Origin of the sequence: Pseudomonas sp. zjy_15, assembly GCF_043101865.1 — a bacterium.
GTDB lineage: Bacteria > Pseudomonadota > Gammaproteobacteria > Pseudomonadales > Pseudomonadaceae > Aquipseudomonas > Aquipseudomonas putida_Y.
The window spans coordinates 1-57671 of sequence record NZ_JBICII010000052.1 but is presented as its reverse complement, the minus strand read 5'-3'; the positions used below and the strand labels follow the sequence as shown (position 1 = coordinate 57671).

Annotated in this window: 46 protein-coding genes, 5 tRNA genes and 1 pseudogene (1 of these 52 running past the window's edge); 34 read left to right on the top strand and 18 right to left on the bottom strand. The window is 61.5% G+C overall.

Annotated elements, in window-relative coordinates:
• Together rluB and ACF8EF_RS10015 are read left to right on the top strand one after the other, a co-directional pair.
• Nucleotides 1–947 carry the 3' portion of a 23S rRNA pseudouridine(2605) synthase RluB gene (gene rluB / locus ACF8EF_RS10020; RefSeq protein WP_176685218.1) on the top strand. The gene continues 121 nt to the left of window position 1, outside the view, so the window shows 947 of its 1068 coding nt (coding positions 122–1068); its start codon lies off the left edge, out of view; its stop codon occupies nt 945–947.
• A 639-nt stretch (nt 948–1586) separates the two neighbouring features.
• Nucleotides 1587–3005, top strand: a complete 1419-nt coding sequence (locus ACF8EF_RS10015) for an amino acid permease (RefSeq protein WP_176685219.1) — start codon at nt 1587–1589, stop codon at nt 3003–3005.
• Between the two features lie 271 nt (nt 3006–3276).
• On the opposite strand, the gene ACF8EF_RS10010 is transcribed toward ACF8EF_RS10015, so the two are convergent.
• Nucleotides 3277–4161 (bottom strand): LysR substrate-binding domain-containing protein, encoded by an 885-nt coding sequence (locus ACF8EF_RS10010; protein ID WP_176685220.1) that lies wholly within the window; start codon nt 4159–4161, stop codon nt 3277–3279.
• A 152-nt stretch (nt 4162–4313) separates the two neighbouring features.
• On the opposite strand from ACF8EF_RS10010, the gene ACF8EF_RS10005 reads away from it, so the two are divergent.
• Nucleotides 4314–7334: an FAD-binding and (Fe-S)-binding domain-containing protein gene (locus ACF8EF_RS10005; RefSeq protein WP_392460954.1), complete on the top strand. Its 3021-nt coding sequence runs from the start codon at nt 4314–4316 to the stop codon at nt 7332–7334.
• A gap of 140 nt (nt 7335–7474) precedes the next feature.
• On the opposite strand, the gene ACF8EF_RS10000 is transcribed toward ACF8EF_RS10005, so the two are convergent.
• From ACF8EF_RS10000 to phhA, 5 genes are all read right to left on the bottom strand, one after another.
• Nucleotides 7475–8677, bottom strand: coding sequence for an MFS transporter (locus ACF8EF_RS10000; protein ID WP_176685222.1), 1203 nt, complete (start codon nt 8675–8677; stop codon nt 7475–7477).
• 90 nt (nt 8678–8767) lie between these two features.
• Nucleotides 8768–12967, bottom strand: a complete 4200-nt coding sequence (locus ACF8EF_RS09995; RefSeq protein WP_392460953.1) for a deaminase domain-containing protein — start codon at nt 12965–12967, stop codon at nt 8768–8770.
• 157 nt (nt 12968–13124) lie between these two features.
• Nucleotides 13125–13253 (bottom strand): hypothetical protein, encoded by a 129-nt coding sequence (locus tag ACF8EF_RS09990; RefSeq protein WP_003254533.1) that lies wholly within the window; start codon nt 13251–13253, stop codon nt 13125–13127.
• A 186-nt stretch (nt 13254–13439) separates the two neighbouring features.
• On the bottom strand, nt 13440–13796 hold the full coding sequence (locus ACF8EF_RS09985) for a 4a-hydroxytetrahydrobiopterin dehydratase (protein WP_003254532.1): 357 nt from the start codon (nt 13794–13796) through the stop codon (nt 13440–13442).
• A gap of 39 nt (nt 13797–13835) precedes the next feature.
• The gene (phhA, locus tag ACF8EF_RS09980) at nt 13836–14624 is read right to left on the bottom strand and encodes a phenylalanine 4-monooxygenase (RefSeq protein WP_003254528.1); all 789 of its coding nucleotides are present in this window, start codon (nt 14622–14624) and stop codon (nt 13836–13838) included.
• A gap of 257 nt (nt 14625–14881) precedes the next feature.
• Here phhA and ACF8EF_RS09975 point away from each other — a divergent pair, with 257 nt between their 5' ends.
• Nucleotides 14882–16441, top strand: coding sequence for a sigma-54-dependent phenylalanine hydroxylase transcriptional regulator PhhR (locus tag ACF8EF_RS09975; protein ID WP_014590097.1), 1560 nt, complete (start codon nt 14882–14884; stop codon nt 16439–16441).
• A gap of 154 nt (nt 16442–16595) precedes the next feature.
• On the opposite strand, the gene ACF8EF_RS09970 is transcribed toward ACF8EF_RS09975, so the two are convergent.
• Nucleotides 16596–16850, bottom strand: coding sequence for a DUF2790 domain-containing protein (locus ACF8EF_RS09970; protein ID WP_021783457.1), 255 nt, complete (start codon nt 16848–16850; stop codon nt 16596–16598).
• 397 nt (nt 16851–17247) lie between these two features.
• Between ACF8EF_RS09970 and acs the strand changes: the two genes are divergently transcribed.
• The 21 genes from acs to mgtE all read left to right on the top strand — a co-directional run bounded on the left by acs (nt 17248) and on the right by mgtE (nt 39309).
• Nucleotides 17248–19209 carry an acetate--CoA ligase gene (gene acs, locus ACF8EF_RS09965; protein WP_176685224.1) on the top strand — a complete coding sequence of 654 codons (1962 nt, stop codon included), beginning with the start codon at nt 17248–17250 and terminating at the stop codon, nt 19207–19209.
• 536 nt (nt 19210–19745) lie between these two features.
• Nucleotides 19746–20531, top strand: coding sequence for an ABC transporter substrate-binding protein (locus ACF8EF_RS09960; protein WP_012051577.1), 786 nt, complete (start codon nt 19746–19748; stop codon nt 20529–20531).
• An 88-nt stretch (nt 20532–20619) separates the two neighbouring features.
• Entirely contained in the window at nt 20620–21309 is a 690-nt protein-coding gene (locus ACF8EF_RS09955) for an ABC transporter permease (RefSeq protein WP_392460951.1), read from the top strand.
• Nucleotides 21306–22004, top strand: a complete 699-nt coding sequence (locus ACF8EF_RS09950; protein WP_176685226.1) for an ABC transporter permease — start codon at nt 21306–21308, stop codon at nt 22002–22004. The genes ACF8EF_RS09955 and ACF8EF_RS09950 overlap by 4 nt, the downstream gene beginning before the upstream one ends.
• A gap of 22 nt (nt 22005–22026) precedes the next feature.
• Nucleotides 22027–22791 carry an ABC transporter ATP-binding protein gene (locus tag ACF8EF_RS09945; RefSeq protein ID WP_028699586.1) on the top strand — a complete coding sequence of 255 codons (765 nt, stop codon included), beginning with the start codon at nt 22027–22029 and terminating at the stop codon, nt 22789–22791.
• A gap of 98 nt (nt 22792–22889) precedes the next feature.
• Entirely contained in the window at nt 22890–23870 is a 981-nt protein-coding gene (argR, locus tag ACF8EF_RS09940) for a transcriptional regulator ArgR (protein WP_021783461.1), read from the top strand.
• A gap of 602 nt (nt 23871–24472) precedes the next feature.
• On the top strand, nt 24473–25693 hold the full coding sequence (locus ACF8EF_RS09935; RefSeq protein ID WP_176685228.1) for an aspartate aminotransferase family protein: 1221 nt from the start codon (nt 24473–24475) through the stop codon (nt 25691–25693).
• 147 nt (nt 25694–25840) lie between these two features.
• Nucleotides 25841–26860, top strand: coding sequence for an arginine/ornithine succinyltransferase subunit alpha (gene aruF, locus ACF8EF_RS09930; protein WP_010955177.1), 1020 nt, complete (start codon nt 25841–25843; stop codon nt 26858–26860).
• A gap of 78 nt (nt 26861–26938) precedes the next feature.
• Complete coding sequence (gene astA, locus ACF8EF_RS09925) at nt 26939–27967, top strand: arginine N-succinyltransferase (RefSeq protein WP_176685229.1); 1029 nt, start codon at nt 26939–26941, stop codon at nt 27965–27967.
• Nucleotides 27968–29431, top strand: coding sequence for a succinylglutamate-semialdehyde dehydrogenase (astD, locus tag ACF8EF_RS09920; RefSeq protein ID WP_176685230.1), 1464 nt, complete (start codon nt 27968–27970; stop codon nt 29429–29431).
• Between the two features lie 23 nt (nt 29432–29454).
• Nucleotides 29455–30804 carry an N-succinylarginine dihydrolase gene (gene astB / locus ACF8EF_RS09915; protein ID WP_209967397.1) on the top strand — a complete coding sequence of 450 codons (1350 nt, stop codon included), beginning with the start codon at nt 29455–29457 and terminating at the stop codon, nt 30802–30804.
• A gap of 14 nt (nt 30805–30818) precedes the next feature.
• A complete protein-coding gene (locus tag ACF8EF_RS09910) occupies nt 30819–31109 on the top strand; it encodes a topoisomerase II (RefSeq protein WP_003254508.1) in 291 nt (96 codons plus the stop codon).
• Nucleotides 31110–31119: 10 nt separating this feature from the next.
• Nucleotides 31120–32127, top strand: coding sequence for a succinylglutamate desuccinylase (astE, locus tag ACF8EF_RS09905; protein ID WP_176685246.1), 1008 nt, complete (start codon nt 31120–31122; stop codon nt 32125–32127).
• Between the two features lie 384 nt (nt 32128–32511).
• Nucleotides 32512–35136, top strand: coding sequence for an alanine--tRNA ligase (alaS, locus tag ACF8EF_RS09900; protein ID WP_176685232.1), 2625 nt, complete (start codon nt 32512–32514; stop codon nt 35134–35136).
• 102 nt (nt 35137–35238) lie between these two features.
• Nucleotides 35239–36474 carry an aspartate kinase gene (locus ACF8EF_RS09895; RefSeq protein ID WP_176685233.1) on the top strand — a complete coding sequence of 412 codons (1236 nt, stop codon included), beginning with the start codon at nt 35239–35241 and terminating at the stop codon, nt 36472–36474.
• A 166-nt stretch (nt 36475–36640) separates the two neighbouring features.
• The gene (gene csrA, locus ACF8EF_RS09890) at nt 36641–36829 is read left to right on the top strand and encodes a carbon storage regulator CsrA (protein WP_003254503.1); all 189 of its coding nucleotides are present in this window, start codon (nt 36641–36643) and stop codon (nt 36827–36829) included.
• A 72-nt stretch (nt 36830–36901) separates the two neighbouring features.
• Nucleotides 36902–36992 (top strand) — tRNA-Ser (locus ACF8EF_RS09885).
• A 106-nt stretch (nt 36993–37098) separates the two neighbouring features.
• Nucleotides 37099–37175: transfer RNA gene (locus ACF8EF_RS09880), tRNA-Arg, on the top strand.
• Nucleotides 37176–37245: 70 nt separating this feature from the next.
• Nucleotides 37246–37322, top strand: a tRNA-Arg gene (locus ACF8EF_RS09875).
• 72 nt (nt 37323–37394) lie between these two features.
• Nucleotides 37395–37471, top strand: a tRNA-Arg gene (locus ACF8EF_RS09870).
• Between the two features lie 395 nt (nt 37472–37866).
• The gene (gene mgtE, locus ACF8EF_RS09865; protein ID WP_176685234.1) at nt 37867–39309 is read left to right on the top strand and encodes a magnesium transporter; all 1443 of its coding nucleotides are present in this window, start codon (nt 37867–37869) and stop codon (nt 39307–39309) included.
• A gap of 107 nt (nt 39310–39416) precedes the next feature.
• On the opposite strand, the gene ACF8EF_RS09860 is transcribed toward mgtE, so the two are convergent.
• Complete coding sequence (locus tag ACF8EF_RS09860) at nt 39417–39743, bottom strand: Arc family DNA-binding protein (RefSeq protein WP_003254499.1); 327 nt, start codon at nt 39741–39743, stop codon at nt 39417–39419.
• Nucleotides 39744–39812: 69 nt separating this feature from the next.
• Here ACF8EF_RS09860 and ACF8EF_RS09855 point away from each other — a divergent pair, with 69 nt between their 5' ends.
• The 3 genes from ACF8EF_RS09855 (at nt 39813) to ACF8EF_RS09845 (ending at nt 40869) form a co-directional block, all read left to right on the top strand.
• Nucleotides 39813–40082, top strand: coding sequence for a hypothetical protein (locus ACF8EF_RS09855; protein WP_176685190.1), 270 nt, complete (start codon nt 39813–39815; stop codon nt 40080–40082).
• Between the two features lie 5 nt (nt 40083–40087).
• The gene (phnN, locus tag ACF8EF_RS09850) at nt 40088–40681 is read left to right on the top strand and encodes a phosphonate metabolism protein/1,5-bisphosphokinase (PRPP-forming) PhnN (RefSeq protein ID WP_176685235.1); all 594 of its coding nucleotides are present in this window, start codon (nt 40088–40090) and stop codon (nt 40679–40681) included.
• Nucleotides 40682–40792: 111 nt separating this feature from the next.
• A tRNA-Arg gene (locus tag ACF8EF_RS09845) sits at nt 40793–40869 on the top strand.
• Between the two features lie 82 nt (nt 40870–40951).
• Here the strand turns inward: ACF8EF_RS09845 and ACF8EF_RS09840 are convergent.
• Nucleotides 40952–42334: an amino acid permease gene (locus ACF8EF_RS09840; protein ID WP_392460949.1), complete on the bottom strand. Its 1383-nt coding sequence runs from the start codon at nt 42332–42334 to the stop codon at nt 40952–40954.
• Between the two features lie 312 nt (nt 42335–42646).
• Nucleotides 42647–43174, bottom strand: coding sequence for a hypothetical protein (locus ACF8EF_RS09835; RefSeq protein ID WP_209969881.1), 528 nt, complete (start codon nt 43172–43174; stop codon nt 42647–42649).
• A gap of 215 nt (nt 43175–43389) precedes the next feature.
• Between ACF8EF_RS09835 and ACF8EF_RS09830 the strand changes: the two genes are divergently transcribed.
• Nucleotides 43390–44388, top strand: a complete 999-nt coding sequence (locus ACF8EF_RS09830; protein ID WP_392529087.1) for a diguanylate cyclase — start codon at nt 43390–43392, stop codon at nt 44386–44388.
• 111 nt (nt 44389–44499) lie between these two features.
• On the opposite strand, the gene lpdA is transcribed toward ACF8EF_RS09830, so the two are convergent.
• From lpdA to ACF8EF_RS09810, 4 genes are read right to left on the bottom strand one after another with little or no spacing between them, the layout of a single operon-like run.
• Nucleotides 44500–45879, bottom strand: a complete 1380-nt coding sequence (gene lpdA, locus ACF8EF_RS09825; protein WP_209967385.1) for a dihydrolipoyl dehydrogenase — start codon at nt 45877–45879, stop codon at nt 44500–44502.
• A gap of 2 nt (nt 45880–45881) precedes the next feature.
• Nucleotides 45882–47153 carry a dihydrolipoamide acetyltransferase family protein gene (locus tag ACF8EF_RS09820; RefSeq protein WP_392460947.1) on the bottom strand — a complete coding sequence of 424 codons (1272 nt, stop codon included), beginning with the start codon at nt 47151–47153 and terminating at the stop codon, nt 45882–45884.
• On the bottom strand, nt 47154–48212 hold the full coding sequence (locus tag ACF8EF_RS09815) for an alpha-ketoacid dehydrogenase subunit beta (RefSeq protein ID WP_012051588.1): 1059 nt from the start codon (nt 48210–48212) through the stop codon (nt 47154–47156).
• A gap of 1 nt (nt 48213) precedes the next feature.
• Nucleotides 48214–49446 (bottom strand): 3-methyl-2-oxobutanoate dehydrogenase (2-methylpropanoyl-transferring) subunit alpha, encoded by a 1233-nt coding sequence (locus ACF8EF_RS09810; protein WP_176685240.1) that lies wholly within the window; start codon nt 49444–49446, stop codon nt 48214–48216.
• A gap of 198 nt (nt 49447–49644) precedes the next feature.
• On the opposite strand from ACF8EF_RS09810, the gene bkdR reads away from it, so the two are divergent.
• The 3 genes and pseudogenes from bkdR to ACF8EF_RS09795 all read left to right on the top strand — a co-directional run bounded on the left by bkdR (nt 49645) and on the right by ACF8EF_RS09795 (nt 53075).
• Complete coding sequence (gene bkdR / locus ACF8EF_RS09805) at nt 49645–50130, top strand: Bkd operon transcriptional regulator BkdR (RefSeq protein WP_003254485.1); 486 nt, start codon at nt 49645–49647, stop codon at nt 50128–50130.
• A gap of 230 nt (nt 50131–50360) precedes the next feature.
• Nucleotides 50361–51602, top strand: a pseudogene (locus tag ACF8EF_RS09800) (glutamine synthetase family protein).
• A 132-nt stretch (nt 51603–51734) separates the two neighbouring features.
• Nucleotides 51735–53075 carry an MFS transporter gene (locus tag ACF8EF_RS09795; RefSeq protein ID WP_176685241.1) on the top strand — a complete coding sequence of 447 codons (1341 nt, stop codon included), beginning with the start codon at nt 51735–51737 and terminating at the stop codon, nt 53073–53075.
• Between the two features lie 93 nt (nt 53076–53168).
• Here ACF8EF_RS09795 and ACF8EF_RS09790 read toward each other — a convergent pair whose 3' ends face one another.
• The 4 genes from ACF8EF_RS09790 to flgA all read right to left on the bottom strand — a co-directional run bounded on the left by ACF8EF_RS09790 (nt 53169) and on the right by flgA (nt 55740).
• Nucleotides 53169–53912 carry a flagellar brake protein gene (locus ACF8EF_RS09790; RefSeq protein WP_103462183.1) on the bottom strand — a complete coding sequence of 248 codons (744 nt, stop codon included), beginning with the start codon at nt 53910–53912 and terminating at the stop codon, nt 53169–53171.
• A gap of 79 nt (nt 53913–53991) precedes the next feature.
• Nucleotides 53992–54459, bottom strand: coding sequence for a flagella synthesis protein FlgN (locus ACF8EF_RS09785; protein WP_176685242.1), 468 nt, complete (start codon nt 54457–54459; stop codon nt 53992–53994).
• A 49-nt stretch (nt 54460–54508) separates the two neighbouring features.
• On the bottom strand, nt 54509–54823 hold the full coding sequence (flgM, locus tag ACF8EF_RS09780; protein WP_279934548.1) for a flagellar biosynthesis anti-sigma factor FlgM: 315 nt from the start codon (nt 54821–54823) through the stop codon (nt 54509–54511).
• Nucleotides 54824–54987: 164 nt separating this feature from the next.
• Nucleotides 54988–55740, bottom strand: a complete 753-nt coding sequence (gene flgA, locus ACF8EF_RS09775; protein WP_176685244.1) for a flagellar basal body P-ring formation chaperone FlgA — start codon at nt 55738–55740, stop codon at nt 54988–54990.
• Between the two features lie 77 nt (nt 55741–55817).
• Between flgA and ACF8EF_RS09770 the strand changes: the two genes are divergently transcribed.
• Entirely contained in the window at nt 55818–56747 is a 930-nt protein-coding gene (locus ACF8EF_RS09770) for a chemotaxis protein CheV (RefSeq protein WP_339535012.1), read from the top strand.
• A 52-nt stretch (nt 56748–56799) separates the two neighbouring features.
• Nucleotides 56800–57627, top strand: a complete 828-nt coding sequence (cheR, locus tag ACF8EF_RS09765) for a protein-glutamate O-methyltransferase CheR (protein WP_004575768.1) — start codon at nt 56800–56802, stop codon at nt 57625–57627.
• Nucleotides 57628–57671: the final 44 nt, after the last annotated feature.

Below are 57671 nucleotides of genomic sequence, written 5' to 3'. Positions count from 1 at the left end.
GTCGCATCAAGGTCAACGGCGTCGAGGCCACCCTTGGCCAGCGCGTCGACCTGCACGACGCCATTGCCGTGGACGGCAAGCTGATCAAGCGCGAGGAGGCCGCCGAGGCCACCCGCCGGGTGATCATGTACAACAAGCCCGACGGCGAAATCTGCACTCGGGACGACCCGGAAGGCCGCCCGACCGTGTTCGACCGTTTGCCACGGCCGAAAGAAGGCCGCTGGATCAACATCGGCCGCCTCGACATCAACACCACTGGCTTGCTGCTGTTCACCACCGACGGTGAGCTGGCCAACCGCCTGATGCACCCGTCCTACGAGATGGACCGTGAGTACGCGGTACGTGTGCGTGGTGAAGTCGACGACGAGATGATCGAGCGCCTGAAAGCCGGCGTAATGCTGGAAGATGGCCCGGCCAAATTCACCGACATCCAGAAGGCCCCGGGTGGCGAAGGCTTCAACCACTGGTACCACTGCGTGGTGATGGAAGGACGTAACCGTGAGGTGCGCCGCCTGTGGGAATCCCAGGGCATGGTAGTCAGCCGCCTGAAGCGTGTGCGTTTTGGCCCGGTGTTCCTCAATTCCGACCTGCCGATGGGCCGCTGGCGCGAAATGACCCAGGGCGAAATCGACATCCTCGCCGCCGAAGTCGGCCTGCAGCCGGTCGCGCTGCCAGCCATGAAGCTCAAGGCCAAGGACAAGATGGAGCGCCTGCAGCGCAAGTCGACCCGCCCGCTGGGCCGTGGCGAGCGCGTGCGCAACCTGCGCCCGGCACACGAAGGTGCCGCCACTGGCGAACGTCCGGCGCGTCAGCCGCGTGAAGAAGCTCCACGTAAAACCAACCGTGGCAGCACGGTGGCTGAGCGCCCGAGCGAGATGCGCAAGCGTCCAGGCAAGGCTGATGGTGACAAGCCAGCAGGCCGTGGCCGCGGCAAGCCGCGTGGCTGATAAGCCAGTGTGACAATCAAGGAACCAGCCTTCGGGCTGGTTTTTTATGCCTGCGAGAATCCGGCCAAGCGGCCCAAGATATTGAACAAAAAGAATTTTCCGGACGACTGGCAAGTTCTTGAACCGTCATGTAAAGAAATTTGTACAAATATGGCCGTTTTCAGTCCGCATTTCAGATCAAGCCCGATCGTGTAAACAAACCTTGCCGGCGTTCATGCACCAAAGCCGTCGCCATGGCGCCAGCCACCCTTGCCCAAACCCCCGTCCTCACGGTGTTATAGCCGCCATTGCCTTGTGCAGGAGCCCGCCCACCGAGCCGGGCTGACAAAACAACAAATGGAGGCGCCATGTACGCCGATCACTCCGCCTTTGAAGGCCTGTACCACAGGAACGCTGCGTTTTTTCCCGAGGAAACGATGCAACGCGTTGACGCCTGCGCGTTTGCAGGGGTATACAGTGCGCCGCGTTTTACCTGTGACTCTCTTGCGTACCGCGCACTCTTGATCACGCCTGGTTGACCCGCTCCGGCGGCACCTGAGGTCAAGAAACCCAAGGTAACCACCTTGCCCATTCCGCTGCGCCACGAGCGCGGTGGGTCCGATTCCGTCACAGATAAAAACAATGCAGGTGACTTCGTTCATGAGTGGACAAAACATGCATTCAGGCGAGCTAAAGCGGGGCCTGAAGAACCGCCATATCCAGTTGATCGCCCTCGGCGGTGCGATTGGTACCGGCCTGTTCCTCGGCTCGGCAGGCGTGATGAAATCCGCCGGCCCGTCGATGATCCTTGGCTACGCCATCTGCGGCTTCATCGCCTTCATGATCATGCGCCAGCTGGGTGAAATGATCGTCGAAGAGCCGGTGGCCGGCTCGTTCAGCCATTTCGCCCACAGCTACTGGGGTGGTTTCGCCGGCTTCCTGTCGGGTTGGAACTGCTGGGTGCTGTATATCCTGGTGGGTATGTCGGAGCTTTCGGCGGTCGGCAAGTATGTCCACTACTGGTGGCCGGAGATCCCCACCTGGGTCACGGCGGCAGCCTTCTTCGTGCTGATCAACGCCATCAACCTGATGAACGTGAAGTTCTTCGGTGAAGCCGAATTCTGGTTCGCCATCATCAAAGTGGTCGCCATCGTCAGCATGATCGGCCTGGGTGCCTACCTGCTGACCAGCGGCAGCGGCGGCCCTGAAGCCACCGTGGCCAACCTGTGGTCACACGGCGGCTTCTTCCCCAATGGCGTCAGCGGGCTGGTAATGGCCTTGGCTTTCATCATGTTTTCCTTTGGTGGCCTGGAAATGCTTGGCTTCACCGCCGCCGAGGCGGACAAGCCAAAGACTGTGATCCCCAAAGCGATCAACCAGGTCATCTACCGCATCCTGATCTTCTACGTCGGTGCCCTGGTGGTGCTGCTGTCGCTGACCCCGTGGGACACCCTGGTCGCCAGCATCGACGCCTCGGGCGGCAGCTATGGCAGCAGCCCGTTCGTGCAAGTGTTCTCGCTGCTGGGCAGTGACGTGGCTGCCAACCTGCTGAACTTCGTGGTGCTGACTGCGGCGCTATCGGTGTACAACAGCGGCACCTACTGCAACGCCCGCATGCTGCTGGGTATGGCCGAGCAGGGCGATGCCCCGGCGTCGCTGGCCAAGGTCGACAAGCGTGGCGTGCCAGTGCGTTCGATCCTGGTGTCGGCAGCCGTGACCTTCGTCGCCGTGCTGCTGAACTACCTGATGCCGCAAAACGCGCTGGAACTGCTGATGTCGCTGGTTGTGGCCACCCTGGTGATCAACTGGGCGATGATCAGCTACTCGCACCTGAAGTTCCGTCAGCACCTCGACCGTACCGGCCAGAAGCCGCTGTTCAAGGCGCTCTGGTACCCGTACGGCAACTATGTGGTGCTGGCCTTCGTGGTGCTGATTCTGGGCATCATGCTGATGATCCCGGGCATCCAGGTGTCGGTGTATGCGATCCCGGTGTGGCTGCTTGCGATGTTCGTGGTGTACATCTTCAAGTCTCGTCGCCGGGTCAATGCGGGCGGTGCTGTTGAGACTGTCGCCAAGTAAGGCGCCATAAGTGGTAGGCGAAAACCCGGAGTCAGGTGACTGGCTTCGGGTTTTTTGTTGCCTGTGCGGGCCTGTTCGCGGGTGAACCCGCTCCTACGACGACCTGGTATGCCTGAGGCTTGCGTAACCCTTGTAGGAGCGGGTTTACCCGCGAATACGGTAGCGGCGGCAACGGTGAGCGGCGGGTGGAGATTGGCCAGCAGGCCCGGCCCTTTCGCGGGTGAACCCGCTCCAACAGCGTTGTCCTCAGGTCAGGTGACCCCGCCAAAAATCAGATCTGCTCCAGCAACCACCCTCTGAATGCCCGCAACGATGGCAGCGCCTCATTCCTCGGCGGGTAGATCAGGTAATAACTGCGCTGGCTGGCAAACGCTACGCCCGGGCTGTACAGCTCTCCCTTGGCCAATTCCTCCTCCACCAATATGCGCGGTACCAGCCCGATTCCGATCCCGGCACGTACCGCCTGGATCAGGTGCGAGGTCAGCTCGAAGCTAGGCCCCAACCGCATCGCCCGATGCGGCAGGCCATGATGGGTAAACCACTCGCCCCACGCATGCGGGTTGTTGGCCACATTCAGCAGCACCTCTTCGCTGATCCTGGCCGGGCTCCAGCCCTGGCTGTCGGCACCGGCTTCCGGCGGCAAGATCACCACCAGTTCCTCGGCATGCAGGCGATGGCAGACAAGCCCCGGCAAGTCGTGGCTGGCCACGCCGATGGCGGCATCGATTTCGCTGGTGTCGAAGTTGATGGTTTCAATGCGTGAATGAATATGCACCAGCATGCCCGGGTGAGCGCTGTAGAACGCATGCAGCCTCGGCAACAGCCATTTCGAGCCGAATGTTGGCAGGGTAGCCAGGCGCAAGGTGCCCACCCCCGATTGATAGGCCAGTGCCTGCAAAGTGGCGCTGCGGATGCGCCCCAGTGCCTCGCTGAGTTCGCGCTGGTACAGGCGGCCGACATCGGTCAGCTGCACCTGGCGCCCCTCGCGACGGAACAGGGTCAGGCCCAACTGCTGCTCCAGGGCCTGTACCTGGCGGCTGACCGCGCTTTGGGTCAGCGACAGTTCGGCGGCGGCGCGGGTGTAGCTTTCATGCCGGGCGGCGGCCTCGAAAGCCAGCAGCAGTGACATGGATGGGGTCAGGTGGCGGTAATTCATTCATAAAAGTCATTGATAGCGGCAGGATTATCCGTTTGCCCCTGACGCGAAACTACAGGAACATTGGCCTATACGTCATCCCGGCATGGCTGAATCCATGCCGGGGCGACAGGTATCCCGTGATCTAGCCAATATCAAGAGGCCATCCTTCGATGATCGCCCAGCTGTCCACCGTTGCACCGAGCGCCAATTACCCCGAATTCCTCGAAGCCCTGCGCAACAGCGGCTTCCGTGGCCAGATCAGTGCCGACTACGCAACCCGCACGGTACTGGCCACCGACAACTCGATCTACCAGCGTTTGCCGCAGGCGGCGGTGTTCCCGCTGGATGCCGACGATGTGGCGCGGGTCGCCACGCTGATGGGCGAGCCGCGCTTCCAGCAGGTCAAGCTGACCCCGCGCGGTGGTGGCACCGGCACCAACGGCCAGTCGCTGACCGACGGTATCGTCGTCGACCTGTCGCGACACATGAACAACATTCTCGAAATCAACGTGGAAGAGCGCTGGGTGCGGGTACAGGCCGGTACGGTCAAGGACCAGCTCAATGCTGCGCTCAAGCCGCACGGGCTGTTCTTCGCCCCTGAGCTGTCCACCTCCAACCGCGCCACGGTCGGCGGCATGATCAACACGGATGCCAGTGGCCAGGGCAGCTGCACCTACGGTAAAACCCGCGACCACGTGCTGGAGCTGCACAGCGTGCTGCTCGGTGGCGAGCGCCTGCATAGCCTGCCGATCGACGATGCTACGCTGGAACAGGCCTGCGCCGCGCCGGGCCGGGTCGGCGAGGTGTACCGCATGGCCCGGGAAATTCAGGAAACCCAGGCCGAACTGATTGAAACCACCTTCCCCAAGCTCAACCGTTGCCTGACCGGCTACGACCTGGCGCACCTGCGCGACGAGCAGGGCCGCTTCAACCTCAACAGCGTGTTGTGCGGCGCCGAGGGCTCGCTGGGGTATGTGGTCGAAGCCAAGCTCAACGTGCTGCCGATTCCCAAGTATGCGGTGCTGGTCAATGTGCGCTACACCAGCTTCATGGATGCGCTGCGTGATGCCAACGCGCTGATGGCGCACAAGCCGCTGTCGATCGAGACGGTCGACTCCAAGGTGCTGATGCTGGCGATGAAAGACATCGTCTGGCACAGCGTTGCCGAGTACTTCCCGGCGGACCCCGAGCGCCCCACGCTGGGCATCAACCTGGTGGAGTTCTGCGGCGACGAACCGGCCGAGGTCAACGCCAAGGTGCAGGCGTTCATCCAGCACCTGCAAAGCGACACCAGCGTCGAACGCCTGGGCCACACCTTGGCCGAAGGCGCCGAGGCAGTCACCCGCGTCTATACCATGCGCAAGCGTTCGGTGGGCCTGCTGGGCAACGTCGAAGGCGAAGTGCGCCCGCAGCCGTTCGTGGAAGACACCGCAGTGCCGCCAGAGCAGTTGGCCGACTACATCGCCGATTTCCGCGCACTGCTCGATGGCTACGGCCTGGCCTACGGCATGTTTGGCCACGTCGATGCCGGCGTGCTGCACGTGCGCCCGGCACTGGACATGAAAGACCCGGCGCAGGCTGCGCTGGTCAAGCCGATCTCCGACGCCGTTGCCGCGCTGACCAAGCGTTATGGCGGCCTGTTGTGGGGTGAGCACGGTAAGGGCCTGCGCTCGGAATACGTGCCCGAGTACTTCGGCGAGCTGTACCCGGCATTGCAGCGCCTGAAGGGCGCCTTTGACCCGCACAACCAGCTCAACCCGGGCAAGATCTGCACACCGCCGGGCAGCGCCGAGGGCCTGACCCCGGTCGATGGCGTGACCCTGCGCGGCGACCTTGACCGTACCATTGACGAGCGCGTATGGCAGGACTTCCCCAGCGCCGTGCACTGCAACGGCAATGGCGCCTGTTACAACTATGACCCCAACGACGCCATGTGCCCGTCGTGGAAGGTTACCCGCGAACGCCAGCATTCGCCCAAGGGCCGCGCCTCGCTGATGCGCGAGTGGCTGCGCCTGCAGGGCGAGGCGAACATCGATGTGCTGGCTGCGGCGCGCAACAAGGTGTCCTGGCTCAAGGGCCTGCCGGCGCGTCTGCGCAACAACCGCGCGCGCAAACAGGGCCAGGAAGACTTCTCCCATGAAGTGTATGACGCCATGGCCGGCTGCCTGGCGTGCAAGTCGTGCGCCGGGCAGTGCCCGATCAAGGTCAATGTGCCGGACTTCCGCTCGCGCTTCCTCGAGCTGTACCACGGTCGCTACCAGCGCCCGCTGCGTGACTACCTGATCGGCTCGCTCGAGTTCACCATCCCCTACCTGGCGCACGCGCCGGGGCTGTACAACGCAGTGATGGGCTCGAAGTGGGTGAGCCAGCTGCTGGCCGACAAGGTGGGCATGGTCGACAGCCCGCTGATCAGCCGCTTCAACTTCCAGGCTACCCTGACCCGTTGCCGCGTCGGCGTGGCCTCGGTGCCGGCCCTGCGCGAGCTGACCCCGGCCCAGCGCGAGCGCAGCATCGTGCTGGTGCAGGACGCCTTCACCCGCTACTTCGAAACGCCGCTGCTGTCGGCCTTCATCGACCTGGCCCACCGCCTGGGCCACCGGGTATTCCTGGCACCGTACAGCGCCAACGGCAAGCCGTTGCACGTACAGGGTTTCCTTGGTGCGTTCGCCAAGGCGGCGATCCGCAACGCCACGCAGCTCAAGGCCCTGGCCGATTGCGGTGTGCCGCTGGTGGGGCTGGACCCGGCGATGACGCTGGTGTATCGCCAGGAGTATCAGAAAGTGCCAGGCCTGGAGGGTTGCCCGAAGGTGCTGCTGCCGCAGGAATGGCTGATGGATGTGCTGCCCGAGCAGGCGCCGACCGCACCGGGCAGTTTCCGCCTGATGGCGCACTGCACCGAGAAGACCAACGTGCCGGCCAGCACCCGGCAGTGGGAGCAGGTGTTCGCCCGTCTGGGGCTGAAGCTGGTGACCGAGGCCACGGGTTGCTGCGGTATGTCCGGTACCTATGGGCACGAAGCCCGCAACCAGGAAACGTCTCGGGTCATATTCGAGCAGAGCTGGGCGACCAAGCTGGACAAGGAAGGGGAGCCGCTGGCGACCGGTTATTCGTGCCGTAGCCAGGTCAAGCGCATGACCGAGCGAAAGATGCGTCACCCGCTTGAGGTGGTGTTGCAGTACGCTCAGCGCTAAGGTTCTGGGCCTTTGGGGGCTGCTTTGCAGCCCTTCGCGGGTGAACCCGCTCCTACGGGGGATCGTGCACGCCAGGCTGGCGCGTCAACCCTGCAGGGGCGGGGTTACCCGCGAAGAGGCCGGCGCCGGCAATAGCGCTTTCAGGCTTCTGTTGTACGGTCCCTGCCACGGCGCGCCTGGCGGTACAAATAGAAGCTCAACACCAATCCGCACGCTGCCGCCGCCGCCGCGAACAGAAACATCGAAGCAAAGCCGAACCCCGCCGCCACCGCACCGACCAATGGCCCGGTCACCCCCAGTGACAAGTCGATGAACAGCGAATAAGCCCCCACCGCCGCCCCGCGGTTAGCTGCCGACACTTGGTTCACTGCCTCCACGCCCAATGCCGGAAACACCAGGGAGAAACCAAACCCGCTCAGTGCAGCCCCCGCCAAGGCCAGTTCGGCGTTGGGTGCCAGCCACAGCATCAACAGCCCGAGCGTTTCCACCGACAGGCAGGCGATCGCCACCCTGAAACCACCGATGCGGTTGATCAGGTTACCAAAGAGCAGCCGTGCGCTGATGAAACTGGCGCCGAACAGGCTCAGGGTCAGCGCCGCATTGGCCCAGCCACGGCTTGCGTAGTACAGGGTGATGAAGGTGGCGATGGTGCCAAAGCCGATCGAGCCCAGGGCAAGCCCCGAGCCATGCGGGAATACCTTGCCCAGCACCCGCAGGAACGGCAGGCGTACACCGCTGACGATGGGGGCGGCTTGCTTGGGCCAGGCCAGCAGCATACCGAGTACGCACAGCAGGATGATGCTCACACCCATGCTCCACAGCCCGAGGCCCTTGACCATCAGCACGCCCAGCGGGGCGCCGATGGCCAGCGCACCATAGCTGGCGATGCCGTTCCAGGAGATGACCTTGGCCGTGTTCGCGGCACCCACCCGGCCAATGCCCCAGCCGATCGCGCCAGAGCCAACCAGGCTTTCGGCGCTACCCAGCACCAGGCGGCCGACCAGCAGGCAGGTCAGGCTCAGCCAAGGCAGGTGGGTGAGGAAGGCGCAGGCCAGCATGAATACCCCGCTGAGCCCGCAGCCGGCCAGGCCATACATGACCGCCTTCTTGCTGCCGTGGTTATCGATGATGCGGCTGGCGCCAGGGCGGCTGAGCAGTGTCGCGAGGTACTGCACGCTGATCACCAGGCCGGCGACCACGGCACTGAACCCCAGGTCGTTGTGCACATAGCCGGGCAACACGGCCAGTGGGATGCCGATGTTCAGGTAGCCGATGAAGGTGAACAGGACGATGGAGACGACTTGCCCAGTGACGGCAAGGGACGTGGGGCTGCGAACTGGCATTGGGGATCCGTTGCTGCGGTAAGGATGGCGGTGTGTGCCGCCATCTTAACCACAGCAAGGGTGTTTGCGGGCGAAGCTGTCAGCCTGTAGTCAGTTGGTGTATTCGAGCATCCAGGTCACACTGAACTCGGCTTGCGGGTAATCCAGCCGCAAGCGCGGCAGGACGAAGCCACCACAGGAGCGACAAGAGTCGAGCAGTGTGAAGACTTCGATACGCTCGACCTCCGTGTGGCGGTGAAGCAGCCTGCGGTTCAGCGCGCTGGCGATGTGCCGTTCGGCATCGAGATGTCGCTTATGGACGCGTGTCCACAGGAAATCTGCGCGCCGCAGGGTGGGCAGCTCGGTAAACCGCGGGTCTGGCGGGAAAAACTGGTTAACCTGACGTGCATCGACATAGTCCACAGCCGGTGTGAGGCGGGGCGTCGGGATGATATGCAATGCGCGTCGGCCAGGGCTGCCTGACAGGGCGAAGAACACCACGCGGCTATGGTCCTTCAGCGTGACGCTGGCAAAGGCCAGGTTGACTGGGTAGAGGTGCTGACGCAGGGCGGCCATCGCGTTGTCGTCGAGCGACTGCGCACCTGCTGCCGGTGTGTAAGGGGTAGTGGCGCCGCGCGCAGGTAGCAGATCGTCCAGTACGCCAAGGATGTGTTGGCGGTCTGCGGCGCTGGTGCTGTGGAACTGCCTCCAGATCGGGATTATCTCCCGGTTCAACGCTACGATGCCGCGACTGGCGGGGCCCGCCAAAGCGTCCTGGGCCGTGCTCTGCGTGAGGATGTTGCGCGCGTAATCCGGGAGCAGGCGCGACTCCATGGCTTCGATGAACTGCAGGAATCGCGAGGGGTGGCGGAGCTGCCATGTTCGCCCTTGTTCTATCCAGTCGCGCAGCAATCTGGTCACGTTATCGACATCGCGCTGCAGGTTGGGGCGCTCGGCGACGATGCGGTAGGTTTCGCTGATTTCCAGGTACCGCTCGATGGCCTCGTGGTCGGTGATTCTCTCGAACTTGCGACGCAGCCCTCTGGGTGGATGTGGCAGCGAAGCTGGCAGTGCCGGGGCATCCAGCAGCTTTGTCTGCCACGCCCAGGGCTGATGGGGGGCGCCATAAAATACCCCCAGATCGGCCTCGACGATCAACCACTGCTCACCGCGCCAGTCGATCAATGCGCCGCGCAGGGTACGGCGGTCGGGAATGGTCCGCGCCAGCCCGCCCAGGCGCACGGGAGGGCAGTGCTCGGTAATCTGCCTGACTTGCTCGATCGGCATGTCCGCAGGCAAGCCAAAGCGTAGTTCAGGCGATGGGTCGACCACGATGCGCCTGTGGTACACGGGCGGCGAGATGATGCCAAGGCGTAACTGGGTTTCTCCGACGGGCAAGGCTTTCAATTGCCTGGGGTGATTAGGGGCGTGCACGACGACCTTGCCCTCGCGCACCATGACCTGCGCCCAGATGTCGAAGCGTGTGTGCTGCGGGCGGTAACGAATCGGTACCGGCTCGATCCGCACGGTTTGGAAGGCGTGACTGACGTGTTGTCCGAACACGGGTGTGCCCGCGTCATTGGGCAAGGGCGAGAAGCTCAGGGCCATTTGCGCTTCGCCGCCGGGGTAGGGCGGCGGCACCACGGTGGGCGGCTGGCCGAGTAGCGGCTCATGGGCAACCCGACGGACCAGCCCCGAGGTGTTCGGCGTTTGCAGGCGATAGGCGGCGCCGTGAATGATTGCATCGACCGTGGCATTGTCGCGGGGTATGAGCGTGGCGGTCCCAGGCAGCTCCCGTGGCAACGGACCATGGCTGTCGGGTACCTGGTCAAGTAGCAGGGCATCGGGCGTTTGGCCCGGCAGTACCCTTCGCTGCACCATGAGCTCCCGGGATTCGGGAACGACCGTTGTCAGTTCGGGCGCGCTGCGCCAGCGCTTGGGCGGGGTAATGCGCTCGCTGAAGTCTGGCGTGACGGGGATGCTGCTCCAGCGTCGGGCGGCACGTGCGGCGTTCAGGCGTGCGATGCTGGCACTTTGGCCCAGTACGCCGGGAAGCTTGGCCAATGGTTTGAAGGCCCGTCCACCGAGCGTGACTGCCGCGCCTTTCAGCGCGGCGATGTCCAGGACGCAAGCCAGTGCATCGCTGCCATCCTCTGGGTTCAGGCAACTCAAGCCTGGTATCAGGTTGGAAAACAACCGTTGCAAGTAGCGCCCAGTGCTCACGGACTGGCGCCTGGCCAGGAATTGTTCGTGCGGGGTAGCGCCTTTGCCCAGTGCATGCAAGGCATCCCGATTGCCCAAGGCGATATCGCTGGCGTAATGCCTGGCCAGTGAGTCGAGGCGATCTTGCGAAGGGGCGCTGAGCACTTGTCGCAAGGCGGGGAAGTCGGCAGCAAGCCACGGCAGTTGCGATTGGTTGTATTCGCTGTAGACCAGCGTCAATTGCTCGGCCAGGCGTGTCGGCGCTGTGCGGGCAATGAAGTGCGCTTGCCAGTGCAGCCGTTCGGGGAACAGCTCGTAAAGCCAATCGCCCTCGGTGCCAGGGGCATGTACGACGAAACCCTGGGTGGCCGTCTGCATGTGCCAGTCCGCTCTGGGGCTGGAGCCGTACTCAGGTCGGTTATGGGGGCCCACGTAGACCGGCCAGGTAACGGCGTAGGCGGTCCAGGGGCCGTCACGCAGGCGGTCCTTGATGTCTTCCGGCAGGTGGTTAAAACAGCGGTGCAGGATACCTTGATAGAGGATGATGGCACGCTGTTCCCAAGCGCCGAAGGCCACTTCATACCAGGCGGTCACGTTCGGTAAGCGGGGGTTGTTTCGGTAGCCTGCGCCATGGTCGAGGTACATCAGCAGGTGCTCTTGGCCGTCAGCATTACGCGACTCTGGCGCTATCCGGCTCTGGAGCAACTGACGACGCGCCTCCTCGAAGCGGTCGGGGAGATCGTTGAGGCTTTCAACGTCCCTGACCGCCAGGTAGCGGTGCAACGCCAATTGCCATTGCTGGTGCGACCAGGGCGGGGGGAGTTCGAATGATCCGCGCAAGGGTGCCCACACGGCCAGCGTCTGGCGCAGTGCTTCGTCGGGAACAGGGTCATCCTCTTGCAGGGCCTGGCGCGTGACCTGTTCTGCATTGTCGAAGGTCATCGGTTGCTGGCGGGCGCTGAGTATCAGGGCCCCCTGGCGGATGCTGGCCCAGCGCAGGTCGGGCTCAAGGCTGAAATCGGCCGGGTAGCCACTGAGCAGTAGTTCGGGGGCGAAGCGGCGCATCAACAGTTCACCGGCCAGTTGCGCAATCGCCGGGGTGCAGGCGAGGCGGATTTGCACGCTGTTGATCAGGTCGAGGCGGATCTCCTCCACGGGGAGCGTGGCATTGCCGGGGCTGAACAGATCGAAAGCCATGATCAGCCCCGGCTGGCGGTCATCGGGTGGGTACAACACATCGATCAAGGTTTGTTCGGCCAAGGCCAAGTGATCGGAGCTGGCGTCCCATTCTGCCGAGGCGGCCAGTTCGCCGGCCCATCGGGTGAACATGGATGAATGCAACAGGGCGTCGAGCGCTTGAGCTGCTGGCGCATTCAATGCCGGGCCTGGGAAAAACACCTTTCCATTTTGATCAGGGGTTACGCCAGCCTCCCGTTCGCGGGCAGTGGGCGGGCGGTAACGCCTGCCTTGTGCATAGACGGTGGCACCGAGAGCGTTGAACAGGTGTACGGCAAGGTGAACGCCGGCTGGAGGCTTCAGCAGGTGTCTGGCCAGCGTGGGGAGGTCCAGGTAGTTGTCCAGCATCAGTGGACGGGAAGGCGATCGTGGGGGCAGGGGGGTAGTTGGCAAACTGGGGTAGAGCAGCAAGGCGGCCGCTACGAAGCAGTCACGTTGGGTCAGGCACACCCGGCGGGCCCAGAGTGCCTGGGCAAGGCTGCAACTGGCGTAGGGCCATGGATAGGGCAGGCCTTCGCTCAACTCGGCGATCAGTGAGGCATCGGTTGCCGTGATCACGATATGGGCCAGTTTTGCCTGCAAGGTCGCCACCAGGTTCGCCTGCACTTTGCTGCCGGCGGGCCGTCGCAGCATGCGGTTGAAGTGCTCATGCGCTGGTTCACGGGCGAAAGCTTCGGCCAGCTGCTGGCGCAGGTCATGATCGCTCAGGTCGACGGGGAACAGGTCTGTGAAGCCCAGTGCCTGGTTGAAATGTTCGCGCAGTGATGTGGCCAGGTCCATTGGGCCGGACAGGTCGCTGTGCAGGCGCACGTTTTCGGCGTCCAGGGTGTTTATCCGGGTGAGTAGGTCGGCGGCGTCAGTAATGGATGACATGGCTCTGCCTCTTTGCGGTTGGAGGCACGAGTCTGTGTAGGGTAGGGGCGGGGTAGGGGGTAGTGGGTTGTTACAACGTTGATTTTAGACGGTGTGAAAACGTGATGACGGGGGTAGCCCGCAGGTCAGCCGTTTTCACACAGCCGGGGATGCGCAGTTATTCCTGGTCAGCGCTGGATTGATCGTCACCATCCTGCTCGGCGGCAGCTGCCGGTTCGGCGTGAACGGTCACGGATGGCTCTTCTGGGTTCAGGCTTGGGAAGGGAAGATTCGGGATTTCATGCATCTCGTCGTTCCTCGCAAGTGTGAGTGAAAAGTCTGCGCCAGGCGCGTTTGGAGCTTCAAAAAGCTGGGGCAGGATACACAAGTCTGGATGACAGTTTGGTTTTTTTCCTGGTCGTTTGTCGGTTTTGCGGGCGAACAACGCACATATGCCCCATGAAAAAAGGGGCCGCTGGCCCCTTTCTGGTGATTACTTTCGGCCTTCAGCCGTTTCCGCCACCTTGTCAGTGCGTGCGCACATGATGAAGTCGTTGCGGTGCAGGCCTTTGATCGAGTGGCTCCACCAGGTCACGGTGACCTTGCCCCATTCAGTAAGCAGCCCCGGGTGGTGGCCTTCGGCCTCGGCGATCTCGCCCACGGCATTGGTGAACGCCAGGGCGTGCTTGAAGTTCTTGAACAGGAACACGCGCTCCAGCTCCATGTGGCCGTCACGTACTTCGATGTTCCAGTCCGGGATTTCGCGGATCAGCTCGGCCAGCTCTTCGTCGGTGACTTTCGGTGCATCGGCGCGGCAGGCTTCGCAATGGGCTTGGTTCAAGGCATTCATGAGGTGTTTTCCGGTTCGAGTTGTTATCGGCAAGGTCGCTCAGGCAGCGACCTTGGGTGGAAACTTCGGTGCATGCAGACCCAGCTGCATGGCTTTATGGACCATGCCCATGATGTCTTCGTGGGCCAGGTCGAACAGGCGCTTCATGTTCGGCAGCACGAAATACACCGGTTGCAGAATGTCGATGCGGTAGGGCGTACGCATGGCCTCGATCGGGTCGAAGGCCTGGTGCTCGGGCTCGTCAGACAGACTGTAGACGGTCTCTTTCGGCGACGAGAGGATGCCACCACCATAGATTTTGCGGCCTTGCGCGGTTTCCATCAGGCCAAACTCGATGGTCATCCAGTACAAGCGCGCCAGGTACACACGTTGTTCCTTGGTCGCGGCCAGGCCGAGCTTGCCGTAGGTGTGGGTGAACTCGGCGAACCAGGGATTGGTCAGCAGCGGGCAGTGGCCGAAGATCTCGTGGAAGATATCCGGCTCTTGCAGGTAGTCCAGCTCTTCCGGGGTGCGGATAAAGGTGGCCACCGGAAAGCGCTTGCTCGCCAGCAGTTCGAAGAAGGTCTGGAAGGGGATCAGCGCCGGTACCCGGGCAACCTGCCAGCCGGTGGTGGCACCCAGCACCTTGTTGATCTCGCCCAGTTGCGGGATGCGGTCATGCGGCAACTTCAGCTGGTCGATGCCGTCCAGGTATTCCTGGCACGCACGGCCTTCGATCACTTTCAGCTGGCGGGTGATCAGGGTGTTCCACACCGCATGCTCTTGCTGCGGGTAATCGATAAAACCATGCGCATCGGGCTCGCGTGCCACGTATTGCGTCTGTTTCATGAGGCTCTCCTGGTGAGGGCTTTTCTTGTTATGTGCAGGGCATGCCTAAAGGAATATCCCTTCACCAGCGGTTTTGCACGGGGGCGGGCCTTGGCCGGGATGGGTGCTGATGTGGGTTTTCGTAACGATAATTTTACAAAACTCAGCAAGTGTCGGAAAATTCGAGGTATATGGCTGGTAGAAACCCTGTTTTTGTCAGCTTATCTTTACGACTTTTCTGCGCGGTGTTGAAAAACATCGGCGCTTCGAGAGCCCTCATGCGTATCAAAGTCCATTGCCAGAACCGCATTGGCATCCTGCGCGACATCCTCAACCTGCTGGTGGAGTATGGCATCAACGTGCTGCGCGGCGAGGTGGGCGGTGACCATGGCAACGCCATCTACCTGCACTGCCCGAACCTGATCAACCTGCAATTTCAGGCCCTGCGGCCGAAGTTCGAAGCGATTGCCGGGGTGTTCGGCGTCAAGCGTGTGGGCCTGATGCCCAGCGAACGCCGGCACATGGAGCTGAATGCGTTGCTGGGGGCGCTGGACTTCCCGGTGCTTTCGATCGACATGGGCGGCAGCATCGTTGCCGCCAACCGTGCAGCGGCGCAGTTGCTTGGCGTGCGGGTTGATGAGGTGCCGGGCATGCCGCTGGCGCGCTATGTCGAAGACTTCGACCTACCGGAGCTGGTGCGGGCCAACAAGTCGCGTATCAATGGCTTGCGCATCAAAGTCAAAGGTGATGTGTTCCTGGCCGATATCGCACCGCTGCAGTCCGAGCACGATGACAGCGAGGCGCTGGCCGGCGCGGTGCTTACCTTGCACCGCGCCGACCGGATCGGCGAGCGCATCTACAATGTGCGCAAGCAAGAGCTGCGCGGCTTCGACAGCATCTTCCAGAGCTCGCGGGTGATGGCTGCGGTGGTGCGTGAGGCGCGGCGCATGGCGCCGCTGGACGCACCGTTGCTGATCGAGGGCGAAACCGGTACCGGCAAGGAGTTGCTGGCGCGTGCCTGTCACCTGGCCAGCCCGCGTGGCCAGTCGCCGCTGATGGCCCTCAACTGCGCCGGGTTGCCCGAATCGATGGCCGAGACCGAACTGTTCGGTTACGGCCCTGGGGCATTTGAAGGGGCACGCGCCGAAGGCAAGCTGGGGCTGCTGGAGTTGACTGCGGGCGGCACGTTGTTTCTTGACGGGGTAGGGGAGATGAGCCCACGCCTGCAGGTAAAGCTGCTGCGCTTTTTGCAGGACGGCTGCTTCCGTCGGGTAGGTAGCGATGAAGAGGTCTACCTGGATGTGCGGGTGATTTGTGCAACCCAGGTGGACTTGTCCGAGTTGTGTGCCCGTGGCGAGTTTCGCCAGGACCTGTATCACCGCCTCAACGTACTGTCGCTGCACATTCCGCCTTTGCGCGAGTGCATGGATGGCCTGGAGGGGTTGGTGCAGCATTTTCTTGATCAGGCCAGCCGGCAGATTGGCTGCGCCATGCCGCGCCTGGCGCCGGCGGCAATGGACAAACTTGGGCAGTATCACTGGCCAGGTAATGTAAGGCAGTTGGAAAACGTTTTGTTCCAGGCGGTTTCGTTATGTGACGGCGGCGTGGTTAAAAGCGAGCATATTCGTTTGCCGGATTATGGCGTGCGGCAACCGTTGGGCGAGTTTTCGCTGGAAGGGGATCTTTCGCAGATAGTAGGGCGCTTTGAAAAGGCGGTGCTGGAAAGTTTGATGGGGGAGTTTCCCAGTAGTCGGGCTTTGGGCAAAAGACTGGGCGTTTCGCATACCACGATTGCCAACAAGTTGAGGGATTATTCGTTGGGCAAGTCGACTGATTAAATGACTGTAAGTTAATAGCCTGTTAATCGGGTGGTGAATGCTTCGCGGGTGAACCCGCTCCTGCAGGTGCCGCGCCGCATTCATGGTGTGCGTGGTGCTCGTAGGATCGGGTTCACCCGCGAAGGGGCCCGCAGGGCCCCCAATTCACAAGGTGTCAGCCGTTAGAGCAGCCGTTCCCCATCACACGGTATTCGAGAATGTGTCTCTGGCCCTTGGAGTCTTCATAGGTCATGCGGGCTGGCACGACTTCGCATACATTGGGCACTTCGCTCATGGAAATGACGCGGGCAATGTCCAGATGCTGCGAGTAACTGTACTGTTCAACCGGAATCTGCTCGGCATCTTTTGCTTCACCGGCCATCGCCGCGCCGCAAAGACTGCCAAGTACCAATACCAGTAAAGCTTTCATTTTCTATTTACCTGTCTAAGGTCGTGAGGGGGCACGCGGCGCTTATGGCGCCGCGAGTACAGCGAGTTTTAACTATCGGGATTAGAGGGAGATTAACGCTTGCCTTCGTGGGGGCTGTTACCAGTTGTTAATCGCCTTGCCGTTGCTGGCGAGGTGAATTTTATGGCGGTGGCCGATGCTGAAACAGTGGGTGTTTTGATAAAGTGTTTTGACAGAATCTGTAACAATCCTGTGCCAACCCCCTTGTTTTTTCTCCGACTGGGCTGTAATGCCTGCGCCAGAGCGCTTTGCTGGAACGGGTGTGCCAAATTACTACCAACGTCGAATGGCTTTTGTCGCTCTGGTACAGTTACAAACGGTTCCATACAAAAACAACTATTACACCGAGGTAACACAGATGAGTGCGGCTCCACTGTATCCCGTTCGTCCCGAGGTTGCGGCCACTACCCTGACCGACGAGGCCACCTACAAGGCCATGTACCAGCAATCGGTGATCAACCCGGACGGCTTCTGGCGCGAGCAGGCCCAGCGTATCGACTGGATCAAGCCGTTCACCAAGGTCAAGCAGACCTCCTTCGACGACCACCATGTCGATATCAAATGGTTCGCTGACGGCACTCTGAACGTTTCCTCCAACTGCCTGGACCGCCACCTTGAAGAGCGCGGTGACCAGTTGGCCATCATCTGGGAAGGTGACGACCCTTCCGAGCACCGCAACATCACCTACCGCGAGTTGCACGAGCAGGTCTGCAAGTTCGCCAACGCCCTGCGTGGCCAGGATGTGCATCGTGGTGACGTGGTCACCATCTACATGCCGATGATCCCTGAAGCTGTGGTCGCCATGCTGGCCTGTGCCCGCATTGGTGCGATTCACTCGGTGGTGTTCGGTGGCTTCTCGCCCGAGGCGCTGGCTGGTCGCATCATCGACTGCGAGTCCAAGGTGGTGATCACTGCCGATGAGGGCGTGCGTGGTGGTCGTCGTACTCCGCTCAAGGCCAACGTCGACCTGGCGCTGACCAACCCTGAAACCAGCAGCGTGCAGAAAATCATCGTGTGCAAGCGCACCGGTGGCGACATTGCCTGGCACCAGCACCGCGACATCTGGTACGAAGACCTGATGAAAGTGGCCTCCAGCCACTGCGCACCCAAAGAAATGGGTGCTGAAGAGGCGCTGTTCATCCTTTATACCTCCGGCTCCACCGGCAAACCGAAGGGCGTGCTGCACACCACAGGCGGTTACCTGGTTTACGCCGCGCTGACCCATGAACGCGTATTCGATTACCGCCCGGGCGAGGTGTACTGGTGCACGGCCGACGTCGGTTGGGTCACCGGCCACAGCTATATCGTCTACGGTCCGCTGGCCAATGGCGCCACCACCTTGCTGTTCGAGGGGGTGCCGAACTACCCGGACATTACCCGCGTATCGAAGATCGTCGACAAGCACAAGGTCAACATCCTCTACACAGCGCCAACTGCCATTCGCGCCATGATGGCGGAAGGGCAGGCAGCTGTTGAGGGCGCCGACAGTTCCAGCCTGCGCCTGCTGGGGTCGGTGGGTGAGCCGATCAACCCTGAGGCCTGGAACTGGTACTACAAGACCGTCGGCAAGGAGCGTTGCCCGATCGTCGATACCTGGTGGCAGACCGAGACCGGCGGCATCCTGATCAGTCCGCTGCCTGGCGCCACTGCCCTCAAGCCGGGTTCGGCGACCCGTCCGTTCTTCGGGGTGGTGCCGGCACTGGTCGATAACCTGGGCAACCTGATCGACGGTGCTGCCGAAGGAAACCTGGTAATCCTCGACTCCTGGCCGGGTCAGTCGCGTTCGCTGTACGGCGACCACGACCGTTTCGTCGACACCTACTTCAAGACCTTCCGTGGCATGTACTTCACCGGCGACGGTGCGCGCCGTGACGAGGATGGTTACTACTGGATTACCGGCCGTGTGGATGACGTGCTCAACGTGTCCGGCCACCGCATGGGGACTGCCGAGATCGAAAGCGCCATGGTCGCGCACTCGAAGGTTGCCGAGGCTGCAGTGGTTGGCGTGCCGCATGACATCAAAGGGCAGGGCATCTATGTGTATGTCACCCTCAATGCCGGCATCGAGGCCAGCGAGCAATTGCGCCTGGAACTGAAGAACTGGGTGCGCAAGGAGATCGGTCCGATTGCTTCGCCGGATGTGATCCAGTGGGCGCCGGGGCTGCCGAAGACCCGTTCGGGCAAGATCATGCGCCGCATCCTGCGCAAGATTGCCACCGGTGAATACGACGCGCTGGGCGATATCTCGACCTTGGCCGACCCGAGTGTGGTGCAGCACCTGATCGATACCCACAAGGCGATGAGCCTGGCTTCGGCCTAATTCCCTCGCCGGCAATACCCCCTGTAGGAGCGGGCTTGCCCGCGAATGCGTCAGTTCAGGCTAAGCTGTCTCCTGACCTCATGCATTCGCGGGCAAGCCCGCTTTTGCATTGTTACCCGACAATCATCGGTAACTGTTCTGTCACCGGCCCTGCACAGGTTCGGGGCGCGAGGAAACAATTCCGGCCCGTTTCAGTGCGTCGGGGTCGCCATTTTGTGCATCACGGCACGCTACACTTGCCGTCGTACAAGGCTTTGCCAATAATAGGCCCAGGAATTGCTAGGTCTATAGGTTCTATTTCTTGCGCCGTTGCATATTCTGCACTGGCTGTCAACATCGCTCGCGGCGGTTTCAGGCGCTTCTATAAGTAGTTGTCGCTTTGAAGAAATATCGACTACCGGGCTGTCGTTAAAATGCCACTCACTCGCTCGTGGTATGCGGCCTTGGTCGAACCCTGCGCGGCTCGCGTTGTACTCATTCGCATATCGGGCAGCCGTTACCTGCCTTGTATTGCCCCGTACCGATGGAGTTACCTGATGAAGAAGCTCGCACTGCTTGGCGCCCTGGCGCTGTCTGTGTTTTCCCTGGTGTCGCAGGCTGATGAAAAACCGCTGAAAATCGGTATCGAAGCTGCTTACCCACCCTTCGCCTTCAAGCAACCTGACGGCAGCATTGCCGGCTTTGACTACGATATCGGCAACGCCCTGTGCGAAGAGATGAAAACCAAGTGCACCTGGGTCGAGCAGGAATTCGACGGCCTGATCCCGGCGCTGAAGGTGCGCAAGATCGACGCTATCCTGTCGTCCATGTCGATCACCGATGACCGCAAGAAGTCGGTCGACTTCACCAAGCGCTACTACCTGACTCCGGCGCGCCTGGTCATGAAGGACGGCACTACCGTCAGCGACAGCCTCGATGAACTGAAAGGCAAGAAGATCGGCGTGCAGCGCGGCTCCATTCACGACCGCTTCGCCAAGGAAGTACTGGGTGCCAAAGGTGCCACCGTGGTGCCTTACGGTACCCAGAACGAAATCTACCTGGACGTCGCTGCGGGTCGTCTCGACGGCACCGTGGCTGACGCCACCCTGCTGGAAGACGGCTTCCTCAAGACTGATGCCGGCAAGGGCTTCGCGTTCGTAGGTCCGGCCTTCACCGATGCCAAGTACTTCGGTGACGGTATCGGTATCGCCGTACGCAAGGGTGACAAGGCGAATGTCGACCGCATCAACGCGGCTATCGACGCCATCCGTGCCAACGGCAAGTACAAAGAAATCGAGAGCAAGTACTTCAATTTCGACATCTACGGTCCAGACTCGAAGTAAGACGTCGGGTTTCACCTGTGCAATGGTGCAAACAGCAGAGGCTCTGAGGTTTGCACCATTTTTCATTCTCTAGGTCGAGGACCTCATCATGTTGAAAGGCTACGGGGCAGTCATCCTCGACGGGGCGTGGCTGACGCTGCAGCTCGCCCTGTCGTCGATGGCCCTGGCCATCGTGCTCGGCCTGATCGGTGTGGCGCTGCGTTTGTCGCCAGTGCGCTGGCTGGCCTGGCTGGGCGATCTGTATTCCACGGTGATTCGTGGTATTCCGGACCTGGTCCTGATCCTGCTGATCTTCTACGGCGGGCAGGACATCATCAACCGGGTGGCGCCGCTGCTCGGCTACGACGACTACATCGACCTGAACCCGCTGGTTGCGGGTATCGGTACGCTTGGCTTCATTTTTGGCGCCTACCTCTCGGAGACCTTCCGCGGGGCCTTCCTGGGTATTCCCAAGGGCCAGGCCGAGGCGGGCGTGGCGTATGGCATGAGCCCCCGCCAAGTGTTCTTCCGCATCCAGGTGCCGCAAATGATCCGCCTGGCCATACCGGGCTTCACCAACAACTGGCTGGTGCTGACCAAGGCTACTGCACTGATTTCGGTCGTCGGCCTGCAGGACATGATGTTCAAGGCCAAGCAGGCGGCTGACGCCACCCGCGAACCCTTCACCTTCTTCCTGGCAGTGGCGGCGCTGTACCTGGTGCTGACCAGTATCTCGCTGCTGGCCCTGAAGTATCTGGAACGCCGCTACTCGGTGGGCGTCAAGGTGGCTGAACTATGATTTTCGACTACAACGTCGTCTGGGAAGCGCTGCCGATGTACTTCGGCGGCCTGCTGACCACCCTGAAGCTGCTGGCGATTTCGCTTTTCTTCGGCCTGTTGGCGGCTGTGCCACTGGGCCTGATGCGAGTATCCAGGCAGCCGGTGGTCAACCTTGCTGCATGGCTGTACACCTACGTCATCCGTGGCACGCCGATGCTGGTGCAGCTGTTCCTGATCTACTACGGCCTGGCCCAGTTCGAAGCGGTGCGTGAGAGTATCTTCTGGCCGCTGCTGTCCAGTGCCACCTTCTGCGCCTGCCTGGCGTTCGGCATCAATACCAGTGCCTATACCGCCGAAATCATTGCCGGCAGCCTCAAGGCCACGCCGCATGGCGAGATCGAGGCCGCCAAGGCCATGGGCATGTCGCGCATGAAAATGTACCGCCGCATCCTGCTGCCATCGGCACTGCGTCGGGCACTGCCGCAGTACAGCAATGAAGTGATCATGATGCTGCAGACCACCAGCCTGGCGTCGATCGTTACCCTGATCGACATCACCGGTGCTGCGCGCACGGTCAATGCCCAGTACTACCTGCCTTTCGAGGCCTATATCACGGCGGGCGTGTTCTACCTGTGCCTGACCTTCATCCTGGTGCGCCTGTTCAAGATGGCCGAACGCCGCTGGCTCGGCTACCTGGCGCCGCGCAAGCACTGACCGCTTTGTGAGAATCGACAGCATGTACAAACTCGAAGTCCAAGACCTGCACAAGCGTTACGGCAGCCACGAAGTGCTCAAGGGCGTGTCGCTGGCGGCCAAGGCCGGCGACGTCATCAGCATCATCGGCTCCAGCGGTTCGGGCAAGTCGACCTTCCTGCGCTGCATCAACCTGCTGGAGCAGCCGCACGCCGGCAAGATCCTGCTCAACAACGAAGAGCTGAAGCTGGTCGCCGGCAAGGATGGCGCACTGAAGGCCGCCGACCCACGTCAATTGCAGCGCATGCGCTCACGCCTGTCGATGGTGTTCCAGCACTTCAACCTGTGGTCGCACATGACTGCGCTTGAGAACATCATCGAAGCGCCGGTGCACGTGCTGGGAGTGAACCGCAAGGAAGCCCTGGAGAAGGCCGAGCACTACCTGGCCAAGGTCGGCGTTGCCCACCGCAAGGATGCCTTCCCCGGGCATATGTCGGGTGGTGAGCAACAACGTGTGGCAATTGCCCGGGCATTGGCCATGGAGCCGGAGGTCATGCTGTTCGACGAGCCGACCTCGGCGCTTGACCCTGAGCTGGTGGGTGATGTGCTCAAGGTGATGCAGGCGCTGGCCCAGGAAGGTCGGACCATGGTGGTGGTGACCCACGAAATGGGCTTTGCTCGCGAGGTGTCCAACCAGTTGGTATTCCTGCACAAAGGCCTGGTGGAGGAAACCGGCTGCCCGCGTGAAGTGCTGGCCAACCCGCAGTCGGAGCGCCTGAAGCAGTTCCTCTCCGGCAGCCTGAAGTAAAAGCTGCATTTTTGCACCAGAATAGGGCATGCTGCGCGGCGAGCGCAGCCTGACCCGGCGCACAGACTCGAACGACCTCAGGTTTCGGACCGTACCCTATGACCACCCAGCGAATCGGTTTTCTCATCTGGCCCAGCACCAGGCCCTTGACCCTGGCGTTGGCCGAGGAAGTGTTGCTGGTGGCGCAGCGGGTGCATCCGGATGTGGTCTACGAGTTGGTCTTCCTGCAGGCTGAGCCTGCGCAGGAAGGCGCCTGGCGCCTGCCGGGCGAGCCGTGGCTCGGCCGCCTGGAGGGTTGCCACAAGCTGTTTCTGCTGGCCGACGAGCCGCCTGCGGCGATGGGGGCTGCCTTTTCAACGGCGCTCAAGCAACTGGCGCGCAGTGGCTGCCTGATCGGTGGCCTGTCGGCCGGGGTATATCCGCTGGCAATGCTGGGCCTGCTCGATGGTTACCGGGCAGCCGTGCACTGGCGCTGGCAGGATGACTTTGCCGAACGCTTCCCCAAGGTCATCGCCACCAGCCACCTGTTCGACTGGGATCGCGACCGTCTGACCGCCTGCGGTGGTATGGCCGTGACCGACCTGTTGCTGGCGGTGCTGGCGCGCGATCACGGGGCTGAGCTGGCTGGGGCTGTGTCGGAAGAGCTGGTGGTCGAGCGCATCCGCGAGGGTGGCGAGCGCCAGCGTATCCCGCTGCAGAACCGCCTGGGTTCGAGTCATCCCAAGCTGACTCAGGCGGTGTTGCTGATGGAAGCCAACATCGAAGAGCCGCTGACCACCGACGAGATTGCCCAGCATGTGTGTGTGTCGCGTCGGCAGTTGGAGCGTATCTTCAAACAGTACCTGAACCGCGTGCCCAGCCAGTACTACCTGGAGTTGCGGTTGAACAAGGCGCGGCAGATGCTGATGCAGACCAGCAAGTCGATCATCCAGATCGGGCTGTCCTGTGGTTTCTCCTCGGGGCCGCATTTTTCCAGTGCCTACCGCAACTTCTTTGGTGCCACGCCGCGGGAAGACCGTAATCAGCGACGCAGCAGCAGCCCGTTTGAGTTGAGCTCGGCGCCGGCTGAAAAGGGCTGAGATTTCGGGTGGGTTCGGGGTGTATGCCTTGGGGGTGGTATTGGGGCGCAAATCGAGCGCCGCCCACGCGGCGCTTCGCGGGTAAACCCGCTCCTACGTTCGTTTCGGGCGAGTTATGCCTGTGGCATTTGCGCGCGAACGCCTTGGCGCACACCTCGATATCCCGTCGAACAAACAAGGCGGTCGCGCGCGCCAGGCACAGGAGGGACTGGCCCGAAACGAACGTAGGAGCGGGTTTACCCGCGAAGCGCCGCGCGGGCGGCGCTCGATCTCCCCGTCAACACATCAACATCGCCGTACATCCTGCCCCCTCACAATCCTATGTGAACACCCGTACATCCTGTCCCCCTCACAATCCTGTGTGAACACCCGTACATCCCGCCCCCTCACAAACCTGTGTGAACACCCGTTCACCCAGCCCCCTCTCTCCCGTACACTGCGCGATTGCGACAGTGTTTGTCGCATTGCCGAAAGCCTTGTCAAAACTGGGTTTTGCGCTGTAACAAGTTGTCGCTTGGCCGCAAGGACAGGCGCGGATCAGTCCTTACAATCCCCCCATCGCTCGCCACTTCCAGGCCAGCGTTCCTCTTCAGGAGACTCAGATGTCCGTTGAGCAAGCCCCGGTGCAACGTGCCGATTTCGACCAGGTGATGGTCCCCAACTATTCTCCGGCGGCCTTCATTCCTGTGCGAGGCGAGGGTTCCCGTGTCTGGGACCAGTCGGGTCGCGAGCTGATCGATTTTGCCGGCGGCATCGCGGTCAATGCCCTGGGCCACTGCCATCCGGCACTGGTCAAGGCCCTGACTGAACAGGCCAACACCCTCTGGCACGTATCCAACGTGTTCACCAACGAGCCGGCCCTGCGCCTGGCCCACAAGCTGGTGGACGCCACTTTTGCCGATCGCGCGTTCTTCTGCAACTCCGGCGCCGAGGCCAACGAGGCCGCTTTCAAGCTGGCCCGTCGTGTGGCGCATGACCGCTTCGGTCCGCAAAAGCACGAAATCATCGCCACCGTGAACAGCTTCCACGGCCGCACCCTGTTTACCGTCAGCGTGGGTGGCCAGCCGAAGTACTCCGATGGCTTTGGCCCGAAGATCACCGGTATCAGCCATGTGCCGTACAACGACCTGGAAGCGTTGAAGGCACAGATTTCCGACAAGACCTGCGCCGTGGTGATCGAGCCGATCCAGGGCGAGAGCGGCGTGGTGCCGGCCGACAAGGCCTACCTGGAAGGCGCGCGCAAGTTGTGTGACGAGCACAACGCTCTGCTGATCTTCGACGAAGTGCAGACGGGCGTGGGCCGTACCGGCTCGCTGTATGCCTACCAGCACTACGGCGTGACCCCGGACATTCTGACCAGTGCCAAGAGCCTGGGCGGCGGCTTCCCGATTGGCGCCATGCTGACCACCACCGAGCTGGCCAAGCACCTGGCCGTTGGTACCCACGGCACCACTTATGGCGGCAACCCGCTGGGCTGCGCCGTTGCCTGCGCTGTGCTGGATGTGGTCAACACCCCGGAAACCCTGGCCGGTATCAAGGCAAAGCACGAGCGCTTCAAAACCCGCCTGGAGCAGATCGGACAGCAGTACGGCCTGTTCAGCCAGGTGCGTGGCGTTGGCTTGCTGCTGGGCTGCGTCTTGGCCGAGGCCTGGCAAGGCAAGGCCAAGGACGTGCTCAACGCTGCCGAGAAAGAAGGCGTGATGGTGCTGCAGGCCGGCCCGGACGTGGTCCGATTCGCGCCAAGTCTGGTGGTTGAAGACGCCGACATCGACGCAGGCCTGGATCGCTTCGAACGCGCTGTGGCCACACTGACCAAAGGCTGATCCGCCAGCGGTCCTTTCGCCGGCCCCGGCCCAGCCTCGGCACGAGGCTGAACCGGGCCGGCGATACCCGATTCCAGTGCAGGTGCCTGTGTGCCTGCCGTTTTTCCGTGCCGCCGTGAACGGCCCGTATTCCAAAGGAGTGACACCATGCTGGTGATGCGCCCCGCGCAAATGGCTGATCTGAACGACGTGCAGCGCATGGCTGCAGACAGCCCCATTGGTGTCACCTCGCTGCCGGACGACACTGCTCGTCTGGGCGACAAGATTGCCGCCTCTGAGACATCCTTCGCCGCCGAGGTCAGCTTTAACGGTGAAGAGAGTTACTTTTTCGTGCTTGAAGACAGTGAAACAGGCAAGTTGGCCGGCTGCTCGGCCATCGTCGCTTCGGCCGGGTACTCTGAGCCGTTCTACAGTTTTCGTAACGAAACATTCGTGCACGCCTCGCGTGAGCTGAAGATACACAACAAGATCCATGTGCTGTCGCTGTGTCACGATCTGACCGGCAACAGCCTGCTGACCAGCTTCTATGTGGCGCCGGAACTGGTGAACAGTGGCTGGGCTGAGCTCAATTCGCGCGGCCGACTGCTGTTCATGGCTGCGCACCCGGAGCGTTTCGCCGATTCAGTGGTGACCGAGATTGTCGGCTTCAGCGACGAGCAGGGTGAATCACCGTTCTGGGACGCCATCGGCCGCAACTTCTTCGACCTCAACTATGCCGACGCCGAGCGCCTGTGCGGCCTGAAGAGCCGTACCTTTCTCGCCGAGCTGATGCCGCATTACCCGATCTACGTGCCGTTGCTGCCAGACCTGGCGCAGGAAGCCATGGGCCAGGTACATCCGCGGGCACAGATCACCTTCGACATACTCATGCGCGAAGGCTTCGAGACCGAGCACTACATCGACATTTTCGACGGCGGCCCGACCCTGCATGCGCGCACCTCTGGCATTCGCTCGATCGCCCAGAGCCGGGTTGTACCGGTGAAGATCGAAGAGGCCCCGGTCAAAGGCGGGCGCCCGTACCTGGTGTGCAACGGCCTGTTGCAGGACTACCGCGCGGTGTTGCTGGACCTGGACTGGGTGCCTGGCAAACCGGTCAGCCTGAGCGTGGCTGCAGCCGACGCGCTGGGCGTGGGCGAGGGCGCCAGCGTGCGCCTGGTTGCGGTTTGAGGTCTGGCAACAGACGTTTCGGGATTGATGCGTTAGCAGAGTTTCGCGGCGGCCGATGCCGCCGCACAAGGAGATAGCATGATCGTTCGTCCTGTACGCAGCAGCGATTTGCCTGCGTTGATCGAATTGGCACGCAGCACCGGCACCACCGGGCTGACCACGCTGCCGGCCAACGAAGAGCGCCTGGGGCATCGCGTTGGTTGGGCGGAAAAAAGCTTTCGTGGCGAGGCTGAGCGTGGCGACACCGATTACCTGTTCGTGCTGGAAAACGACGAAGGTCTGGTGGTGGGCATCAGCGCCATCGCCGGCGCCGTCGGCCTGCGTGAGCCCTGGTACAACTATCGGGTCGGCCTGACGGTCAGCGCCTCGCAGGAGCTGAAGATCTACCGCGAAATCCCGACGCTGTTCCTGGCCAACGACCTGACTGGCAACTCCGAGCTGTGCTCGCTGTTCCTGCGCAGCGACCACCGCTCCGGCCTCAATGGCCGCCTGCTGTCGCGCGCGCGTATGCTGTTCATTGCCGAGTTCCCGGAGCTTTTCGGCAAGAAAATCATTGCCGAGATGCGCGGCATGTCTGACGAGCAGGGCCGTTCACCGTTCTGGGAAAGCCTGGGTCGTCATTTCTTCAAGATGGAGTTCAGCCAGGCCGACTACCTCACCGGCGTGGGCAACAAGTCGTTCATCGCCGAGCTGATGCCCAAGTTCCCGCTGTACACTTGCTTCCTGTCCGAGGCCGCGCGCAACGTGATCGGCCGCGTGCACAAAGACACCGAGCCGGCGTTGGCCATGCTCAAGCAGGAAGGCTTCAACTACCAGGGCTACGTCGACATCTTCGACGCCGGCCCGGCCATCGAATGTGACACTGCCAAGATCCGCGCCGTGCGCGAGAGCCAGACCCTGGTGCTGGCGATCGGTACGCCAGGCGATGACGCGACCCCTTTCATCATCCACAACCGCAAGCGCGACGACTGCCGTATCACTGCTGCACCTGCACGGTTGGCTGCCGGTACTCTGGTGGTCGACCCGTTGACCGCCAAGCGCTTGCGCATGGGCGTCGGCGACAATGTGCGTGCGGTGCCGCTGTCGGCCAGCCGGGAGGCCCAGTAAATGACCACGCATTACATCGCAGGCAGTTGGCAGGCCGGCCAGGGTGAAACCCTGCAGTCGCTCAATCCGGTGACACAGGCCGTGATCTGGCAAGGGCAGGGCGCTGACGCCAGCCAGGTCGACGCTGCCGTGCAGGCTGCGCGGCAGGCTTTCCCGGCCTGGGCGCAGTTGAGCCTGGAGGCACGTATCGATGTGCTGGAGAAGTTTGCCGCGCAGTTGAAAGTGCATGCCGAAGCCATGGCCCAGTGCATTGGCGAGGAAACCGGAAAGCCGCTGTGGGAATCTGCGACTGAAGTCACCAGCATGATCAACAAGGTGGCGATTTCGGTACAGAGCTACCGCGAGCGCACCGGCGAAAAGAGTGGCCCGCTGGCCGATGCCACGGCTGTGCTGCGGCACAAGCCTCACGGCGTCGTGGCGGTGTTCGGCCCCTACAACTTCCCCGGGCACCTGCCCAATGGCCATATCGTGCCGGCGCTGCTGGCAGGCAACTGCGTGGTGTTCAAACCCAGCGAGCTGACCCCCAAGGTCGCTGAGCTTACCGTTAACTGCTGGATTGCTGCCGGCCTGCCGGCGGGTGTGCTGAACCTGGTGCAGGGCGCACGCGAAACCGGTGTGGCTCTGGCCGCCAACCCAGGTATCGATGGCCTGTTCTTCACCGGCTCCAGCCGTACCGGCAACCTGCTGCATCAACAGTTCGCAGGCCGCCCAGACAAGATTCTGGCCCTGGAAATGGGGGGTAACAACCCGCTCGTGGTGGACGAGGTCAAGGACCTCGACGCAGCGGTGTATACCATTATCCAGTCGGCGTTCATTTCCGCTGGTCAACGCTGCACCTGCGCGCGGCGCTTGCTGGTACCGCAAGGCGCCTGGGGCGATGCGCTGATCGCGCGCCTGGTCGAGGTCTGCAAAACCATCACGGTGGGGGCGTTCGATGAGCAGCCGGCGCCTTTCATGGGCTCGGTGATTTCGCTGCAGGCGGCTCGGGCGCTGCTAGCCGCCCAGGCCGAACTGGCCGCCAAAGGTGGCGTGAAACTGCTGGAAATGGCCCAGCCACAGGCCGATGCCGCATTGCTGACTCCGGGCATTGTCGATGTCACCGCCGTGGCTGACCGCCCGGACGAAGAGTTTTTCGGCCCGCTGCTGCAGGTGATCCGCTACGCCGACTTCGATGCTGCCATCGATGAAGCCAACAACACCCAGTATGGCCTGGCCGCTGGCTTATTGTCTGATTCGCGAGCCCGCTACCAGTACTTCTGGCTGCGCAGCCGCGCCGGCATCGTCAACTGGAACAAACAGCTGACGGGGGCTGCCAGCAGCGCGCCGTTCGGTGGTGTGGGAGCCAGTGGCAACCATCGCGCCAGTGCCTATTACGCAGCCGACTACTGCGCTTACCCCGTGGCTTCGCTGGAGACCGCCAGCCTTGCCTTGCCGGCGACCCTGACGCCGGGCGTCACCCTATAACAACAGGTCACGGAGCCTAGCCGATGAAATCCTATGAAGTGAATTTTGATGGCCTGGTGGGGCCTACCCACAACTATGGCGGCCTGTCTTACGGTAACGTGGCTTCGCAGAGCAACAGCCAGCAGGGGTCCAACCCGCGTGAGGCAGCGCGCCAGGGCCTGGCGAAGATGAAAGCGCTGGCCGACATGGGCTTCAAGCAGGGTGTTCTGGCGCCACAAGAGCGCCCGGACGTGGCGGCGCTGCGCCGCCTGGGGTTCAGTGGTAGCGATGCCGAAGTTATCCAGCGCGCCGCCCGCGAGGCCATGCCGTTGCTGGTGGCCAGTTGCTCGGCCTCGAGCATGTGGGTGGCCAACGCCGCGACAGTCAGCCCGAGTGCCGACACTGCTGACGGTCGCGTGCACTTCACCGCCGCCAACCTCAACTGCAAATATCACCGCAGCATCGAGCACCCGACCACCAGCCGCGTGCTGGGCGCCATGTTCAACAACGACAGGCACTTTGCCCACCACGGCGCGCTACCTGCCGTGGCACAGTTCGGTGATGAGGGTGCGGCCAACCACACGCGCTTCTGCCGCGCCTATGGCGAGCCTGGTGTGGAGTTCTTTGTCTACGGCCGCAGCGCTTTCGACAGCCGTTACCCGGCGCCACAGAAGTACCCGGCCCGGCAAACCCTGGAGGCCTCGCAGGCTGTGGCCCGGCTGCACGGCCTGAGCGATGACGGAGTGGTCTACGCTCAACAGAACCCGTCGGTGATCGACCAGGGCGTGTTCCACAATGATGTGATTTCGGTGGGTAACGGCGAAGTGCTGTTCTACCACGAGGACGCGTTCCTCGAGACCGACGCGGTACTTGGGCAGTTGCGAGCTAAACTGGCCAGCAAGGGTGGCAACTTCCAGGCCATCTGCGTGCCCAGGGCCGCGGTGGCGGTGGAGGATGCGGTGCGTTCCTACCTGTTCAACAGCCAGCTGCTGAGCCGCGACGATGGTTCCATGCTGTTGGTCGTGCCGGAAGAGTGCCGCAACAACGAGCGGGTCTGGGCTTATCTCGGCCAGTTGACCAGCCAGGGAGGCCCGGTGAAGGAGGTCAAGGTGTTCGACCTCAAGCAGAGCATGCAAAACGGCGGCGGCCCAGCCTGCCTGCGTTTGCGCGTGGCTTTGAAGGAATCGGAACTGGCGGCGGTCAACCAAGGCGTTATCATGACGGCCTCGCTGTATGACACGCTGCTGCAGTGGGTGGACAGGCACTACCGCGATCGCCTTGGCGAAGCTGACCTGGCTGACCCGCAACTGCTGGTGGAGTGCCGTACGGCACTGGACGAATTGACCCAGATCCTGAAGTTGGGCTCGGTGTATCCGTTCCAACGCCAACCTTGAAGAGAGACTCTGTAATGACCGACGCCTTGCGCCTGATCCTCGAAGATGAAGACGGCACCCAGCTGGAAACTTCCTGCACCCGCTTTGCTGTGGTCTGGCAAGGCAAGGAAGTGTGGATTCAGCAGGATGGCCGTGGCCAGCTGCTGATCGGTGTGGATGTCGAGGAAGACGACACTGAGTATGCCAACTTGCTGCTACGCCCGATGGCCACCAACCTGGTCAGCCTGCAGCTGGAAATGGAACCGGCAGAGCTTGGCGAAGACGACGATCACGTTCATGGCCCTGACTGCGGTCACCACCACTAAGGAAGCACCTATGCTCGCCCTTGGCAAATTGCTTGAGCTGACCCTCACCGATCACGAACCGGCCGAGAAGACCCAAGTGACACCCAAGGGCGCGCGTTTGCGGTGGCTGGGGGAGGGCGCGCTCGAAGTGCGTCCGGCCGAAAGCGAAGACTGCGGGCTGGACTTGCTGTTGTCCGCCGGCATTCATGGCAACGAAACAGCGCCGATCGAATTGCTCGAGCGGCTGCTGCACGGCGTGGCCAACGGCAAGATCAAACCCAGGGCTAGAGTGCTGTTCCTGTTCGGCAACCCGCCAGCGATCCGCAAGGGTGAGCGCTTTATCGAACAGGACATCAACCGCTTGTTCAATGGCCGCCATGAGCTGTCCAGCGGCTTCGAAGCATTGCGTGCTGCCGAGCTGGAGCAGTTTGCCCGGGTGTTTTTCAGCAAACCGGGGCGCAATCGCCTGCATTACGACCTGCATACTGCCATCCGCGGTTCTAAGATCGAGCAATTCGCCTTGTACCCTTATAAAGAGGGGCGCAAGCACTCCCGTCGCGAACTGGCGCGCCTGGCGGCGGCAGGTATGGAAGCGGTGTTGCTGCAAAGCAAGTCGTCCATCACCTTCAGCGCATTCACCTACGAACAGCTTGAGGCTGAAGCCTTCACCCTGGAGCTGGGCAAGGCCCGTCCGTTCGGCCAGAACGAGCAGGTCAACCTCGACAAGCTCGAAGAGCGGTTGGTCCGCATCATCGAGGCTACCGAGCCAGAGGACGAAAGTTCGCTGGATGGCCTGCAACTGTTCAGGGTTTCCCGAGAAGTCATCAAGCACAGCGACAGTTTCCATCTGCACCTGCCGGCGGACATCGAAAACTTCTCCGAGCTGAGCAAGGGTTACCTGCTGGCTGAAGACCTGGCCGAGATGCGCTGGGTGGTCGAGGAGGAGGGCGCACGCATCATCTTCCCCAACCCCAAGGTCAAGAATGGCTTGCGCGCCGGCATTCTGATCGTGCCGGATTCGGGGCAGCACCTGGGGTGAGACCGGTGTCGCCTGTTTCGCGGGTGAACCCGCTCCTACGAGATATGTGCAAGGTCTCAATGTGGCGCCGTGCCCGTAGGAGCGGGTTTACCCGCGAAGCAGGCGACACGATTTCGGATCCTGTCCATGATGAAAACCTTTTAATTCACCGCCTGTTCCATTTTCCCTTCCCTTGAGCGGTAATTGGCTTGCCAGTGGCGAAACACAGGATTTAGCATCCGGTCATGTCGTTTTCGTTTGCGTAGCCCGAAAAACCGTCCAAACGATGGCTTCTATCGTATAAACACACTGCATCGAGACTGCAGGACCGATATAATGCGGCCCTTTGCCGTCGTTTCGTCGACGCGTTTGCCCAACAGGGCCGCCGTTTCCGTGGAAGAACCTATGAAAAGCGCAGAAATCCGTGAAGCCTTCCTTCGCTTCTTCGAAGAGCAGGGACATACCCGAGTCGCCTCCAGTTCGCTGATCCCGAACAACGACCCGACCCTGCTGTTCACCAACGCAGGCATGAACCAGTTCAAGGACTGCTTCCTCGGTGCGGAGAAGCGCGCCTACACGCGTGCTGTCAGCAGCCAGAAGTGCGTGCGTGCCGGTGGCAAGCACAACGACCTGGAAAACGTCGGTTACACCGCGCGTCACCACACCTTCTTCGAAATGCTGGGTAACTTCAGCTTCGGCGACTATTTCAAGCGCGACGCCATTACCTTCGCCTGGACCTTCCTGACCTCTGAGCAGTGGCTGAACCTGCCCAAAGAAAAGCTCTGGGTCACCGTCTACGCCACCGACGACGAAGCCTACGACATCTGGACCAAGGAAGTCGGCGTGCCGGCCGAGCGCATGGTGCGCATCGGCGATAACAAGGGCGCCCCGTACGCCTCCGACAACTTCTGGACCATGGGCGATACCGGCCCGTGCGGCCCGTGCACCGAGATTTTCTACGATCACGGCGCGGATATCTGGGGCGGCCCACCCGGTTCGCCAGAAGAAGACGGTGACCGCTACATCGAGATCTGGAACAACGTCTTCATGCAGTTCAACCGCACCGCCGACGGTGTATTGCACCCGCTGCCAGCGCCGTCGGTGGACACCGGCATGGGCCTGGAGCGCATCAGCGCCGTGCTGCAGCACGTGCATTCGAACTACGAGATCGACCTGTTCCAGAACCTGCTGGCTGCCGCAGCCAAGGCCATCGGTTGCAGCAATGACGGCCAGGCCTCGCTGAAAGTGGTCGCAGACCACATCCGTTCGTGCGGTTTCCTGATTGCGGATGGCGTGCTGCCGTCCAACGAAGGCCGTGGCTACGTGCTGCGCCGCATCATTCGCCGCGCTTGCCGTCATGGCAACAAGCTGGGCGCCAAGGGCAGCTTCTTCTACCAGATCGTTGCCGCACTGGCCGCTGAAATGGGCGAAGCCTTCCCAGAGCTGAAGAGCCAGCAAGCGCACATCGAGCGGGTGCTCAAGGCCGAAGAAGAGCAGTTCGCCAAAACCCTGGAGCAGGGCCTGCGCATCCTCGAGCAGGACCTGGCCCAGCTGAAAGGCGACGTGGTACCGGGCGACGTGGTGTTCAAGCTGTACGACACCTATGGCTTCCCGATGGACCTGACTGCCGACATCGCGCGTGAGCGTGAGCTGACTATCGACGAAGCCGGCTTCGAGCGTGAAATGGACGCCCAGCGTGAGCGTGCCCGTTCCGCCAGCGCCTTCGGCATGGATTACAACAGCCTTGTGAAGGTCGACAGCGCCACCGAGTTCCTCGGCTACGATGCCACTGAAGGCCAGGGCAAGATCATCGCCTTGTACAAGGACGGCCAGTCCGTCGACCAGCTGGGTGAAGGCGAGCAGGGCGTGGTCGTGCTCGACCGCACACCGTTCTACGCCGAATCCGGCGGCCAGATTGGCGACACCGGCTTCCTGCAGGCTGGCGCTGCACGCTTTGACGTACGCGACACTACCAAGACCGGCGGTGCCTTCCTGCACCACGGCGTGGTTGCCAGCGGCGCGCTGGTGATCGGTTCGCCAGTCGAGGCCAAGGTCGATGCAGAGGTGCAACACGCTACCTCGTTGAACCACTCCGCCACTCACCTGCTGCACGAAGCGCTGCGCCAGGTGCTGGGCGAGCATGTACAGCAGAAGGGCTCGCTGGTCGACAGCCAGCGCCTGCGTTTCGACTTCAGTCACTTCGAGGCGGTGAAGCCAGAGCAGATCAAGGCGCTGGAAGACATCGTCAACCGCGAAGTGCGCAAGAACACTGCCGTTGAAACCGAACTGACCGACATCGAAACTGCCAAGGCCAAAGGTGCAATGGCGCTGTTCGGCGAGAAATATGGCGACACCGTGCGTGTGCTGAGCATGGGCGGCGATTTTTCGGTGGAATTGTGCGGCGGTATCCACGCCAAGCGCACCGGTGACATCAGCCTGTTCAAGATCATCAGCGAAAGCGGCGTGGCCTCTGGCGTGCGCCGTATCGAAGCCGTAACCGGTGCCGCTGCGCTGGCTTACCTGAACGCTGCCGAAGAGCAGGTCAAGGAAGCCGCACAACTGGTGAAAGGTAACCGCGACAACCTGATCGACAAGCTGTCGGCTGTGCTTGAGCGCAACCGCCAGCTGGAGAAGCAGCTGGAACAGCTGCAGGCCAAGGCCGCCAGCGCCGCCGGGGACGATCTCTCCAACGCGGCTGTTGAGGTCAAGGGTGCCAAGGTCCTCGCCGCCCGCCTGGATGGGCAGGATGGCAAGGCCCTTCTGGCCCTGGTCGATCAGCTGAAGAACAAGCTCGGCCACGCAGTGATCCTGCTGGGCAGTGAGCATGAGGGCAAGGTTGTGCTGGTGGCCGGCGTGACCAAGGACCTCTCCAGCCAACTCAAGGCTGGCGATCTGATGAAACAAGCCGCTGCGGCGGTGGGTGGCAAGGGCGGTGGCCGTCCGGACATGGCCCAAGGTGGTGGCGTCGACGTCGCTGCCCTGGACCAGGCCCTGGCGCTGGCCGTGCCATTCGCAGAGCAGGGACTTTGAGATGAAGGGGTGGATGGTCTAGTGGCCACACAGGCCAATCCCGTCCACCCCTTCATGTTGGATTGTTTTTTGGGGCCCTGTATGGGCTGAGGCACCATTGAAATGGCGTTGATCGTACAGAAATTTGGCGGCACCTCTGTCGGTTCCATCGAGCGGATCGAGCAGGTAGCCGAAAAGGTCAAGAAGCACCGTGAAGCGGGCGACGACCTGGTGGTTGTGCTGTCGGCCATGAGCGGTGAAACCAATCGTCTGATCGACCTGGCCAAGCAGATTACCGATCAGCCGGTTCCTCGTGAACTGGACGTGATCGTGTCGACCGGTGAGCAGGTCACCATTGCCTTGCTGACCATGGCCTTGATCAAGCGTGGTGTGCCAGCGGTGTCCTACACCGGCAACCAGGTGCGTATTCTCACCGACAGCTCGCACAACAAGGCGCGCATTCTGCAAATCGACGACCAGAAGATTCGTGCCGACCTCAAGGAAGGTCGCGTGGTCGTGGTTGCAGGCTTCCAGGGCGTCGACGAGCACGGCAGCATCACTACCCTGGGTCGTGGTGGCTCTGATACCACCGGCGTGGCCCTGGCGGCGGCGCTGAAGGCTGATGAGTGCCAGATCTACACTGATGTCGATGGCGTCTATACCACCGACCCGCGCGTCGTGCCACAGGCTCGTCGCCTGGAGAAGATCACCTTCGAAGAGATGCTGGAAATGGCCAGCCTCGGTTCCAAGGTGCTGCAGATCCGCTCGGTGGAGTTCGCCGGCAAGTACAACGTTCCGCTGCGCGTGCTGCACAGCTTCAAGGAGGGTCCGGGTACCCTCATTACCATTGATGAAGAGGAATCCATGGAACAGCCGATCATTTCCGGTATCGCCTTCAACCGTGATGAAGCGAAGCTGACCATTCGCGGCGTGCCGGATACCCCGGGCGTGGCCTTCAAGATCCTCGGCCCGATCAGCGCTTCGAACATCGAGGTCGACATGATCGTGCAGAACGTTGCTCACGATAACACCACCGACTTCACCTTCACCGTGCACCGCAACGAGTACGAGAAGGCTCAGAGCGTGCTGGAAAACACTGCGCGCGAGATCGGTGCCCGTGAAGTGATCGGCGACACCAAGATCGCCAAGGTCTCGATCGTTGGCGTTGGCATGCGTTCGCACGCCGGTGTTGCCAGCCGCATGTTCGAAGCCCTGGCCAAGGAGAGCATCAACATCCAGATGATCTCCACTTCCGAGATCAAGGTTTCGGTGGTGCTCGAAGAGAAGTACCTGGAGCTGGCCGTACGCGCGCTGCATACCGCGTTCGAGCTGGATGCTCCTGCCCGACAGGGCGAGTAAGGCGCTGCCTGGAAGGGCGCGGCTTGCCGCGCCCTTCGCGTTTCTGCTCGCCACGCAGGCCCTGTCCTGCCCTGTGCGGTGAGTAACCGGGGCCATGGTTGTCGTCCGCGACCTGGCCCGATATCCAAGACTGTTACCCCTGAATGTTTTGCGTAAGGAGAAAGCTATGTTGATTCTGACTCGTCGGTGCGCCGAGAGCCTGATCATTGGAGACGGCGAGATCACCGTGACGGTGCTTGGCGTCAAAGGCAACCAGGTGCGTATTGGCGTGAGCGCCCCGAAAGAAGTGGCAGTTCACCGCGAGGAAATCTACCTGCGGATCAAGAAGGAGAAGGATGAAGAGCCAAGCCTTTAATTTTTTTGAAGTTTTTTTCAAAAAAAGGGTTGCAAAGGTGAAAGAGGTTCTTTAATATTCGCCTCGTGTTGCGGTGAGGTGGCCGAGTGGCCGAAGGCGCTCCCCTGCTAAGGGAGTATACCTCATAAGGGTATCGGGGGTTCGAATCCCCCCTTCACCGCCATTATTCGCTTAGGGCGCTGTAAACGGTAAGAACGCTAAGTAGTTGATTTTAAACGAAAAAGTTCTTGCAAAAATGTTTCAGCGACCTATAATGCGCGGCAAGACACGGACTCATAGCTCAGCTGGATAGAGTACTCGGCTACGAACCGAGCGGTCGGAGGTTCGAATCCTCCTGAGTCCGCCACTTTTGAAGTGGCTTTGCTTAGAAGCTGCTTCAAACAACCAGTGGTAATCTGGTCTAAAAATACCAATGCGGACTCATAGCTCAGCTGGATAGAGTACTCGGCTACGAACCGAGCGGTCGCAGGTTCGAATCCTGCTGAGTCCGCCACTTTTTGAAGTGGTTATGCTTGCAAAGCTACTTCAGTCAACCAGTGGTAACCTGGTCTAAAACTACCACCACGGACTCATAGCTCAGCTGGATAGAGTACTCGGCTACGAACCGAGCGGTCGGAGGTTCGAATCCTCCTGAGTCCGCCACACCCCCTCAAAAAGCCCGCTCAATAGAGCGGGCTTTTTGTTGTGCGCCAATGAATTCTTGATCATGTCGATCTACGCTCTTCTGTAATGATTGCGGTGTAGTTTGGAGCCGCTGCGCGGCCTCAAAAATCGAATGTGCTTTCCCATCCATAACAACCGTCGCACTGATAGCTTCGAGCGTTGTCCCAGCTTTATCACGCAAACGATTGTTCTGGCCAAAAATTTAAGCGATCTGACAGCTTTAGCAGTGTATGATTGCGCCCGTCAGCCCCGCCGGGGCTTGTGGAAAACCACCATGGACTTACCCAGTAGTTACTCGCTAACAAGATTCATACAGAAAGATCTGACCGATTGATTCCCTCGGCGTGCTCCGCTGCTGGGAGTGGAGTTCGCCTATGACCGAAGTAGAAGTTAAAAAAGCGCAAGAAAGCCTGCAGGATCGCCTGGCCCAGGTGGTCGAACTGCTGCAGCGCCAGCGCATGGTCGAAGACCTGACCCATCGCCAGGAAGGCGCGCACAACGACCTGGTGGAAAACCTGGTCCACCGCCAGAACCTCGTCGAGCTGCAGCGCAAGCTCGATGACCTGCACCCCGCCGACATCGCCTACATCCTCGAAGCCTTGCCCCTGGAAGATCGCCTGACGGTCTGGCAGCTGGTGCGCTCGGAGCGCGATGGCGACATCCTGCTGGAAGTTTCCGATTCGGTTCGCCAATCGCTGATCGCCGACATGGACGATCACGAGCTGCTGGCTGCCGCCAAGGAGATGGACGCCGACGAGCTGGCCGACCTCGCCCCAGAGCTGCCGCGTGACGTTGTTCATGAGCTGATGGAAACGCTCGATGCCCAGCAACGCGAACGGGTACGTTCGGCGCTGAGCTACGACGAGGAGCAGGTCGGTGCGTTGATGGACTTCGAGATGGTCACCATCCGCGAAGACGTCAGCCTGGAAGTGGTTCTGCGCTACCTGCGCCGCCTGAAAGAACTGCCCAACCACACCGACAAATTGTTCGTGGTCGATTACGACGGCATCCTCAAAGGGGTATTGCCGATCAAGCGCCTGCTGGTCAACGACCCGGAAAAGAAGGTGGCGGAGGTCATGGCGACCGACCCTGTCTCCTTCCAGCCCGAGGAAGATGCCTACGATGCAGCGCAGGCTTTCGAGCGTTATGACCTGGTATCCGCCCCGGTGGTGGACAAGAGCGAACGCCTGATCGGCCGTCTGACCATCGACGAAATGGTCGACCTGATCCGTGAGGAGAGCGAGAGCGAAGTCCTCAACATGGCGGGTCTGCGTGAAGAGGAGGATATTTTCGCCTCGGTCTGGCGTTCGTTACGCAACCGTTGGGCGTGGCTGGCCATCAACCTGATTACCGCCTTTGTTGCTTCGCGAGTGATCGGGTTGTTCGAAGGCTCGATTGAAAAGCTGGTGGCGTTGGCTGCGTTGATGCCGATCGTGGCGGGTATTGGTGGCAACTCTGGTAACCAGACTATCACCATGATCGTCCGCGCCATGGCCCTGGACCAAGTGTCGCCAGGCAATACCAGTCGCTTGATGCGCAAGGAGTTGGCGGTGTCGCTGATCAACGGCCTGGTTTGGGGTGGAGTGATCGGTGCGGTGGCTTTCTGGCTGTATGGCAGTTGGTCGCTGGGGGTGGTGATGACCGCAGCGATGACCTTGAACCTGTTACTGGCGGCGCTGATGGGCGTGCTGATCCCGATGACATTGGCCCGTTTGGGGCGAGACCCTGCGATGGGGGCGAGCGTGATGATCACTGCTGTGACCGACAGCGGTGGTTTCTTCATCTTCCTTGGGCTGGCCACGGTGTTCCTGTTGTAAGCCGATCCTCCCTGTGGGAACAATCCCGCAGGGACATGTGTTTGCTGCCAGTCAGTCGCCCACAAAAAAGCCAGCTTACGCTGGCTTTTTTGTGTTTGGTGCAGGCCTCAGGAGGCGTCTGCGGCCATTTCCACATCGTGAGCGATGAGGGCGACCAGAGCGTTCTGCTGGCGGTGGGACAGTTGGCGGAAACGCTGCAGCAACTCGCGCTCATGCAGGGACAGTTCGGGGCTGTCCAGGCGCATGCTCAGCTCGTCACCCAGCGCACCTTCCTGGATAAGGCTCTGTTCCAGGCGTGCGATAATCTCGGAGTTCATGCTGCGGTGGTGGTTGCGCGCTACCTCGGCAATGCGCTCACGCATTCCGTCTGGCAGGCGGACGACGAACTTGTCAGCGGTGCGGCTCGAATAAATAGCCTGTTTCATTGGGCGCATATAAATTGACCGGAGTTTAGTTCAGGGGAAGCGGTTCTCAAATTGGCCGCACGGGATGGAAGTACGACCGTGGCGACGACAAAATGTTCAACCGCCAGTGAAAAATGGATGCTCATCTTGCCTCAAGGTCGCCGTTTGCTTGGCGTCAATTATGTGACAAATAGTGAGCCGGATAAAGGCTTTATGCCAGTACCAATTATCAGAAATGAGCACTGGTTTGAAAAGTTTCACATGCTCTGGCTAGCCTGGCCGTCAGTCTTTTGCCGTCAACAATTGGTAAAACGCAGAAAAATGCCCGGAAAAACCCTAGAATGCGCCGGTTCCCTCCATAGAGCATAGTGGCTATGCAACATGACGCAAGCGACCGCCGATCAGGGAAAGGCCGGTTGATATTTCTGGTTGGGCCGTCGGGTTCCGGGAAAGATTCCCTGATCGACGCTTTGCGTGAGCAACTGGCCGTCTCGGGGGTAGAAATTGCCCGCCGGGTCATCACCCGTTCGGCCGAAGCCAAAGGCGAAGCCGCCCAAGGGGTCACGCCCGAGCAGTTTGATACCCTGCGTGCGCAAGGTGCTTTTGCCATGCACTGGCGGGCCAATGGCCTGGACTATGGCATACCCCGGCAGGTGGATCAGTGGTTGGCGGCGGGAAGGGCGGTGCTGGTGAATGGCTCACGGGCTTATCTGGCAGAGGCCCGTGAGCGCTATCCGGACTTGTTGGTCGTGTTGGTCCAGGTCAAGCCTGAGGTGCTGCGCCAGCGCTTGCTGGCCCGGGGCCGTGAAACCACAGAAGAAGTAGAGCAGCGCCTGGCGCGCAGCGCACGCTTGCAGGCTGCAGCCGACCCGTCGGTACATGTGCTGGATAATTCTTCCACACTGGAGGCGGCGGTCGCTGCATTCCTTTCGCTGCTGCGCAATCAGGGCGTGCTACCGCGAGGATAGCAGCCGCAGAAAAGGATTACGCGAAAAAGCCCAGTTCAGGCATGACAAACGCCAGCATGCTGGTTAACATGCTGGCCATCCCGCTGTGCAGCGCTCGCTGCCGGTCGTAGCGTCTCAGTAGCTCAATTGGATAGAGCATCCCCCTCCTAAGGGGAAGGTTGCAGGTTCAATTCCTGCCTGGGACGCCATTCTCGTCATTCCCATCATTGTCTCCGTCGCCTTTGTTGCCGCCGTGCTGCTGTTGACAGCACCTGCGCTCGGCCAGCGCTGTCATGCATCACGTCCGTGGGCTAACGCCGCGCTTGATGCCAGCCGCTGGCGCATCAGGAAGTACCCCGCCACCACCAGCAGTACCGTCAGCACCGTGAACCAGAACTGGAAACGCGATGCTGGGTCGAACGCCTGGGTGTCGATGACTGCCAGCAAGGCGAACAGCGCAATGATATTGGTGTAGGGGAACAGCCAGGCACGGAAGGCGTTTGGGGCGACCGCTTCGTGGCGGGTTTTCCTGCGCATGGCCACGTGAGCGATGATGATGAAGATCCATACGACCATGACCAGGCTGCCGGTACTCTTGGCCAAGGTCATGAAAAGGTCGCCGCCACTGACAAAGTGCACGGTCAGGATCATCGTGCAGATCGACAGGCTCAGCAGCAGTGCATTGATCGGTACGCCCTTGGCACTGGTGCGCGAGAAGAGTTTGGGCGCGTGACCGCGCTGGCTCAGCGAGAACAGCATGCGCGAGTTGGAGAACATGAACGAGTTCATGACCGACATGAACGAGACGAACAGCACCAGTTTCATGGCCACTGCAGCACCACCGAACCCGGCCAGGCTGAACAGCGAAACATAGGGCGAGGCCAGGTTGGCCTTGTCGGTCCAGGGCAGGCAAAGGATCAGGATCGACACGGAACCCACATAGAACAGCATCACACGCAGGATCACGCTCTTGATTGCGCGGATCACGTTCTGTCGGGGGTTCTCTGATTCACCCGCGGCCACAGCGGCAATTTCGCTGCCGCCCAGTGAGAAGATCACCACGATAACGCCGGCCATCACCGGTGACAGGCCGTTGGGCATGAAACCGTCATGGGCGGTGAGGTTGACCAGGCCGGGGGCGGGAATCTCACTGTGCAGGCCGAGCAGGATCGTGACGCCCAGCAGCATGAAGATGAGGATGGTGGCGACCTTCATCGCGGCCAGCCAGTACTCTACTTCGGCAAACGAGCGTACCGAGTAGGCGTTGCTGGCCATGAGTGTCACCAGCATCAGGAAGGCGCCTGCCCAGATCGGCAGCCAGGGCAGGAAGTCATGCAGGATGGCACCCAGCAGTACCGCTTCCAGGGTGATGGTCATCATCGACTTGAACCAGTACAGCCAGCCGACCGCAAACCCTGCCCAGTCGCCGAGGTAGGTGTTGGCGTAGGTCGAGAACGACCCTGCATCCGGGTTGCGGCAGGCCATTTCGCCCAGCATGAACATGACCAGGGTGACCACCAGGCCACCAATGAAATACGACAGTATGGCCGCGGGCCCTGCCGATGCGATCAGTGAGCCCGAGCCCATGAACAGGCCTGCACCGATCACCCCACCCAGCGCGATCATGGTGATATGCCGCTGCTTGAGGCTTTGCTTCAAACTGTTGGATTGCATTTCCTTGTCCTCTCTTATTTTTGGAGGGATCCGACATCGTCCCCCAACGCAGGCATCGTCATGCGCCTGCGTCCACGCGTGGCAAATAGCTACCAGCCTGCCACCCTGGACAATAAGGCCAAGGACCTCAAACGAATTCTCTGCACAACATCCTGCCGATTTTTCCTGAGGCCGGTGATGGCGCCGATAGCGGTGCAGTTGACGAAGCCATGCACCACCTGAATATCGACGCCACCTGACGCCTTCAAACCGGTCAGGTCGGGGAGCCTTGGACGAACCGCGGCGCTATACCAGTCGAGCGCTGCCACTCCCTCATGCCGGGCTTGCCGCTTGTTGCTCTTCATCCTGGCCGCCATCCACCTTGGCGACCTGCTCTTGCGCTTTCTCCTCCATCTTGCGCTCGATGTCTTCTTTCATGCGCTGGGCAATCAATTCGTCGACTTTTGCTTTCATTTCTGGCGGCAGGGCGTCGTACTCTTCTTCGGTCAGGCCTATTTCACGCAGCAGCTTTTCCTTGATCATCTCGCCAGGCGACTTGGACATGAAGTCATGAAATTCCTGCCGGGCAGTCTTGGGCGGCAGTGGTTCTCCGATGACCGGATCGGTGGTCGCTGAACCCAGGTTTTGCAGCATCACCTTGAATTTGGCAAAGGCTTCTGCACGAGCATCCTCAGCGTTTTGCTGAGCGGTACTGCCTCCGTTCTGCTGTTGGCTTGCCGTGTTGGCGGTGGATATTGGCGTGCGGACAGGCGCAATCTGGGCCACTGCCTGCTCATCGCTGGCGTGCCGAGGCTGATGGAGCGTGGGCTGCCAGCTCACGCCGTTATGGGCGATTATCATGTTTCCTCCTTGGAAATCTCGTTGGCAGGTACCCAGCGCAAAAGCCATGCCAGCGCTGTGCCGGTCGAAATCAGGGCTTTTGCGCTATTTCCGTTACACGCGAGCGGGCATATGCTTGCCCGTGTCAGGCATGATCTTGCCGCCTGCGGCAATTACCACCACTGTCGGCAGCCCCTTGATCGGAGCGCAGTTGCTGGGCATCAGGGAGAGTGTCCATGAGTCAAGAAACCAGGCCGGTACCTGCCGGCTTCAGTGAACAGCAGTTGCACACCTTGTTCGATCTGATCAGCGATGGCATCTGGGACTGGAATGCCAATACCGGCTACGTTTATCGCAATCCGGGCTGGTACAGCATGCTGGGGTATGCCAGCCATTCCATGGCCAACTCGGTATTTACCTGGGAAAGCGTGATCCATCCTGAAGACTACCCACGGGTAATGGCGCATTTCGAGGCCTATATCAATCAGCGCAACGAGCGCTACCGCATTGAATACCGTTGCCGTTGTCAGGATGGCAGCTACATCTGGATCGAAGACAGCGGCTACATCATCGCGCATAACGAGGACGGTTCCGTGGCGCGCATGCTGGGTGCGTATCGCAATATCGACGCTGGCAAGCGCTTGGTGGCTCAACTGGAACAGAAGAACCAGTCGCTGGAGTTTCAGGTGGCCGAACGCACTCGCGAGTTGTCCTGGGTGAACCAGCAGTTGCAGCGGCAACTGGACGAAAACCGTGAACTGGCCGAACGCGATGCGTTGACCCGCGTCGCCAACCGTTACCGGCTGGAGAGCGCATTGCAGCTGGAGTGCCAGCGCGCCCAGCGCTTCCGCCAGCCGTTGTCGCTGATTGCCATGGACATGGATGATTTCAAACCGATCAATGACCGCTACGGTCACGCCCGTGGCGATGCGGCGCTGGTGCGGGTGGCCGAAAACCTGCGCACCTGCTTGCGCGAACTGGACCTGCTGGCGCGCTGGGGCGGCGACGAGTTCGTCATCGTGCTGCCGCAGACCGCGTTGGGGGAGGCGCTGGAGGTGGCAGCGCGCTTGCGCCAGGTGCTGGAGCAGGTGGAGCCGGTGGGTGATTGTCGGCTGACCATGAGCTATGGCGTGGTGCAATGGCTGGAAGGGGAGGATCAGCACGCGCTGCTGGCGCGTGCCGACAAGGCGCTATACAGGGCCAAGGGGGCAGGCAAGAACGCAATTGCCGAGTAGCGCGCCCCTCGGAGAGGGCGCTGTTTTCTGGAACGTTACATGGCCTGAATGAAAAAAGACCCGCAGCGCCTCTCGGCGCAGCGGGCCAAATCGGCCTCGGCCGCTTCAGTGTCAGATATGCAAGGCGTGGCCCAAGGCGCGCAGCGCGGCTTCCTGTACCGCTTCACCCAACGTGGGGTGGGCATGAATGGTGCCGGCCACATCTTCCAGGCGCGCGCCCATCTCCAGCGATTGGGCAAACGCTGTGGACAGTTCGGAAACCGCCACGCCAACCGCCTGCCAGCCCAGGATCAAGTGGTTGTCACGCCGCGCCACCACCCGCACAAAACCGCTTTTCGATTCGAGACTCATGGCCCTGCCGTTGGCGGCAAACGGGAATTGCGCGACGATGCAGTCCAGGCCCTGCTGGCTGGCTTGTTCCGGGGTCTTGCCGACCACCACCACTTCCGGGTCGGTGAAGCACACGGCGGCAATCGCAGTCGGCTCGAAGCGGCGTGCCTTGCCGGCGATGATCTCGGCGACCATTTCGCCCTGGGCCATGGCCCGATGCGCCAGCATCGGTTCGCCAGCCACGTCGCCAATGGCCCAGACGTTGCGCATGCTGGTTTGGCAGTGCTGGTCGATGGCAATGGCGGCGCCGTTCATCTTCAGGTCCAGGCATTCCAGATTGAAGCCTTGGGTGCGTGGCCGGCGGCCCACGGCCACCAGTACCTGGTCGGCCTCCAGGCGCAGTTGCCCGCCCTTGCCGTCGCTGGCCAGCAGGCAGCCATTTTCGTAGCCCTCGACGCTGTGGCCCAGGTGCAGAGCTATGCCCAGTTTTTTCAGCGACTCGGCCACCGGGGCGGTCAATTCGCTGTCGTAGGTCGGCAGGATGCGCTCACGCGCTTCCACCACACTCACCTGTGCACCCAGCTTGCGATAGGCAATGCCCAGCTCCAGGCCGATATAGCCACCGCCGACCACCACCAGGTGTTGCGGCAGTGCTTTCGGTGCCAGGGCCTCGGTCGAGGAAATCACCGGGCCACCCAGCGGCAGCATCGGCAGTTCGACACTGCTGGAGCCGGTGGCCAGCAACAGGTGCTCACACTGGATGCGCTGGCCATCGACCTCGACCTGCTTGCCGTCGAGCACCTTGGCCCAGCCATGTACTACCTTGACCCCGTGCTTTTTCAGTAAGGCGGCAACACCAGTGGTCAGGCGGTCGACGATACCGTCCTTCCAGGCCACGCTTTGGCCGATGTCCAGGCGCGGCGAGGCTACGCTGATGCCCAGCTCGGACGCCCCGGCAAAGCGCGAAGTCTGGTGGAACTGCTCGGCCACATGGATCAGGGCCTTGGACGGAATGCAGCCGATGTTCAGGCAGGTGCCGCCCAGTGCCTGGCCTTCGACCAGTACGGTAGGAATGCCCAGTTGCCCGGCGCGGATGGCAGCCACATAACCGCCAGGGCCGCCGCCGATGATCAGCAGGGTCGTTTGGATAGTCTGGTGCATGCTCACTCCACGAACAGGCAGGCGGGCTGTTCGAGCAGGCCGCGTACGGCCTGGATGAACAGTGCGGCGTCCATGCCATCGACCACGCGGTGGTCGAACGAACTGGACAGGTTCATCATCTTGCGCACGACGATCTGGCCGTCGATCACCACTGGCCGTTCGACCATGCGGTTGACCCCGACGATTGCCACTTCCGGGGTGTTGACCACCGGCGTGCTGACAATGCCGCCCAAGGCGCCAAGGCTGGTCAGGGTGATGGTCGAGCCGGACAGCTCCTCGCGACTGGCCTTGTTGTTACGTGCGGCGTTGGCCAGGCGTGAAATCTCGCCGGCATTGGCCCACAGGCTGCCCGCTTCGGCGTGGCGCAGTACGGGTACCATAAGGCCATTGTCACCTTGGGTGGCAATGCCCACGTGCACCGCGCCATGGCGGGTGATGATCTGCGCTTCGTCGTCGTAGGTCGCGTTGATCTGCGGGAAGTCACGCAGCGCCACGACCAGAGCGCGAACCAGGAACGGCAGCAAGGTCAACTTGCCACGGCTGTCGCCATGCTTGCTGTTGAGTTGCTGGCGCAGGGCTTCCAGGGCGGTGACGTCGATTTCCTCGACATAACTGAAGTGTGCGACACGGCGTTTGGCGTCCTGCATGCGCTGGGCGATCTTGCGGCGCAGGCCGATCACTGGCACCTGCTCGCTGTCCGTGCGCTTGGCATAGCCATCAGGTGTTTGCCCGGCAGTGCTTTGCGGCTTGCTCATGAAGGCGTCGAGGTCTTCGTGCAGAATACGCCCGGCCGGGCCGCTGCCATGCACATAACGCAGTTCGATGCCGGCATCCAGGGCGCGTTTGCGCACGGCCGGCGAAGCCAGCGGCTTGTCGCCCGCCTGGCGCGGCACGACGGGCGCAGCTTCATGGTTGGCGGGCGCCTGGTACGCGGCGGGTTTTACATCGTTCTGCGGTTGCGGCTGTGCTGCAATCGGGGCAGCCGGGGCCTCTACCGGCTTTGGCTGAGGCACATCCACATGGTTGCCGCTGCCTTCCACTTCGATGCGGATCAGTTCGCTACCGACCGCCATCACTTCACCGGGCTGGCCACCGAGGGCCAGCACTGTGCCGCTGACCGGCGAAGGGATTTCCACGGTGGCCTTGTCGGTCATGACGTCGGCCACCACCTGGTCCTCGGCGATGATGTCGCCGACCTTGACGAACCATTCCACCAACTCGACCTGCGCGATGCCTTCGCCAATGTCCGGCATCTTGATGACGTGCGTGCCCATTCAGACCTCCATGACCTTTTTCAGTGCCGCACCTACCCGCGAAGGGCCGGGGAAGTAAGCCCATTCCTGTGCGTGAGGGTAGGGGGTGTCCCAGCCGGTGACGCGCTCGATCGGCGCCTCCAGGTGGTGGAAGCAGTGCTCCTGCACCAGCGACACCAGTTCGGCACCGAAGCCGCAGGTACGGGTGGCCTCGTGCACCACCACGCAACGGCCGGTCTTCTTCACCGACTCGACGATGGTGTCCAGGTCCAGCGGCCATAGGCTGCGCAGGTCAATCACTTCGGCATCGACGCCGCTTTCTTCGGCGGCCACCTGGGCCACGTACACCGTGGTGCCGTAGGTCAGCACGGTCACGTCATTGCCAGGGCGGGTAATGGCGGCCTTGTCCAGCGGTACGGTGTAATAGCCGTCGGGCACGGCGCTGTGCGGGTGCTTGGACCACGGCGTTACTGGGCGGTCGTGGTGACCATCGAACGGGCCGTTGTACAGGCGTTTGGGCTCCAGGAAGATTACCGGGTCGTCGCATTCGATCGAGGCAATCAACAGACCTTTGGCGTCATAAGGGTTGGACGGCATGACGGTGCGCAGGCCGCACACCTGGGTGAACATCGCTTCCGGGCTCTGGCTGTGAGTCTGGCCGCCATAGATGCCGCCGCCGCAAGGCATGCGCAGGGTCAGCGGGGCGATGAATTCGCCGGCCGAACGGTAACGCAGGCGGGCCAGCTCGGAGACGATCTGGTCGGAGGCCGGGTAGAAATAGTCGGCGAACTGGATTTCCACCACCGGGCGCAGGCCATAGGCGCCCATGCCCACGGCGGTACCGACAATGCCGCTCTCGGAGATGGGCGCATCGAACACGCGCGATTTGCCGTACTTGTTCTGCAGGCCTTCGGTGCAGCGGAACACGCCGCCGAAGTAGCCGACGTCCTGGCCGTACACCACCACATTGTCGTCGCGCTCAAGCATGACATCCATGGCCGAGCGCAGGGCCTGGATCATGGTCATGGTAGTGGTGGCCATGGCGGTTTCCGGGTTTATGCTGTTGTTGTGGTCGTTCATCTCAAACCCCCAGTTCCTGGCGTTGACGGCGCAGGTGTTCGGGCATCTCCTTGTACACATCCTCGAACATCGAGGCGGCGCTCGGGATATGCCCGTTGGCCAGGGTGCCGTACTGCTCGGCTTCTTTCTGCGCGGCAATCACGGCAGCTTCGAGTTCGGCCGTGGTGGCCTGGTGTTCTTCCTCGGACCAGTGGCCGATCTTGATCAGGTGCTGCTTCAGGCGGGCGATCGGGTCACCCAGCGGGAAGTGGCTCCAGTCATCGGCAGGGCGGTACTTGGAGGGGTCGTCCGACGTCGAGTGCGGGCCGGCACGGTAGGTGACCCACTCGATCAGGCTTGGGCCCAGGCCACGGCGGGCGCGTTCGGCAGCCCAGCGCGAGGCGGCGTAAACGGCGACGAAGTCGTTGCCGTCAACTCGCAGCGAAGCAATACCGCAACCCACGCCACGGCCGGCAAAGGTGGTCGACTCGCCACCGGCGATGGCCTGGAAGGTGGAAATGGCCCACTGGTTGTTGACCACGTTGAGGATGACCGGGGCACGGTACACGTGGGCAAAGGTGAGGGCGGTGTGGAAGTCCGACTCGGCAGTAGCGCCGTCACCGATCCACGCCGAGGCGATCTTGGTATCGCCCTTGATCGCCGAGGCCATGGCCCAGCCGACCGCCTGCACGAACTGGGTCGCCAGGTTGCCGCTGATGGTGAAGAAGCCGGCTTCGCGCACCGAGTACATGATCGGCAACTGGCGGCCTTTGAGGGGGTCGCGCTCGTTGGACAGCAGTTGGCAGATCATCTCGACCAGCGACACGTCGCGGGCCATCAGGATGCTTTGCTGGCGGTAGGTCGGGAAGCACATGTCGGTGCGGTTCAGGGCCAGCGCCTGGCCGCTGCCGATGGCTTCTTCGCCCAGGCTTTGCATGTAGAAGGACATCTTCTTCTGGCGCTGGGCAACCACCATGCGGCTGTCGAAGATCCGCGTCTTGAGCATGGCGCGCATGCCTTGGCGAAGGATCTGCGGGTCGATGTCCTCGGCCCACGGGCCTTGCGCGTCGCCTTGCTCGTCGAGCACGCGGACCAGGCTGCAGGACAGGTCGGCAGTGTCGGCAGCATCGACATCGATAGCGGGTTTACGGGCCTGACCTGCATCGTTGAGGCGCAGGTAGGAAAAATCGGTCTGGCAGCCTGGCCGGCCGGTGGGCTCGGGCACATGCAAACGCAGGGGGGCGTACTCGTTCATGCTTTTTACGCTCGCTCGGGTATTTGTTTTTGTGAGCTCTGAAGCGGCCGCCGCTGAGTACCGGCTTGTGACTGGTAAGTCAGCGTCACTTACATCTTAGTGGCCCGGCAGGAGAATTTTTCTCTCAAGTTGATTGCCTTTACCGAGCGGGGCAGATAAACATTCCGCATAAACACAAAAAACCGGTGATTTTGTCTCATGCGCAAACTCGATCGTACCGATATCGGCATTCTCAACAGCCTGCAGGAGAACGCCCGCATCACCAATGCCGAGCTGGCACGCTCGGTGAACCTGTCGCCCACACCTTGTTTCAACCGGGTGCGGGCCATGGAAGAGCTGGGGGTGATCCGCCAGCAGGTGACCTTGCTGTCGCCGGAGGTGCTGGGGCTGGATGTGAACGTGTTCATCCATGTCAGCCTGGAAAAACAGGTGGAGCAGTCGTTGCATCGCTTCGAGGAAGAAATTGCCGAAAGGCCCGAGGTGATGGAGTGTTACCTGATGACGGGCGACCCGGATTACCTGTTGCGGGTGCTATTGCCCAGCATCCAGGCGCTGGAGCGGTTTCTCGATTACCTGACGCGCTTGCCAGGGGTAGCCAATATTCGTTCGAGCTTTGCCCTGAAGCAGGTGCGCTACAAGACGGCGTTGCCGTTGCCGGCCAATGGCATGACCTTGCGGGAGTAGGGGGGGCGGCGCCGGCACAAGGATTGCATCCACCTGTAGGAGCGGGTTCACCCGCGAAGAGGCCGGCACAGCCACCCAATGGGCTGCTTGATATTTTAAACACCCGCAGCCTATGTTGTTGTCAGCCTACAACAACAAGGACAAGCGTCATGAGCACCGCTCAGCTCCAGGGCATCGATGAAATCGAATGCGTCACCCCCGACCTCAACGGCATCCCGCGCGGCAAGGTGATGACCGCCGAAGGCTTCCTCGAAGGCCGTCGTCTGCAGATGGCCCGGGGCGTGCTGCTGCAATGCATCATGGGCGGTTATCCACCAGCGAAATTCTACGGCAGTGACGACGGTGACCTGGCACTGGTGGCCGAACCCGGGCAGGTCCACCGCCTGCCCTGGAGCGATGACGGCCGCGCCTTGGCCATCTGCGATGCCAACGAGCTGGATGGCCGGCCCTCGGCACTGTCCACCCGGGGCCAGCTGAAGGCCGTGATAGCCCGCTATGCGGCACTGGGCCTGGCGCCGGTATTGGCAACCGAGCTGGAGTTCTTCGTCTTTGCCCCCAACACCGACCCGCAGCAACCGTTCCTGCCGCCTGTAGGCAGCGATGGCTGCCGCGAGCTGGGCCATTCGGCGTTCAGTGTCAGTTCCAACAACGGCCTGCGCCCGTTCTTCAAGGAGGTGTATCACTGCATGGCCGCGCTCGGCCTGCCACGTGACACCTTCATGCATGAAATGGGTGTCAGCCAGTTCGAGATCAACCTGCTGCATGGCGACCCGCTGCTGCTGGCCGACCAGACCTTCCTGTTCAAGCACCTGCTCAAGGAAGTGGCGCTCAAGCACGGGCTGACGGTGGTCTGCATGGCCAAGCCGCTGGCGCGTACGCCCGGCAGCTCCATGCATATTCACCAGAGCCTGGTCGAGGCCAGCAGCGGGCGTAACGTGTTCAGTGACAAACAAGGCCTGCCGACAGACACCTTCCACCATTTCATCGGCGGGTTGCAGGCGTGCATGGCCGACTTCACCGCCCTGTTCGCGCCCAACGTCAATTCCTACCAGCGTCTGTGCCACCCCTATGCCTCGCCGAACAATGCATGCTGGTCCTAGGACAATCGTGCTGCTGGATTGCGCATTCCGGCCAGTGCGCCGGTCGCGCGACGGGTGGAAAACCGCCTGCCTGGCGCCGATGCCAACCCGTACCTGGCCATTGCTGCCAGCCTGGCCGCCGGGCTGCATGGCATCGAGCAGCGCTTGCAGCCATCGCCGGCCATCCAGGGCGAATTCGAGGTGCCCGAGCACCTGAGCCTGCCGTGCACGCTGCACGCGGCCCTTGAAAGGCTCGAGCGCAGCACGCTGGCGCGGGAACTGTTCGGCAGCGAGTTCATCGAAGGCTACATCGCCAGCAAGACCCTTGAGCTGAGCGATTTCTTCGACGAGATCACGCCGTGGGAGCGCCGGGTGCTGGCGGCACAGGCCTGAGCGCGACACAACCTGCACCGGGCACGCCCCCGCACAGCCAAATAGCTGTCGGGGGGCCTGCGCCAGGCGGTTTTTGCATTTATGCTGCTAGCACCCAAAACTGCCACCTGACCAGGGAGCTCCACGGGACGTATGCGAAATGTATGGAAGCCGTTTCAGTCGTTGTATTTCGCCGCGCTGATGATGTTGATCGGCTCAGGCCTGCTCAGCACCTACCTGGCCCTGCGCCTGGCTGCCGACCATGTCGACAGCCTGTGGGTGGGTGCTTTGATGGCGGCCAACTACTTTGGCCTGGCGGTTGGCGGCAAGGTTGGCCACCGGCTGATCGGGCGGGTAGGGCACATACGCGCCTATGCCACCTGTGCCGGTATCGTCGGCGCTGCGGTGCTCGGTCATGGCCTGACCAGCTGGCTGCCGGCCTGGGTCGGGCTGCGCATGATCGTCGGCCTGGGGATGATGTGCCAATACATGGTCATCGAGAGCTGGCTCAATGAGCAGGCCGATGTGAAACACCGGGGCGCGGTGTTCAGCGGTTACATGATTGCCTCGTACCTGGGGCTGGTGCTTGGCCAGTTGATCCTGGTGGTGCACCCGCAGCTCGGCCCTGAGTTGCTGATGCTGGTGGCGATGTGCTTTGCCCTGTGCCTGGTGCCCGTGGCGATGACCCGGCGTATTCACCCGGCGCCCTTGCGCCCGGCACCGATGGAGCCGAAGTTCTTCATCAAGCGTGTGCCGCAGTCGCTCAGTACGGTGTTGGGCTCGGGCCTGATTGTCGGCTCGTTCTACGGTCTGGCGCCTTTATATGCGTCAAGCCAGGGCATGAGTACCGAACAGATCGGTCTGTTCATGGGTAGCTGCATTTTTGCCGGCCTGCTGGTGCAGTGGCCGCTGGGCTGGTTGTCTGACCGTTATGACCGGGCCGTGCTGATTCGTAGCGTGGCGGTGGGGCTGGCACTGGCTGCTGCGCCATTGGCAATACTGCCCAGTGTGCCGCTGGAGTTGCTGTTTGGTATCGGCTTCCTGATCTCGTTGCTGCAGTTCTGCCTGTACCCGCTGGCGGTTGCCTTCTCCAATGACCACGTTGAAAGCGAGCGCCGGGTATCGCTGACGGCGATGCTGTTGGTGACCTACGGTGTGGGTGCATGTGTCGGTCCGCTGGCGGCAGGGGTTCTGATGAAGGTATTGGGTGCGCAGATGCTGTATGCCTTCTTCGTATTCTTTGCCCTGGTGCTGGTCTGGCGCATTCGGCCGAAAGCGGTTACCGGCCTGCATCAGGTACAGGATGCACCGCTGGGCCACGTGGCGATGCCGGCGGCCGGTTCGCCGTTGTCGGCGGCGCTGGACCCGCGGGTGGATGAGCAGACCGTGCAGGACGTGATGCAGGCGCCGGTGGCGGCTGAAGACACCGAGGATGAAGAGAAGGGCGCGCAGCAACACGCGCCTGAACCTGAAGAGGTCAGCAAGTCGGTGTAGGAGCGGGTTTACCCGCGAAGAGGCCAGCCCAGCAGAAACACAAATGAAAACGCCACCTCAGCAGGTGGCGTTTTCTGTTTTACCGACCGACGATCAATAATCGTCCTTGTCGAACCGCCGCGCCTCACGCTGCAGCTGGTACACGAAACTCTCGATCTTGCGTTGAGCCTGCCCGCTCAGGTTGTGGAAGCGCACGCCGGCAAAGGTGGTGTTGATGCGCTCTTCATAGTGCAGATGACGCAGTTCGACCATGGTATCCACCAGGCCCAGCGGGTTGCCCGCCTTGAAACGCTCATACACCTGGCCCAGTTGCAAGCGGTCTTCGACATTGCCTTCGAAGCGCAGTTTGCAGCCGGTGGCCGAGATATCCAGCAGCTTGCCTCGCATGGCGCCGTTGCCCTTGAGGTGAGCCCCGTCGAGGATGATGTCGACCAGTTGCGATAGCTTCAGCGCGGCGCGGAAGGCGTTGCGGCGCTGGTGGTAGGTCATCTCTTGCGGCAGGGCGCCGCTGTAGCAGCGGTGGCCGTCGACTTCGCTGATTTTCAGCTCGTGATCGCATTCCCAGGCGATGCGTACACCATCGTGGAAGCCTTCGACGCGGAAGTGCTCGCCGTTCTCGATGAATTTCTCGCCGTCACGGGGGATCATCTCGTCCAGCGCCAGGGTGTTGCTTTCGCGGTCCACGCGCACCACATAGCTCTGGAAGCGCTGGCTGCGGTCGTGGAAGGTGATGATCAGGGGGTCGTGGCTTTCCTGCAGCTGCCGCAAGTTGGCCGCAATCTCCAAGGGGGTGCTCAACACCTTGGGTGGCTGCGGGGCATCGGATTCATTGAACACAGCTTATCGTTCTCCAGGCAAAAGCGACACACGCAAGTAACGGCATTTTGCCACTATGTTCTGTGCCTTGATAGAAAAATCACACTTGGCTGAGCGCACGCGGCTTGGCCAGAGGCGAGGTGCTGCCACGGCTGTCGTAGAGTGAGGGCGAATCGCCGCCCTGAAGGATGCGGATCTGGTTGTTGGTGACCTGTTGCTGCACCTGGATGATCCGGCCATTGGTCTGGTTGACCTGCTGGCAGTCGTCCATCAGTTGCGACAGCATGTCGAGCCGCTGCAGCATCACATCACCATGGGGTGACTGCGCGGCTACAGCCTGCACACCGGTGCGGTCGGCACTCAGGCCCAGGCTGCCGAGCAATTGGCTGCGGCGCTGGCCGTGCTGCTCGAGCAAGATGATCAACGACTGCTTGCGCGCCAGGATTTGCTCCAGCAGCGGCATGTCGCGGCCATGCAGGGCGATTGCTTCCTTGTGCAGAAGGTCAAGCAGTTCCTGCATCGGGGCAATGTCATCTTCGATCAGTTGCAGCAAGGTGGTGTCGTGCATGGCTAACTCTTGGCTTTTCTAGCGTCCGTGAAGTCAGCGCGCCGTACGGTCAGCGCTGGGCTTCGAAATCAAGCAGTTTGCTGGCGACCCGGCTGGCATCGACCTGGTAGCTGCCGTCGGCGATTGCCTGTTTCAACTCGGCCACGCGGGCGCTGTTGACCACCGGCTCGTCGCGCAGCTTGTCGCTGATCTTCTGCAACTGCTGGGCCTCCTGGCTGAGGTGTACCGCTTCTCCGCTGGCGCTGGTGGCGCTTGTCGCTTCCTGGCTGGCTGCCGGTTTTTCGGCGCTGCCGGACGCGGTATTGCCGCGCACGCCGCCCGTGACGGACGGAGAGTTATTCAAACGACTGAAGTCGATGACCATGATCAGAAACCTCTGGGTATTTGGACGCTTGCCTTGTTTTCGGCCAACCCGATATAAACTTTAGGCACAAATGCACTGCCGCCTGTCGGCAAGCCCGCGAACCCGTGTTCTGACACAGTTTAGGAAAAGCGGTTCCTCACTGCCAGCGCAATCTGGTGGTTGGCCTACATACTGACCTCGACCTGGCCAGGCCCGGTAACCCTGGCCTTGACCACGCGTTTGGAGTTGAGGTTGCGTACCCGGATTTGCTCGCTCAGGCCGCCTTTGCTCAGGGCTTCGCCCGGCATGCGCACGCTCAGGCTGCCACTGCGGGCAATGATCACCACATGGTCACCCTTGCGAACCACCTCGGCCTGTTCCAGGTGTTGCGGGGTGAGCACCTGGTCGATCACCGTGGGGCGCAGCATCTTCATGCCCACCGCCTGGTCCAGCTCGGTCAGAAAGCCCTGGCCCAGGGTGCCGACGTCTCGCTCGCGCAGGGCCACGTCACCTTCGCCGACCGTGTTGTCGCGCTTGAGCGGGCGGGTTACCACTACCACGTCGCGGAAAAGTCGCACGGTGGCCGGTACAAATACCGTCCACGGTGCTGCGCCGTTGCAGCGTATCCTTACCGTCACCCGGCCCAGTGGCTTGGCCGGGCTTTCCAGCGAGGCGTCCAGCTGCTGGCTGCACAATGGCATGCGCAACCGTGGGTCCAGCGGGTTGACCTGGATTTCATAGCGGCCGGCAGTCTGGGTGGTGGACAGGTAATCTTCAACGGTGAATTCAAGAAACCCTTGGGTGACACCGATAAGCTGTTCAGGCAAGGTGAACGCGTCCGCTACCGTGCGAACGCCGGGCATCAGCAGGCACAGCGTGGCCAGCGGGCCAGTCAGCAGGCGTGTCAATCGTCGGGAAAATGTCGTTTTCGTGTGCATGACACTCAAAAAAGCAAAGCCCGTGCCGACTCGCTACCTGAGTTGCAACGAAAGGCTGAAACGTTAAGGAGTCTGGCATGGCGGGTGTTATGGATTCGGTCAACCAGCGCACGCAGCTGGTGGGGCAGAATCGCCTGGAATTGCTGCTGTTCCGCCTCAATGGCGAACAGCTTTACGGCATCAATGTGTTCAAGGTCAGGGAAGTACTGCAATGCCCTGCGCTGACCTTGCTGCCCAAGGCGCACCCTGTGGTGCGTGGCGTTGCCAATATTCGCGGGGCGACCATCCCGATCCTCGACTTGTCGATGGCCACCGGGTTGCGGCCGCTGCAGGAAGACACACGCAACAGCTTCGTGATCATCACCGAGTACAACACCAAGACCCAAGGCTTCCTGGTGCATTCGGTGGAGCGCATCGTCAACATGAACTGGGAAGAGATTCATCCACCACCCAAGGGGACCGGCCGTGACCACTATCTGACTGCGGTCACCCGGGTGGACAGCCGCATGGTCGAGATCATCGATGTGGAGAAGGTGCTGGCCGAAGTGTCGCCGTCGTCCGAGTCGGTATCGGCCGGTGTGATCGATGCCGAGGTGCAGGACAAGGCGGTATTGATGCGGGTGCTGACCGTCGACGACTCGTCGGTGGCGCGCAAGCAGGTCAGCCGTTGCCTGCAGACCGTAGGGGTCGAGGTGGTGGCGCTCAATGATGGTCGTCAGGCGCTGAACTACCTGCGTCAGCTGGTGGATGAGGGCAAAAAGCCGGAAGAAGAGTTCCTGATGATGATCTCGGACATTGAAATGCCGGAAATGGACGGCTATACGCTAACGGCGGAGATTCGCAGCGATCCGCGCATGCAAAAGTTGCACATCTGCCTGCATACTTCGCTTTCCGGGGTGTTCAACCAGGCAATGGTCAAGAAGGTCGGCGCCGATGACTTCCTGGCCAAGTTCAAGCCGGACGACCTGGCCCAACGGGTGGTCGACCGGATCAAGGCAGCGCATTGAAGCAGCCGGGGGCATGCCCCTCGGCACCAGTGATTGAAAAGAGGCGGCAGTAGTGTCTACGGGTAATTTGGATTTCGAACAGTTCCGGGTCTTCCTGGAGAAAGCCTGTGGCATCCTGCTGGGCGAGAATAAGCAGTACCTGGTTTCCAGCCGTCTCAACAAGCTGATGGAACAACAGGGCATCAAGAGCCTGGGTGAGCTGGTGCAGCGCATTCAGGCCCAGCCGCGCGGCGGCTTGCGCGAGCAGGTGGTCGATGCCATGACCACCAACGAGACCCTGTGGTTTCGCGACACCTATCCGTTCGAAGTGCTGAAGAACAAGGTTATCCCCGAGTTCATTCGCAACAACCCCGGCCAGCGACTGCGCATGTGGTCGGCGGCCTGTTCGTCGGGGCAGGAGCCGTATTCCATCTCGATGGCGATCGATGAGTTCGAGCGCAGCAACCTCGGCCAGTTGAAGATGGGGGCGCAGATCGTCGCCACCGACCTCTCCGGCACCATGCTGACCAACTGCAAGACTGGCGAATATGACAGCCTGGCGATTGCCCGCGGCTTGTCCCAGGAGCGCTTGCAGCGCTACTTCGACCCCAAGGGACCGGGGCGCTGGGCGGTCAAGCCAGCGATTCGCAGCCGTGTCGAGTTCCGCTCGTTCAACCTGCTCGACAGCTATGCCAGTCTGGGCAAGTTCGATATCGTGTTCTGCCGCAATGTGCTGATCTATTTCTCGGCGCAGGTGAAGAAGGACATCCTGCTGCGCATTCACAGTACCCTCAAGCCCGGTGGTTACCTGTTCCTCGGCGCCTCGGAAGCGCTGAACGGCTTGCCGGACCATTACCAGATGGTGCAGTGCAGCCCGGGGATCATCTACCAGGCCAAGTAAGCAAAAAGGCCGGTATCGAGAGATGCCGGCCTTTTTGTTTGCCG

What these genes read in the sequence shown, in the direction of transcription:
- astD (WP_176685230.1), top strand. Translation starts at nt 27,968, where the DNA reads ATGACCACGCATTACATCGCAGGCAGTTGGCAGGCCGGCCAGGGTGAA.
- ACF8EF_RS09840 (WP_392460949.1), bottom strand. Translation starts at nt 42,334, where the DNA reads ATGCAATCCAACAGTTTGAAGCAAAGCCTCAAGCAGCGGCATATCACC.
- ACF8EF_RS09815 (WP_012051588.1), bottom strand. Translation starts at nt 48,212, where the DNA reads ATGAACGACCACAACAACAGCATAAACCCGGAAACCGCCATGGCCACC.
- mgtE (WP_176685234.1), top strand. Translation starts at nt 37,867, where the DNA reads ATGACCGAAGTAGAAGTTAAAAAAGCGCAAGAAAGCCTGCAGGATCGC.
- argR (WP_021783461.1), top strand. Translation starts at nt 22,890, where the DNA reads ATGACCACCCAGCGAATCGGTTTTCTCATCTGGCCCAGCACCAGGCCC.
- phnN (WP_176685235.1), top strand. Translation starts at nt 40,088, where the DNA reads ATGCAACATGACGCAAGCGACCGCCGATCAGGGAAAGGCCGGTTGATA.
- ACF8EF_RS09995 (WP_392460953.1), bottom strand. Translation starts at nt 12,967, where the DNA reads ATGTCATCCATTACTGACGCCGCCGACCTACTCACCCGGATAAACACC.
- phhA (WP_003254528.1), bottom strand. Translation starts at nt 14,624, where the DNA reads ATGAAACAGACGCAATACGTGGCACGCGAGCCCGATGCGCATGGTTTT.
- lpdA (WP_209967385.1), bottom strand. Translation starts at nt 45,879, where the DNA reads ATGCACCAGACTATCCAAACGACCCTGCTGATCATCGGCGGCGGCCCT.
- ACF8EF_RS10015 (WP_176685219.1), top strand. Translation starts at nt 1,587, where the DNA reads ATGAGTGGACAAAACATGCATTCAGGCGAGCTAAAGCGGGGCCTGAAG.
- astB (WP_209967397.1), top strand. Translation starts at nt 29,455, where the DNA reads ATGAAATCCTATGAAGTGAATTTTGATGGCCTGGTGGGGCCTACCCAC.
- ACF8EF_RS09955 (WP_392460951.1), top strand. Translation starts at nt 20,620, where the DNA reads ATGTTGAAAGGCTACGGGGCAGTCATCCTCGACGGGGCGTGGCTGACG.
- ACF8EF_RS09910 (WP_003254508.1), top strand. Translation starts at nt 30,819, where the DNA reads ATGACCGACGCCTTGCGCCTGATCCTCGAAGATGAAGACGGCACCCAG.
- ACF8EF_RS09985 (WP_003254532.1), bottom strand. Translation starts at nt 13,796, where the DNA reads ATGAATGCCTTGAACCAAGCCCATTGCGAAGCCTGCCGCGCCGATGCA.
- flgA (WP_176685244.1), bottom strand. Translation starts at nt 55,740, where the DNA reads ATGCACACGAAAACGACATTTTCCCGACGATTGACACGCCTGCTGACT.
- ACF8EF_RS09810 (WP_176685240.1), bottom strand. Translation starts at nt 49,446, where the DNA reads ATGAACGAGTACGCCCCCCTGCGTTTGCATGTGCCCGAGCCCACCGGC.
- ACF8EF_RS09960 (WP_012051577.1), top strand. Translation starts at nt 19,746, where the DNA reads ATGAAGAAGCTCGCACTGCTTGGCGCCCTGGCGCTGTCTGTGTTTTCC.
- bkdR (WP_003254485.1), top strand. Translation starts at nt 49,645, where the DNA reads ATGCGCAAACTCGATCGTACCGATATCGGCATTCTCAACAGCCTGCAG.
- ACF8EF_RS09830 (WP_392529087.1), top strand. Translation starts at nt 43,390, where the DNA reads ATGAGTCAAGAAACCAGGCCGGTACCTGCCGGCTTCAGTGAACAGCAG.
- ACF8EF_RS09950 (WP_176685226.1), top strand. Translation starts at nt 21,306, where the DNA reads ATGATTTTCGACTACAACGTCGTCTGGGAAGCGCTGCCGATGTACTTC.
- ACF8EF_RS10010 (WP_176685220.1), bottom strand. Translation starts at nt 4,161, where the DNA reads ATGAATTACCGCCACCTGACCCCATCCATGTCACTGCTGCTGGCTTTC.
- csrA (WP_003254503.1), top strand. Translation starts at nt 36,641, where the DNA reads ATGTTGATTCTGACTCGTCGGTGCGCCGAGAGCCTGATCATTGGAGAC.
- astA (WP_176685229.1), top strand. Translation starts at nt 26,939, where the DNA reads ATGATCGTTCGTCCTGTACGCAGCAGCGATTTGCCTGCGTTGATCGAA.
- flgM (WP_279934548.1), bottom strand. Translation starts at nt 54,823, where the DNA reads ATGGTCATCGACTTCAGTCGTTTGAATAACTCTCCGTCCGTCACGGGC.
- ACF8EF_RS09945 (WP_028699586.1), top strand. Translation starts at nt 22,027, where the DNA reads ATGTACAAACTCGAAGTCCAAGACCTGCACAAGCGTTACGGCAGCCAC.
- ACF8EF_RS09895 (WP_176685233.1), top strand. Translation starts at nt 35,239, where the DNA reads ATGGCGTTGATCGTACAGAAATTTGGCGGCACCTCTGTCGGTTCCATC.
- ACF8EF_RS10005 (WP_392460954.1), top strand. Translation starts at nt 4,314, where the DNA reads ATGATCGCCCAGCTGTCCACCGTTGCACCGAGCGCCAATTACCCCGAA.
- ACF8EF_RS09860 (WP_003254499.1), bottom strand. Translation starts at nt 39,743, where the DNA reads ATGCGCCCAATGAAACAGGCTATTTATTCGAGCCGCACCGCTGACAAG.
- ACF8EF_RS09820 (WP_392460947.1), bottom strand. Translation starts at nt 47,153, where the DNA reads ATGGGCACGCACGTCATCAAGATGCCGGACATTGGCGAAGGCATCGCG.
- ACF8EF_RS09795 (WP_176685241.1), top strand. Translation starts at nt 51,735, where the DNA reads ATGCGAAATGTATGGAAGCCGTTTCAGTCGTTGTATTTCGCCGCGCTG.
- astE (WP_176685246.1), top strand. Translation starts at nt 31,120, where the DNA reads ATGCTCGCCCTTGGCAAATTGCTTGAGCTGACCCTCACCGATCACGAA.
- alaS (WP_176685232.1), top strand. Translation starts at nt 32,512, where the DNA reads ATGAAAAGCGCAGAAATCCGTGAAGCCTTCCTTCGCTTCTTCGAAGAG.
- ACF8EF_RS10000 (WP_176685222.1), bottom strand. Translation starts at nt 8,677, where the DNA reads ATGCCAGTTCGCAGCCCCACGTCCCTTGCCGTCACTGGGCAAGTCGTC.
- ACF8EF_RS09785 (WP_176685242.1), bottom strand. Translation starts at nt 54,459, where the DNA reads ATGCACGACACCACCTTGCTGCAACTGATCGAAGATGACATTGCCCCG.
- ACF8EF_RS09935 (WP_176685228.1), top strand. Translation starts at nt 24,473, where the DNA reads ATGTCCGTTGAGCAAGCCCCGGTGCAACGTGCCGATTTCGACCAGGTG.
- ACF8EF_RS09975 (WP_014590097.1), top strand. Translation starts at nt 14,882, where the DNA reads ATGCGTATCAAAGTCCATTGCCAGAACCGCATTGGCATCCTGCGCGAC.
- ACF8EF_RS09970 (WP_021783457.1), bottom strand. Translation starts at nt 16,850, where the DNA reads ATGAAAGCTTTACTGGTATTGGTACTTGGCAGTCTTTGCGGCGCGGCG.
- ACF8EF_RS09835 (WP_209969881.1), bottom strand. Translation starts at nt 43,174, where the DNA reads ATGATAATCGCCCATAACGGCGTGAGCTGGCAGCCCACGCTCCATCAG.
- ACF8EF_RS09990 (WP_003254533.1), bottom strand. Translation starts at nt 13,253, where the DNA reads ATGCATGAAATCCCGAATCTTCCCTTCCCAAGCCTGAACCCAGAAGAG.
- aruF (WP_010955177.1), top strand. Translation starts at nt 25,841, where the DNA reads ATGCTGGTGATGCGCCCCGCGCAAATGGCTGATCTGAACGACGTGCAG.
- ACF8EF_RS09770 (WP_339535012.1), top strand. Translation starts at nt 55,818, where the DNA reads ATGGCGGGTGTTATGGATTCGGTCAACCAGCGCACGCAGCTGGTGGGG.
- acs (WP_176685224.1), top strand. Translation starts at nt 17,248, where the DNA reads ATGAGTGCGGCTCCACTGTATCCCGTTCGTCCCGAGGTTGCGGCCACT.